At 64.7% G+C, this 53,589-nt stretch carries 55 protein-coding genes, 5 tRNA genes and 1 riboswitch (1 of these 61 running past the window's edge); of the genes, 42 read left to right on the plus strand and 18 right to left on the minus strand.

Annotation, left to right across the window (positions count from 1 at the left end):
* The 3 genes from KR227_RS09480 to KR227_RS09490 form a co-directional block, all read right to left on the minus strand.
* Positions 1 to 1,173, minus strand: the 5' portion of a protein-coding gene (locus KR227_RS09480; protein WP_218365107.1) for a Pls/PosA family non-ribosomal peptide synthetase. 2,715 nt of this gene lie to the left of the window's left edge; only the first 1,173 of its 3,888 coding nucleotides appear in the window; its start codon is at positions 1,171 to 1,173; its stop codon lies off the left edge, out of view.
* A 5-nt stretch (positions 1,174 to 1,178) separates the two neighbouring features.
* Positions 1,179 to 1,634, minus strand: coding sequence for a MarR family winged helix-turn-helix transcriptional regulator (locus KR227_RS09485; protein WP_218365108.1), 456 nt, complete (start codon positions 1,632 to 1,634; stop codon positions 1,179 to 1,181).
* Positions 1,635 to 1,781: 147 nt separating this feature from the next.
* Complete coding sequence (locus tag KR227_RS09490; RefSeq protein ID WP_218365109.1) at positions 1,782 to 2,258, minus strand: inorganic diphosphatase; 477 nt, start codon at positions 2,256 to 2,258, stop codon at positions 1,782 to 1,784.
* A 148-nt stretch (positions 2,259 to 2,406) separates the two neighbouring features.
* On the opposite strand from KR227_RS09490, the gene dacB reads away from it, so the two are divergent.
* The 14 genes from dacB (at position 2,407) to guaA (ending at position 14,717) form a co-directional block, all read left to right on the plus strand.
* Positions 2,407 to 3,693 carry a D-alanyl-D-alanine carboxypeptidase/D-alanyl-D-alanine-endopeptidase gene (gene dacB, locus KR227_RS09495; RefSeq protein WP_218365110.1) on the plus strand — a complete coding sequence of 429 codons (1,287 nt, stop codon included), beginning with the start codon at positions 2,407 to 2,409 and terminating at the stop codon, positions 3,691 to 3,693.
* A gap of 3 nt (positions 3,694 to 3,696) precedes the next feature.
* A complete protein-coding gene (gene tilS, locus KR227_RS09500) occupies positions 3,697 to 4,638 on the plus strand; it encodes a tRNA lysidine(34) synthetase TilS (RefSeq protein WP_218365111.1) in 942 nt (313 codons plus the stop codon).
* 19 nt (positions 4,639 to 4,657) lie between these two features.
* Positions 4,658 to 5,242 (plus strand): hypoxanthine phosphoribosyltransferase, encoded by a 585-nt coding sequence (gene hpt, locus KR227_RS09505; RefSeq protein WP_218365112.1) that lies wholly within the window; start codon positions 4,658 to 4,660, stop codon positions 5,240 to 5,242.
* A gap of 14 nt (positions 5,243 to 5,256) precedes the next feature.
* On the plus strand, positions 5,257 to 7,578 hold the full coding sequence (gene ftsH / locus KR227_RS09510; RefSeq protein WP_218365113.1) for an ATP-dependent zinc metalloprotease FtsH: 2,322 nt from the start codon (positions 5,257 to 5,259) through the stop codon (positions 7,576 to 7,578).
* Positions 7,579 to 7,584: 6 nt separating this feature from the next.
* Positions 7,585 to 8,163 carry a GTP cyclohydrolase I FolE gene (folE, locus tag KR227_RS09515; RefSeq protein WP_218365114.1) on the plus strand — a complete coding sequence of 193 codons (579 nt, stop codon included), beginning with the start codon at positions 7,585 to 7,587 and terminating at the stop codon, positions 8,161 to 8,163.
* Between the two features lie 10 nt (positions 8,164 to 8,173).
* Entirely contained in the window at positions 8,174 to 9,025 is an 852-nt protein-coding gene (folP, locus tag KR227_RS09520) for a dihydropteroate synthase (protein WP_218365115.1), read from the plus strand.
* Positions 9,025 to 9,384 (plus strand): dihydroneopterin aldolase, encoded by a 360-nt coding sequence (gene folB / locus KR227_RS09525; protein ID WP_218365116.1) that lies wholly within the window; start codon positions 9,025 to 9,027, stop codon positions 9,382 to 9,384. Before folP ends, folB begins: the two co-directional genes overlap by 1 nt.
* 6 nt (positions 9,385 to 9,390) lie before the next feature.
* Positions 9,391 to 9,873 (plus strand): 2-amino-4-hydroxy-6-hydroxymethyldihydropteridine diphosphokinase, encoded by a 483-nt coding sequence (gene folK / locus KR227_RS09530; protein ID WP_218365166.1) that lies wholly within the window; start codon positions 9,391 to 9,393, stop codon positions 9,871 to 9,873.
* Positions 9,870 to 10,334, plus strand: coding sequence for a DUF3180 domain-containing protein (locus KR227_RS09535; RefSeq protein ID WP_218365117.1), 465 nt, complete (start codon positions 9,870 to 9,872; stop codon positions 10,332 to 10,334). The genes folK and KR227_RS09535 overlap by 4 nt, the downstream gene beginning before the upstream one ends.
* Before the next feature lie 54 nt (positions 10,335 to 10,388).
* Complete coding sequence (locus tag KR227_RS09540; protein WP_218365118.1) at positions 10,389 to 11,207, plus strand: DUF6779 domain-containing protein; 819 nt, start codon at positions 10,389 to 10,391, stop codon at positions 11,205 to 11,207.
* On the plus strand, positions 11,207 to 11,983 hold the full coding sequence (locus tag KR227_RS09545; RefSeq protein WP_218365119.1) for a pantoate--beta-alanine ligase: 777 nt from the start codon (positions 11,207 to 11,209) through the stop codon (positions 11,981 to 11,983). Before KR227_RS09540 ends, KR227_RS09545 begins: the two co-directional genes overlap by 1 nt.
* Before the next feature lie 64 nt (positions 11,984 to 12,047).
* Entirely contained in the window at positions 12,048 to 12,374 is a 327-nt protein-coding gene (locus tag KR227_RS09550; protein ID WP_218365120.1) for a cupin domain-containing protein, read from the plus strand.
* Positions 12,364 to 13,137, plus strand: coding sequence for a class I SAM-dependent methyltransferase (locus KR227_RS09555; protein ID WP_370625218.1), 774 nt, complete (start codon positions 12,364 to 12,366; stop codon positions 13,135 to 13,137). The genes KR227_RS09550 and KR227_RS09555 overlap by 11 nt, the downstream gene beginning before the upstream one ends.
* 11 nt (positions 13,138 to 13,148) lie before the next feature.
* On the plus strand, positions 13,149 to 14,717 hold the full coding sequence (gene guaA / locus KR227_RS09560) for a glutamine-hydrolyzing GMP synthase (RefSeq protein WP_218365122.1): 1,569 nt from the start codon (positions 13,149 to 13,151) through the stop codon (positions 14,715 to 14,717).
* A gap of 124 nt (positions 14,718 to 14,841) precedes the next feature.
* Here guaA and KR227_RS09565 read toward each other — a convergent pair whose 3' ends face one another.
* Complete coding sequence (locus tag KR227_RS09565) at positions 14,842 to 16,086, minus strand: HNH endonuclease signature motif containing protein (RefSeq protein ID WP_218365123.1); 1,245 nt, start codon at positions 16,084 to 16,086, stop codon at positions 14,842 to 14,844.
* Positions 16,087 to 16,435: 349 nt separating this feature from the next.
* Complete coding sequence (locus KR227_RS09570; protein WP_218365124.1) at positions 16,436 to 17,032, minus strand: triacylglycerol lipase; 597 nt, start codon at positions 17,030 to 17,032, stop codon at positions 16,436 to 16,438.
* Between the two features lie 113 nt (positions 17,033 to 17,145).
* Here KR227_RS09570 and purS point away from each other — a divergent pair, with 113 nt between their 5' ends.
* From purS to KR227_RS09600, 6 genes are all read left to right on the plus strand, one after another.
* Entirely contained in the window at positions 17,146 to 17,388 is a 243-nt protein-coding gene (purS, locus tag KR227_RS09575) for a phosphoribosylformylglycinamidine synthase subunit PurS (RefSeq protein ID WP_151530208.1), read from the plus strand.
* A complete protein-coding gene (gene purQ / locus KR227_RS09580) occupies positions 17,389 to 18,060 on the plus strand; it encodes a phosphoribosylformylglycinamidine synthase subunit PurQ (RefSeq protein ID WP_151530209.1) in 672 nt (223 codons plus the stop codon).
* Positions 18,061 to 18,081: 21 nt separating this feature from the next.
* Positions 18,082 to 20,379, plus strand: coding sequence for a phosphoribosylformylglycinamidine synthase subunit PurL (gene purL, locus KR227_RS09585; protein ID WP_218365125.1), 2,298 nt, complete (start codon positions 18,082 to 18,084; stop codon positions 20,377 to 20,379).
* Between the two features lie 96 nt (positions 20,380 to 20,475).
* Positions 20,476 to 22,551, plus strand: coding sequence for an MMPL family transporter (locus tag KR227_RS09590; protein WP_218365126.1), 2,076 nt, complete (start codon positions 20,476 to 20,478; stop codon positions 22,549 to 22,551).
* Positions 22,526 to 23,674, plus strand: a complete 1,149-nt coding sequence (locus KR227_RS09595; protein ID WP_218365127.1) for a sensor histidine kinase — start codon at positions 22,526 to 22,528, stop codon at positions 23,672 to 23,674. Before KR227_RS09590 ends, KR227_RS09595 begins: the two co-directional genes overlap by 26 nt.
* A 10-nt stretch (positions 23,675 to 23,684) precedes the next feature.
* Positions 23,685 to 24,287: a response regulator transcription factor gene (locus tag KR227_RS09600; RefSeq protein ID WP_218365128.1), complete on the plus strand. Its 603-nt coding sequence runs from the start codon at positions 23,685 to 23,687 to the stop codon at positions 24,285 to 24,287.
* A gap of 6 nt (positions 24,288 to 24,293) precedes the next feature.
* On the opposite strand, the gene KR227_RS09605 is transcribed toward KR227_RS09600, so the two are convergent.
* Positions 24,294 to 25,307 carry an acyl-CoA thioesterase gene (locus tag KR227_RS09605; RefSeq protein ID WP_218365129.1) on the minus strand — a complete coding sequence of 338 codons (1,014 nt, stop codon included), beginning with the start codon at positions 25,305 to 25,307 and terminating at the stop codon, positions 24,294 to 24,296.
* Positions 25,308 to 25,373: 66 nt separating this feature from the next.
* Here KR227_RS09605 and KR227_RS09610 point away from each other — a divergent pair, with 66 nt between their 5' ends.
* From KR227_RS09610 to purM, 3 genes are all read left to right on the plus strand, one after another.
* A complete protein-coding gene (locus KR227_RS09610) occupies positions 25,374 to 25,739 on the plus strand; it encodes a sterol carrier family protein (RefSeq protein ID WP_218365130.1) in 366 nt (121 codons plus the stop codon).
* An 84-nt stretch (positions 25,740 to 25,823) separates the two neighbouring features.
* Positions 25,824 to 27,362 (plus strand): amidophosphoribosyltransferase, encoded by a 1,539-nt coding sequence (gene purF, locus KR227_RS09615; protein WP_370625219.1) that lies wholly within the window; start codon positions 25,824 to 25,826, stop codon positions 27,360 to 27,362.
* A complete protein-coding gene (gene purM, locus KR227_RS09620; protein WP_218365131.1) occupies positions 27,359 to 28,432 on the plus strand; it encodes a phosphoribosylformylglycinamidine cyclo-ligase in 1,074 nt (357 codons plus the stop codon). The genes purF and purM overlap by 4 nt, the downstream gene beginning before the upstream one ends.
* Positions 28,433 to 28,485: 53 nt before the next feature.
* Here the strand turns inward: purM and KR227_RS09625 are convergent, their stop codons facing one another.
* The 3 genes from KR227_RS09625 to KR227_RS09635 form a co-directional block, all read right to left on the minus strand.
* Positions 28,486 to 28,677, minus strand: a complete 192-nt coding sequence (locus KR227_RS09625; RefSeq protein ID WP_151550035.1) for a DUF3073 domain-containing protein — start codon at positions 28,675 to 28,677, stop codon at positions 28,486 to 28,488.
* Positions 28,678 to 28,840: 163 nt separating this feature from the next.
* Positions 28,841 to 29,896, minus strand: coding sequence for a folate-binding protein YgfZ (locus KR227_RS09630; RefSeq protein ID WP_218365132.1), 1,056 nt, complete (start codon positions 29,894 to 29,896; stop codon positions 28,841 to 28,843).
* Positions 29,897 to 29,907: 11 nt separating this feature from the next.
* Positions 29,908 to 30,801, minus strand: coding sequence for a Dyp-type peroxidase (locus KR227_RS09635; RefSeq protein ID WP_218365133.1), 894 nt, complete (start codon positions 30,799 to 30,801; stop codon positions 29,908 to 29,910).
* Positions 30,802 to 30,849: 48 nt separating this feature from the next.
* On the opposite strand from KR227_RS09635, the gene KR227_RS09640 reads away from it, so the two are divergent.
* Entirely contained in the window at positions 30,850 to 31,701 is an 852-nt protein-coding gene (locus KR227_RS09640) for an aminodeoxychorismate lyase (RefSeq protein WP_218365134.1), read from the plus strand.
* 5 nt (positions 31,702 to 31,706) lie between these two features.
* Here KR227_RS09640 and KR227_RS09645 read toward each other — a convergent pair whose 3' ends face one another.
* Both KR227_RS09645 and KR227_RS09650 read right to left on the minus strand, forming a co-directional pair.
* The gene (locus KR227_RS09645) at positions 31,707 to 32,351 is read right to left on the minus strand and encodes an FABP family protein (RefSeq protein WP_151530221.1); all 645 of its coding nucleotides are present in this window, start codon (positions 32,349 to 32,351) and stop codon (positions 31,707 to 31,709) included.
* Between the two features lie 20 nt (positions 32,352 to 32,371).
* The gene (locus KR227_RS09650) at positions 32,372 to 33,193 is read right to left on the minus strand and encodes a DUF2993 domain-containing protein (protein WP_218365135.1); all 822 of its coding nucleotides are present in this window, start codon (positions 33,191 to 33,193) and stop codon (positions 32,372 to 32,374) included.
* 13 nt (positions 33,194 to 33,206) lie between these two features.
* Here KR227_RS09650 and mshD point away from each other — a divergent pair, with 13 nt between their 5' ends.
* The 5 genes from mshD (at position 33,207) to pstB (ending at position 38,086) form a co-directional block, all read left to right on the plus strand.
* Entirely contained in the window at positions 33,207 to 34,103 is an 897-nt protein-coding gene (gene mshD / locus KR227_RS09655; protein WP_218365136.1) for a mycothiol synthase, read from the plus strand.
* Positions 34,104 to 34,239: 136 nt separating this feature from the next.
* On the plus strand, positions 34,240 to 35,337 hold the full coding sequence (gene pstS, locus KR227_RS09660; protein WP_218365137.1) for a phosphate ABC transporter substrate-binding protein PstS: 1,098 nt from the start codon (positions 34,240 to 34,242) through the stop codon (positions 35,335 to 35,337).
* A 33-nt stretch (positions 35,338 to 35,370) separates the two neighbouring features.
* Positions 35,371 to 36,387 carry a phosphate ABC transporter permease subunit PstC gene (gene pstC, locus KR227_RS09665; protein WP_218365138.1) on the plus strand — a complete coding sequence of 339 codons (1,017 nt, stop codon included), beginning with the start codon at positions 35,371 to 35,373 and terminating at the stop codon, positions 36,385 to 36,387.
* A gap of 1 nt (position 36,388) precedes the next feature.
* Positions 36,389 to 37,282 (plus strand): phosphate ABC transporter permease PstA, encoded by an 894-nt coding sequence (pstA, locus tag KR227_RS09670; protein WP_151550021.1) that lies wholly within the window; start codon positions 36,389 to 36,391, stop codon positions 37,280 to 37,282.
* A 27-nt stretch (positions 37,283 to 37,309) separates the two neighbouring features.
* Positions 37,310 to 38,086 carry a phosphate ABC transporter ATP-binding protein PstB gene (pstB, locus tag KR227_RS09675; RefSeq protein WP_151530227.1) on the plus strand — a complete coding sequence of 259 codons (777 nt, stop codon included), beginning with the start codon at positions 37,310 to 37,312 and terminating at the stop codon, positions 38,084 to 38,086.
* Positions 38,087 to 38,107: 21 nt separating this feature from the next.
* Here the strand turns inward: pstB and KR227_RS09680 are convergent, their stop codons facing one another.
* Both KR227_RS09680 and dusB read right to left on the minus strand, forming a co-directional pair.
* On the minus strand, positions 38,108 to 38,839 hold the full coding sequence (locus KR227_RS09680) for a PhoU domain-containing protein (protein ID WP_218365139.1): 732 nt from the start codon (positions 38,837 to 38,839) through the stop codon (positions 38,108 to 38,110).
* Positions 38,840 to 38,889: 50 nt separating this feature from the next.
* Positions 38,890 to 40,065 (minus strand): tRNA dihydrouridine synthase DusB, encoded by a 1,176-nt coding sequence (gene dusB / locus KR227_RS09685; protein WP_218365140.1) that lies wholly within the window; start codon positions 40,063 to 40,065, stop codon positions 38,890 to 38,892.
* Between the two features lie 329 nt (positions 40,066 to 40,394).
* Between dusB and KR227_RS09690 the strand changes: the two genes are divergently transcribed.
* Together KR227_RS09690 and KR227_RS09695 are read left to right on the plus strand one after the other, a co-directional pair.
* Positions 40,395 to 41,915, plus strand: a complete 1,521-nt coding sequence (locus KR227_RS09690; protein WP_218365141.1) for an acetyl-CoA hydrolase/transferase family protein — start codon at positions 40,395 to 40,397, stop codon at positions 41,913 to 41,915.
* A gap of 98 nt (positions 41,916 to 42,013) precedes the next feature.
* Positions 42,014 to 42,086 (plus strand) — tRNA-Lys (locus KR227_RS09695).
* 43 nt (positions 42,087 to 42,129) lie between these two features.
* Here the strand turns inward: KR227_RS09695 and KR227_RS09700 are convergent.
* Complete coding sequence (locus tag KR227_RS09700) at positions 42,130 to 44,181, minus strand: MMPL family transporter (RefSeq protein ID WP_218365142.1); 2,052 nt, start codon at positions 44,179 to 44,181, stop codon at positions 42,130 to 42,132.
* A gap of 107 nt (positions 44,182 to 44,288) precedes the next feature.
* Between KR227_RS09700 and KR227_RS09705 the strand changes: the two genes are divergently transcribed.
* From KR227_RS09705 to KR227_RS09725, 5 genes are all read left to right on the plus strand, one after another.
* Positions 44,289 to 44,361, plus strand: a tRNA-Glu gene (locus KR227_RS09705).
* Positions 44,362 to 44,396: 35 nt separating this feature from the next.
* Positions 44,397 to 44,473 (plus strand) — tRNA-Asp (locus KR227_RS09710).
* 179 nt (positions 44,474 to 44,652) lie between these two features.
* A tRNA-Asp gene (locus KR227_RS09715) sits at positions 44,653 to 44,726 on the plus strand.
* A 26-nt stretch (positions 44,727 to 44,752) separates the two neighbouring features.
* Positions 44,753 to 44,825 (plus strand) — tRNA-Phe (locus tag KR227_RS09720).
* Positions 44,826 to 44,935: 110 nt separating this feature from the next.
* Positions 44,936 to 45,226 carry a GNAT family N-acetyltransferase gene (locus KR227_RS09725; RefSeq protein WP_218365143.1) on the plus strand — a complete coding sequence of 97 codons (291 nt, stop codon included), beginning with the start codon at positions 44,936 to 44,938 and terminating at the stop codon, positions 45,224 to 45,226.
* Positions 45,227 to 45,309: 83 nt separating this feature from the next.
* Here the strand turns inward: KR227_RS09725 and epsC are convergent, their stop codons facing one another.
* Positions 45,310 to 45,909, minus strand: a complete 600-nt coding sequence (epsC, locus tag KR227_RS09730; protein ID WP_218365144.1) for a serine O-acetyltransferase EpsC — start codon at positions 45,907 to 45,909, stop codon at positions 45,310 to 45,312.
* Positions 45,910 to 45,935: 26 nt separating this feature from the next.
* Positions 45,936 to 46,880: a cysteine synthase A gene (gene cysK / locus KR227_RS09735; protein ID WP_218365145.1), complete on the minus strand. Its 945-nt coding sequence runs from the start codon at positions 46,878 to 46,880 to the stop codon at positions 45,936 to 45,938.
* 148 nt (positions 46,881 to 47,028) lie between these two features.
* Positions 47,029 to 47,267: riboswitch (cobalamin riboswitch) on the plus strand.
* Positions 47,268 to 47,355: 88 nt separating this feature from the next.
* On the opposite strand from cysK, the gene KR227_RS09740 reads away from it, so the two are divergent.
* From KR227_RS09740 to ramA, 5 genes are all read left to right on the plus strand, one after another.
* Positions 47,356 to 48,072: an energy-coupling factor ABC transporter permease gene (locus tag KR227_RS09740; RefSeq protein WP_218365146.1), complete on the plus strand. Its 717-nt coding sequence runs from the start codon at positions 47,356 to 47,358 to the stop codon at positions 48,070 to 48,072.
* Positions 48,069 to 48,401 (plus strand): energy-coupling factor ABC transporter substrate-binding protein, encoded by a 333-nt coding sequence (locus KR227_RS09745; protein WP_218365147.1) that lies wholly within the window; start codon positions 48,069 to 48,071, stop codon positions 48,399 to 48,401. The genes KR227_RS09740 and KR227_RS09745 overlap by 4 nt, the downstream gene beginning before the upstream one ends.
* On the plus strand, positions 48,398 to 49,132 hold the full coding sequence (locus KR227_RS09750) for a CbiQ family ECF transporter T component (RefSeq protein ID WP_218365148.1): 735 nt from the start codon (positions 48,398 to 48,400) through the stop codon (positions 49,130 to 49,132). Before KR227_RS09745 ends, KR227_RS09750 begins: the two co-directional genes overlap by 4 nt.
* Before the next feature lie 5 nt (positions 49,133 to 49,137).
* Positions 49,138 to 49,947, plus strand: coding sequence for an energy-coupling factor ABC transporter ATP-binding protein (locus tag KR227_RS09755; protein ID WP_218365149.1), 810 nt, complete (start codon positions 49,138 to 49,140; stop codon positions 49,945 to 49,947).
* 538 nt (positions 49,948 to 50,485) lie between these two features.
* A complete protein-coding gene (gene ramA / locus KR227_RS09760; RefSeq protein WP_151550360.1) occupies positions 50,486 to 51,325 on the plus strand; it encodes an acetate metabolism transcriptional regulator RamA in 840 nt (279 codons plus the stop codon).
* 15 nt (positions 51,326 to 51,340) lie between these two features.
* Here the strand turns inward: ramA and KR227_RS09765 are convergent, their stop codons facing one another.
* Positions 51,341 to 51,913, minus strand: a complete 573-nt coding sequence (locus KR227_RS09765) for a cob(I)yrinic acid a,c-diamide adenosyltransferase (protein ID WP_218365150.1) — start codon at positions 51,911 to 51,913, stop codon at positions 51,341 to 51,343.
* 76 nt (positions 51,914 to 51,989) lie between these two features.
* On the opposite strand from KR227_RS09765, the gene murA reads away from it, so the two are divergent.
* Entirely contained in the window at positions 51,990 to 53,264 is a 1,275-nt protein-coding gene (murA, locus tag KR227_RS09770) for a UDP-N-acetylglucosamine 1-carboxyvinyltransferase (protein ID WP_218365151.1), read from the plus strand.
* A gap of 60 nt (positions 53,265 to 53,324) precedes the next feature.
* Here murA and KR227_RS09775 read toward each other — a convergent pair.
* Positions 53,325 to 53,589, minus strand: a 265-nt coding sequence (locus KR227_RS09775) for a hypothetical protein (RefSeq protein WP_218365152.1), incomplete at its 5' end; no start/stop codon positions are given.

A 53,589-nucleotide genomic window follows, 5' to 3' on the forward strand; every position in this document is an offset into this window, starting at 1 on the left:
GTCTATGCGGCCCACGAAATAGAGGCCGTCTTCTTCCAGGCGCACGTGATCGCCGGAGGCATAGGCCCGCTCCCAGCCGAGGGCGGGCAGCGGCGCGTATTTTTCGGCGTCCTTGTCTGGGTCGAGATACCGGGCCAGCCCCACACCGCCGATGATGAGCTCACCCACCTCGCCGACAGCCACCGGCTCGCCCGCGCTATCGACCACCGCCAGATCCCAGCCATCCAGCGGCAGCCCGATACTCACGGGCCGGCCGGGCTGGAGCTGGGTGCCGCAGGCCACCACCGTCGCTTCGGTGGGGCCATAGGTATTCCACATTTCGCGCTGCGGGGTGGCGAGCCGCTCGATGAGCTCCTGGGAGCAGGCCTCGCCGCCGACGATGAGCAGACGCACATTATCTAAAGCCTCATCCGGCCACAGCCCAGCGAGGGTGGGCACGGTGGAGACTACGGTGATACCCCGGCGAATCAGCCACGGCCCGAGGTCCATTCCGGAACGCACCAGCGAGCGCGGGGCCGGCACGAGGCAGGCGCCGTGCCCGAAGGCCAGCCACATTTCCTCGCAGGAGGCGTCGAAGGCCACCGAGAGCCCGGCAAGCACGCGATCCTCGGGGCCGAGCGGGCCGCCCGGGGAGTCCACGAGGAACCAGCGCGCCTCGGCGTCCACGAAGGCGGCGGCGCTGCGATGCGTCACGGCCACCCCCTTCGGGGTGCCGGTGGAGCCGGAGGTAAAAATAATCCAGGCATCATCGTCCACGCTGGGCGGGCCGGGCGGATAGGCCTGGGGCAGCGGCGCGACGAGTCGCAGGCCCGCGGCGTCGATAAGCGCATCGATATGCGCCTCGCCAAAGACCAGCGCGGCGCGCTCGGCGGGATCATCGGCATCCACCGGCACATAGGCCGCGCCGGCCAGCAGCGTGCCCAGAATGGCCACATAGAGCTGGGCGCTTCCCGACGCCATCTGGATGCCCACCCTGGCGCCGCGGCCAATACCGAGAGCCTGTAGCTGCTCGGCGGTGGCGCGCACCTCGGTCATGAGCTCGGCATAGGTGAGCACGGTGCCGTCGTCGATAGCGGCGGCGTGCGGATGGGCGGCGGCGGTGGCGCTGAGGATATCAATAAGTGTGCGCGCCTCGGGGGCGCGCACACGGGCACTATATTGGGGCAGCAGCACGCCGATTAGTCCTCGTCGGAGGCCTCGGCGGCCATGATGGCCTTGGCCAGCTTGCGGAGGTGCTTGAGCTGCTTATTCGTGGATTCGTCCAAGGCGCGATCCTCGGCTGCAGTCATGATCTCGGCGAGGTGATCGCGGGCCTTGGTGCCCTTCTTGGTGGTGGTGACGATCTGGCGGCGGCGATCCTGTTTATCGCGCTCGCGCTTCACCCACTTCTTTTCCTCGAGGGCGTCAATGAGCCGCACCATATCGGAGGCGTCCATGGAGAGGATGTCGCAGAGCTTGGATTGGCTGGAGGCGCTCGCCGTGGCGAGACAGCACAATACCCAGTACTCCCGCAGGTTGGTGTTTTCTTCCTGCAGCGCCGCCTCGACCTCGTCGCGGGTGCGCCTGCGGAGCCGTTCTAATTGAAAGGAGGGGGATTCAAGCAACATCTGGGGGAGATCAGGATGTATGGCCATAGCCACAAGTGTAGCCAACCGAACCTAAAAAAGAGCGCATAGCAGCAAAAAGGAGCCGGCCCACCCCCTTCGATCTCCACTTCGAAGGGAGGAACCGACTCCTCATACCTGATCCTAGACAGATCACATCTGTCATACAAGAATGCTCTACTTGCCGTAGCGCTCCACGGAGTCCTGCAGGATCTTCTTGGCCTCGGCCTTGGTGCCCCAGCCGGAGCCCTGAACTTCCTTATTGGGCTCGAGATCCTTGTAGTGCACGAAGAAGTGCTCGATCTCATCGCGCAGGGACTGCGGCACATCCTCGATGTCCTGGATATCGTCCCAGCGGACATCGTCGATCACGCAGAGCAGCTTGTCATCGCCGCCGGCCTCATCGGTCATCTTGAATACGCCGACGGGGCGGGCTTCCACGATCACGCCGGGGAAGACGGGCTCGGGCAGGATTACCAGCGCGTCCATGGGGTCGCCATCCTCGCCCAGGGTGTGGTCAATGAACCCATAGTCCAAGGGGTAGGCCATCGGGGTGAACAGGTAGCGGTCCAGGTACACCTTGCCGGACTCGTGGTCCACCTCGTACTTATTGCGGGAGCCCTTGGGAATCTCGATGGTTACTTCAACAGACATGGTGTGAGCTGCAGCCCCTTTCGGCTGGGAAACGTTCGGGTTGTTCATACTGCGCCCTCTGGGAGGGTCTGCTCCTATCGTAGCGTGGCCTATAATCGCTCGGGTACGTGCGGCGGATAAGAGTGCGCATAGGAGTTAAAGGGAAGAGATGTCTGCGAAGGCGAAGAGTTCAAAGGCGTGGTGGGTCACCTCTATCGTTGTGGCCGGTGCCGCGGTCGGCTCCATCGCTGGGGTGGGTATCGATGCCTATGTGACCGAGCGTGGTCTCAGCCACCCCGAGGTGGTGAGCGCGCACGCCGTGACCGGTAGCTTCAGCCCCGCCGAGCCGAGCGCCGAGGTAGATAATGAGCAGCTGGGCGCCCAGGTGGCCGAGCTGGCCAGCGATTCGCGCCTGGGTTCTTTCGCCGGGGTGCTCACCGACACCACCACGGGCGAGCAGGTGTGGTCGCTCAACCCGGATGAGCAGATGCGCCCGGCCTCCGCCACCAAGCTGCTCACCGCCGCGGCCGCGCTCATCGCGCTGGGCGAGGACGATCGGCTCACCACCACCGTCCACGACGCCGGCGAGGGCACCGTGGTGCTCAAGGCCGCGGGCGATGTGATGCTCAATGACGCCATGCTCGACCAGCTCGCCGCGCAGCTCTCCGGGGTTCCGGTGGAGGCCGTGGCCATGGACACCTCCGTGTGGCCGGAGGAGGAGTTCAGCTCGAAGTGGAATAAGAGTGATATTGGCGGCGGCTATATCGCGCCCATGCAGCCGATGATGCTCAATGGCGCCCGTATGGGTGCCGACTCTGGCGATGTGCCGCGCTCCACCACCCCGGCGGAGGATGTGGCCCACGCCCTGGCGGAGAAGCTGGGCGTGGAGTTTGTGGGCACCGCGGAGGCCACCGGCCCGACCCTGGCGAGCGTGAACTCCGAGCCGCTGCCGGTGCGCCTGCACACCATGATGGTGCATTCGGACAATGTGATGGCCGAAGCCTTTGGCCGGGAGGTGGCGGTGCACACCGGCTATCCCGCTACCCAGGATGGCTCCCGCGACGCCACCCTGGCGGTGCTGGCGGAGCACGGGATCGACACCAGCGGCATGGACATGGTGGACAATTCCGGCCTGTCCCAGCAGAACGCCATCTCCACGGCCGCCTTCGCCCGCGTGCTCAGCGCCGTGGCCAGCGACCCCGTGCTGCGGCCGCTGCTGGATACCTTGCCGGTGGCCGGCGGCGAGGGAAGTCTCAGTTCCCGTTTCGGCGGTAGCGCCGGCGAGGGCTGGGTGCGTGCCAAGACGGGCACGCTCACCGATACCGCGGCGCTCGCGGGGCTGATTCCCGCCGAGAATGGCCATAGCTATGCTTTCGCGTTCATCTGCAATGACGCCTCCATCCTGCCGGCACGCGCCGCGATGGATGAGATTGCCTCCTCGATTCGTTCCTTCTAGCCCATGCCCACCCACATCGGCGAGATTCCGCTGCCGCGGCGCAGCCCGCACTTTCTTGCTTGTCGACGCCATGTCCGCGCCTTCACCACCCCCGTGGCGGCGATTGGTCTCTCGGGCGGGCCGGACTCCCTTGCCCTGGTGGCGGCCGCCGTGGCCGAGGGCGTGCAGGTGCGGGCGATCTGCGTGGACCATCAGCTGCAGCCCGGCTCCCGCGAGGTGGCCGAACGCGCCGCAGCCACCGCCCGCCGCATGGGCGCGAGTGCCGTGTTGGTGCCCGTGACGGTGGATGCTCGCGCCGGCGGGATGGAGGCGGCGGCCCGGCGGGCCCGCTATGCCGCCCTGCAGCAGTACGCCGATTCTTGGCCGCTGTGGGTGGCCCACACCCTCGACGACCAGGCCGAGACGCTGCTGCTGTCTGCGCTGCGCGGCCGGGTGACAGGCATGGCGGCGCGGGATCGCCACGTACACAGGCCCTTTCTCGGTCTGCGCCGCGCCGATACCGAGGGCGCCTGCGCCGAGCTGGGCTTAGAGCCGTGGCAGGATCCGCAGAATGCGGATACGGGGCTGCGTCGAGTAGCGATCCGCTCTGCGGTGCTGCCGCTGTTGTCCGAGATCAGCGGCGCGGATGTGGCACCTGCCCTCGCCCGGGCCGCCGCCACCGTGCGCGAGGATGCGGACTTTCTTTCCGCCCAGGTGCCCGAGATCGACGCCGAGGGGGTGAGCGTGGCGCTGGCCGCCGAGCCGCGGCCGCTGCGGGTGCGGGCCATTATTGCGTTCTTACGCCAGCACGACGCGGCCGTGTCAGCGGCGATCATTGACGCCGTCGATGCACTCTTGGTGGATTGGCATGGCCAAGGTGGGGTAGCGGTGGGGAAAACATCGGAGGGGCTACGATTGGTCGTGCGCCGAAAAAGTGGCACACTCGTCATGGACGAATCCCCCTAATTAGCAGCTAGGAACCATCATGGAATCTGCCAAGGACATCGCCGTTCCCGCGGGCAAGTATCACGACGACATCGAAGACGTGATCATCGACGAAAAAGCCCTGCACGCACGCATCCGCGAGCTCGCCGACACGGTGAGCAAGGAGTACGCCGACATTGAGGATGACCTCGTGCTGGTGTGCGTGCTCAAGGGCGCGGTGTATTTCATCACCGATTTCTCCCGCGAGCTCTCCATTCCCGCGCAGATGGAGTTCATGGCGGTCTCCTCCTATGGCAACTCTGTGTCCTCCTCCGGCGTGGTGCGCATCCTCAAGGATCTGGACCGCGATATCGCCGGCAAGCACGTGCTCATCGTGGAGGACATCATCGACTCCGGTCTCACCCTCTCGTGGTTGATGAAGAACCTCAGCAACCGCCAGCCCGCCTCCCTCAAGGTGGTCACGCTCTTGCGCAAGCCGGAAGCTGTGTCCGCCAAGGTGGAGCTTCTCGACGTCGGCTTTGACATCATCAACGCGTTCGTTGTCGGCTATGGCCTCGACTATGCCGAGCGCTATCGCGATCTGCCGTATATCGGCTTGCTCAAAGAACGCGTGTATAAGGACTAGACTCAAAGGCCTCTATGAAGAACAAAAAGATCCTCAATATCGGGCTCATCGCGGCTGTTGTGCTGGTGGGGCTGTTCCTCATCGTGCAGCTCACGGACGATACCCGCTCCTACCGCGAGGTAGACACCTCGGTGGCGCTCACCCAGCTGAACGACAAGAACGCCAAAGAGGTCCGCATCGATGACCGCGAACAGCGGGTGCTCATCGAACTCAAAGACCCCATCACCGTGGATAAAACCGAGGGCGTAGAGAAGGTGCAGAGCCAGTACCCGGCCCGCACCGCCCCGGAGATCTTCGACCGCGTCACCCAGGCCGATCCGGAGAAATTCACCACCAAGGTCACGCGGGATTCCTTCATCGGCTCGATGCTGACGATGATGCTGCCGCTGCTGCTCATCTTCGCCCTCATCATGTTCTTCTTCAGCCGCATGCAGGGCGGCGGCATGGGCCCCTTCGGTTTCGGCGGCTCCAAGGCCAAGGAACTCACCAAGGACATGCCCACCAACACCTTCGAGGATGTGGCCGGTGCGGATGAGGCCGTGGATGAGCTCCACGAGATCAAGGACTTCCTGCAGGATCCCACCATCTACGAGAAGCTGGGGGCAAAGATTCCCCGCGGCGTGCTGCTCTATGGCCCGCCCGGCACCGGTAAAACCCTGCTGGCCCGCGCCGTCGCCGGTGAGGCCGGGGTGCCTTTCTACTCCATCTCCGGCTCCGACTTCGTGGAGATGTTCGTGGGCGTGGGCGCCTCGCGCGTGCGTGACCTATTCAAGCAGGCCAAGGAGAATAGCCCCTGCATCATCTTCGTCGATGAGATCGACGCCGTCGGCCGCCAGCGCGGCGCCGGTATGGGCGGCGGCCACGATGAGCGCGAGCAGACCCTCAACCAGCTGCTGGTGGAGATGGACGGCTTCGGCGACCGCCAGGGCGTGATCCTCATGGCCGCCACCAACCGCCCCGATATTTTGGACCCGGCGCTGCTGCGTCCGGGGCGCTTCGACCGCCAGATCCCGGTGACCAACCCAGACTTGAAGGGCCGCGAGAAGATTCTCGAGGTCCACGCCAAGGGCAAGCCCTTCGCCCCCGATGCTGATCTCACGGCGCTGGCCAAGCGCACCGCCGGCATGTCCGGCGCGGACCTGGCCAATGTGCTCAACGAGGCCGCCCTGCTCACCGCGCGTGTGGGCGGCAGCGTGATCACCGCTGATGCGCTCGAGGAGGCTACCGATCGCGTGATCGGCGGCCCGCGACGCTCCTCCAAGGTGATCTCCGAGCAGGAGAAGAAGGTCACCGCCTATCACGAGGGCGGCCACACTCTCTCCGCGTGGGCGCTGAAGGATATTGAGCGCGTGTACAAGGTGACCATCCTGGCGCGCGGCCGCACCGGCGGTCATGCCATGACGGCCCAAGAAGACGATAAGGGCATGTACAACCGCAAGGAGCTATTCGCCCGGCTCGTCTTCGCCATGGGTGGACGCTCCGCCGAGGAACTCGTCTTTGGTGCCCCGACCACGGGCGCGTCCTCCGATATTGAGCAGGCCACCAAGATCGCCCGGGCCATGGTGACCGAGTACGGCATGTCCCCCGAGCTGGGGCTCGTGAAATACGGGGAGGAGCAGGGCGATCCCTTCGCCGGCATGGGCCGCGGTGGCTCCATCGAATACTCCGAGAAGGTGGCCGCCACCATCGACGACGAGGTGCGTTATCTGCTGCGCAAGGCGCACGAGACCAGCTACCGCATCCTGCGCGAGCACCGCGATACCCTCGATGCCTTGGCCTATAAGCTGCTGCAGAAGGAAACCCTGCGCCGCCCCGATCTGGAGGCCTTGTTCACCGATATCGAGCCCCGCGGGGTGGAAGAGGTCTTCCCTGCCGAGGACATCGACTTCCCGGCTCAGCTCGACCGCGAACCGGTCAAGACCCCCGTGGAGGAGGCCATCGAGCGCGGTGAGGAACCGCCGCGTCCCTTCTCTCTGCTCGAGGCATCGAAGGCAGCGAGGGCGCGTCGTGAAGCGGAGATGGCCAAGCGCCAGCAGGAGCTGTCTCCCGTCGCCCCCGAACAGGGCCCGTGGACTCCGAAGTCCGGCTCCACCCCCAACTACGGCACCCCGCCGCCGAAGGGCTGGACCGTGCCGGGCTGGCCGCAGCAACCGCAGCCGCAGCAACCGCCGCAACAGCAGCCGGAGCAGCCAGAGCAGCAGCCGGACCCGCAGAAACAGCACCCGGGCGTGGAAAACTATGGCGAGAACACCGAGGTTATCGGCTTCCGTCTGCCGGAGCGGGAGCGCCCCGACGAGGACGAGCACTATAACGGCAGCCACCGGGCGCAGGAGTAAGAAGCGATGAGCGAGCACGAGTTTGACGCCGACCGCATTGAGCGTGCGGTGCGCGAGATCCTGATCGCTATCGGTGAAGACCCGGACCGTGAGGGCCTCGCGGCCACCCCGGGGCGGGTGGCGCGCGCCTATGAGGAGATCTTCGCCGGGCTGCGCGAGGATCCCGCCGACGTGCTGAACACCACCTTCGATGAGGGGCACCGGGAGCTGGTGCTGGTGCGCGATATTCCTATCTACTCGATGTGCGAGCATCACCTCGTGCCCTTCTATGGGCGCGCCCATATCGGCTATATCCCGGGCAGCAATGGCACCGTCACCGGCCTGTCCAAGCTGGCCCGACTGGTGGATCTTTATGCCAAGCGCCCGCAGGTGCAGGAGCGGCTGACCACTCAGGTGGCCGATGCCCTCGTGGAGAAGCTGGGCGCGCACTCGGTGATCGTGGTGATCGAGTGCGAGCATATGTGCATGGGGATGCGCGGCATTCGCAAGCCCGGCGCCATGACCACCACTTCGGCGGTGCGGGGCGGTTTCCAACGCTCCGCTGCCTCCCGTGCCGAAGTCCTCAGCCTGATCCGTGGATGCTAGGAATACTGCCATGACCAGCCTCGCTTCCCTTCGTCACCCGCACCGCGCCACGGTGATGGGCATTGTGAACGTCACCGAGGATTCCTTCTCGGATGGCGGCAAATATCTCGACCCCGAGGTGGCGGTGCAGCACGCCCGCCGGCTCGTGGCCGAGGGCGCGGACATCATCGACGTCGGCGGGGAATCCACCCGCCCCGGCGCCACGCGGGTGGATCCCGTGCTGGAACGCGAGCGGGTGGTGCCGGTGATCGCGGCCCTGCACGCCGCAGGTATTAAGACCTCCGTGGATACCATGCGCGCCAGCGTGGCCGCGGCCGCCGCAGCGGCGGGGGTGGATCTGATTAATGATGTCTCCGGCGGCCTCGCCGATCCGGAGATGCGCGCCGTGATGGCCGAGACGAACCTGCCGGTGTGCCTCATGCACTGGAAGGCCGCCACCTTCGGCAATGCCTCCGGCGCCGCGCATACCCCGGGCAGTGTGGTGGAGGATGTGCGCCGCGCGCTCGCCGAGCTCACCACCGCCGCCATCGACGCTGGGGTGCGGCCGGAGAATATCACGGTCGATCCGGGGCTGGGTTTCGCTAAAACCGCCCTGGATAACTGGCAGCTGCTGCACAACCTAGATGTTTTTACCTCCGGCGAGTTCCCCGTGCTGGTGGGCGCGTCCCGGAAGCGCTTCCTCGCAGCGATTCGCGTCGGCCGCGGTCTCGATTCCGCGCCGGATCCGGCCACGGCCGCCGTCACCGCGATCGCCGCGCAGCAGGGCGCCTGGTGCATCCGCGTGCACGATGTGGCGCTATCCCGCGATGCCGTGGATGTGGCCCAATTGTGGAATCACCCCGGCGATGTGGAGGAGGGCTAGTGGCTGATCGCATTGAACTCACCGGCTTGGAGGCCACCGGCTATCACGGGGTCTTCGACTTCGAGAAGCGCGAGGGCCAGCGCTTCATCGCCGATATCACCTGTTGGTTGAACTTTCCCCGCGAGGACAAGCTCGCCGGCACCGTGCACTATGGCGAGCTCGCCGAGCTGGCCCACGCCGTGCTCACCGGCCCGCCCGCCGATCTCATCGAGACGGTGGCCTCCACTATCGCCGAGCGCGCCATGGAGACCTTCCCGCAGTTGCATGCCATCGAGGTGCGCATCCATAAACCCGAGGCCCCCATCGATCTGCCCTTCCGCGATGTGGCCGTGGTAGCTCGTCGCTCCCGGAGGAAGTAGGTGACTATGCGTGCGGTGATCTCGATCGGCTCCAATACCGGTGCTTCCCGACAGCATCTGGCCAGCGTCCTTCACGAGTTCGAGGCGGAGCTGGCGGCCTGCTCCTCGCTTTACGCCACCCCGCCCTGGGGTGTGGAGGATCAGCCGGATTTCCTCAATGCCGTGCTCATCGTGGACACCGATTCCTCCCCGCGGGAGCTGCTCGCCCGCGGCCAAGCCCTTGAGGCCCGCGCCGAGCGGGTGCGTCTGCGCCGCTGGGGCCCGCGCACCCTCGACGTAGACATCGTGGACATCGAGGGCTTCAGCAGCACGGATCCCGTGCTCACGGTTCCGCATCCTTATGCCCATCAGCGCGGCTTTGTGCTCATTCCATGGCACGAGATCGCTCCCGACGCCGTCCTCGGCGGCCGCTCTATCAGCGCGCTTATCGACGCCCTCCCGGCCGCCGACCGCGCCGCCATTACTCCGATCGATAAGGTGATCGCATGAAACGCACCCGCATGTCTGTGCTGCTGGCTGCCGGCGGCTTCACCGCGCTTGCCGGGGCGATCCTGACCTGGGGGCGCTATGGCTCCTTGGTGACCGTCTCGGCCACGGCCTCGGTGACGCTCTGGGCGATGGCGCTGATCTGCGTGGTCTTGGGCAGAAGGGTGCGCGAGAACGTCGATCACAGCAATATCGGCATGGACCGCTCCCAGCTCAACCCCACCACCGCGGCCCTGTGGCTGGTGGTGGCGAAAGCCTCGGCGTGGACCGGCGCGATTGTGGGCGGCTGGTATGTGGGCATGGCCACCTTCGTGGTGCCCAAGGCCGGCACGCTTACCGCTGCGCAGAATGATCTGCTGGGGGTCGTGACCTCCGCGGCGGCGGGTGTGGCGTTGGCCGCCGCCGGAATATATCTCGAGCGTGGATGCAGCGTGCCGCCCTCGCCAGATGGAGAACCCGCCTGACGTGCCGCGCGGGCTCAGCCCACGAGAAGGTAGTTTTAGGTAGATTAAGGATTCATGAGCTCCCCCACCCCTCCTGAAGAACAGCAGCACGCCGAACAAAGTGACAAAGGCCAGATCGCGCTGATCGTGTTGGTGGTGCTGGCACTTGCCGCCAGCTTGCTCATGTTGTTCATGAACAATGACGCGATGATGAAGCTCGCCGTGCTCGCCGCCCTCTGGGCCGCGGTGCTGGGCTTTTTCCTTGTGTTCCGCTATCGCAACCAGGTTGAGGAGGCGACTGCGGCGCTGAACGTGCAGCGGGATCTCTACGAGGAGAAGCTGGAGCGCGAGCGCGCCGATCACCGTGCCGAGCAGCTGGAGATCGAGCAGGACTATCTCGAGGCCCTCCGCGAGGAGCGCGACGAGAACATCGCCATTATGCGGGAGCAGCTCGATATCGTCCGCGAACAGCTCGAGCGGCTGACTGGTCAGGTGTACTACGAGCCGACCACGCTCAGCGCCGCCGCCGAGCGTATCCATGAGATCGAGGAAGCCTCCAGCATTCGCTGGGATCCACAGCCGGAGCAGCCAAGCAGCTCTTCGCCCTTTGATGCGGAGACCACCGTGTTCAATCGCGTCGAGGAGACCCCGGAGCCCGAGCCTGTGCCGGAACCCGAGCCGGAGCCGGAACCGGAGCCCGAGCCGCTGTGGGAGCCCGAACCCGAACCGGAACCAGAGCCCGAGCCCGAGCCGGAGCCCGCACCGGAGCCCGAGCCCGTGTGGGCCCCTGCCCCCGAGCCGGAGCCCGAGCCTTCGCACCATGGCCGCCGCCGCGCCGATGAGCGCAGCGGGTCGGTGTCTGTGGCTGATCTGCTGAAGAATTTCAATAAATAATGGCTTTTGAACCTGGTGCAGCACGGGTGATTGATTCCCCCGAGATGCTGCGCACTTTCGCTTCCGCTATGCGCAAAACGGGCCGCCCGGTCGTGCTCGTGCCGCTGAGTGAGTCCTGGGCGCCGCAGCATGTGGCCTTGGTGCGCGCCGCGCGCACGGTGCCGCGTGCCGTCGTGGTGGTAGTGGGGGACTGCCCCGAGGAGCACGCCCGCGAGCTGGGCGTGGATGCCCTCGCCGCCGCGCCGGCCCCGCCCGCGCTGAGCGTGCGCCTCGATGCCCCGAGCCTTGAGCCGCTGGAAGCGCGCCTGTCCGCGCTGCTTCGCCTGCTGGTGCTGGTGAATCCGCATCAGGTGGTGCTTAGCGAACGTGATTTCGAGTTCATGCTGCTTACTCAGCGGCTGATCTCCGAATATGGTTTCACCACCACGGTGCGCGGGGTGCCGCCGACTCGTTCCGCCGCGGGCGTGGCCCTGCAGCCCGCCCTGGCCGAGCTGTCTGCGGAGCAGATTGATCGGGCCACGGTGCTGTCTGCGGCCTTGCTGGCTGCCACGCACCGCGCCGAGGATGGCGCCGCAGCGGTGCTCGACACCGCCCGCGAGATTCTCTCGGGGATGGACGTGGAGTATGTGGAGCTGCGCGATGCCCGTACCTTCGGCCCAGCCCCTGAGCGCGGCGAGGCCCGCCTGCTCGTGGCCGCCACTATTGACGGGGTGCGGCTCATCGATAATGTCGGCGTGCCCGTCGGCATCGGGTTTAAGAACCTCAGCGAGGACTAAACACGGAAAAATCGGTGTAAAATCCATAAGGGTATATTCACCTTCCTCTTTCTAGGAGTTACCCATGGATTCCTCCACCGTCGCCCTTGGCGTGCTGAGCGATCTTCCCATCGCCCGCGAAGCCACCACCTCCCGCGTTCTCGTCAATAACGAGCACCTGCGCACTGTCGTATTCAGCTTCGACGCCGGCCAGGTCCTCACCGAGCATGCCTCTCCCCGTGCCGTCGTCGTGCAGCTTCTCGACGGCCGCCTGAGCTTCACCGTTGCCGGCGAGGAGCACGAGATGCACCCCGGCGACGTGATCTATCTCGCCCCCAATGAGCGCCACGCCCTCGAGGCCCTCGAGCCCTCCCATATGAGCCTTGTGATGGTGGATGTCGATGTCGCGTAAAGGACCCGCCGAAAAATACCTGCAAGGACACTGGCTGCTGGCCAGCATGGGCAAGCGGGTGCTGCGCCCCGGCGGTATTGAGCTGACCACCCGCCTCATCGAGGCCGCGCACCCCACCTCCTCCGACCGCATTGTGGAGCTCGGGCCCGGAGTGGGGCGCACCGCTGAGATACTGCTGGCGGCACATCCCCGCAGCTATCGCGGCGTGGACCCCAATCCCGAGGGCAGCGCCCAGCTGGCCGAGGTGCTGCGCGGCCACCCCGAGGCCGAGCAGGTGGTGGCCGATGCCCGCTCCCATGAGCTGCCCGATGGCTCCGCCGATCTGGTGGTGGGGGAGGCCATGCTCACCATGCTCAGCACCGAGGATAAAAAGGCGGTCATGGAGCGTACCTATCGTCTCCTCGCCCCCGGTGGCCGCTATGCGATCCACGAGCTCGCTGTCTCGGGCGATAATGCCACGGAGGTGTCGCGGGAGATTTCGCGCAGCATCAAAGTGGGCGCGCGCCCGCTACCGGCTGAGGAATGGCAGCAGCTGCTGGAGGAGGCCGGCTTCGAGGTAGTTGCTACCGACACCAGCCCCATGCGGCTCTTGGAGCCCTCCCGCATCATCGCCGATGAAGGACTTGGCGGGGCGCTGCGCTTCTTCTACCGCGTCCTCCGTAACCCCACTGCGCGGCGCCGTATTATGCAGATGCGCTCGGTATTTCGGCGGCACCGTGAGCAGCTCTCGGCGGTGGCTTTCGTGGCACGCAAAGGCTGCTAGGCTAAGCATTTGTGACGCAAGCGAATTCTCATCCTGTTGTGGTCGTCGATTTCGGCGCCCAGTATGCACAGTTAATCGCGCGCCGCGTGCGCGAGGCGAATATTTATTCCGAGGTGGTGCCCCACACAGCCACGGCTGAGGAGATCAAGGCCAAGAACCCGGCCGCATTGATTCTCTCCGGTGGGCCCTCCTCGGTGTACGCCGAAGGAGCACCGCGGCTCGATTCCGACATCTTTGAGCTCGGCCTGCCGATCTTCGGCATCTGCTATGGCTTCCAGTACATGACCGCCAGCCTGGGCGGCACCGTGGCAGCCACTGGCGCCCGCGAGTATGGCCGCACCGATCTCTCTGCCACCGAGGGCGTGCTTCACGCCGGGCTCGAACCCACCCACAAGGTGTGGATGAGCCACGGCGATGCCGTGACCGAGGCCCCTGCGGGTTTCGCCGTCACCGCCACCACCGCCGGTGCGCCGGTTGCCGCATTTGAGAACGTCGACAAGCGCATGGCCGGCGTGCAATATCACCCCGAAGTCATGCACTCGCCGCATGGCCAGGAAGTGCTCGAGCGCTTCCTCACGGAGATCGCCGGGCTGGAGCAGAACTGGACCGCCGAGAACATCGCCACCGAGCTCATCGACGCCGTCCGTGAGCAAGTGGGCGAGCATGGCCGCGCGATTTGCGGCCTCTCCGGAGGCGTGGACTCCGCCGTTGCCGCCGCGCTCGTGCAGCGCGCCATCGGCGATCGCCTCACCTGCGTGTTCGTGGACCACGGGCTCTTGCGCGCCGGGGAGCGGGAGCAGGTGGAGCAGGACTTCGTGGCCGCTACCGGCGCCAAACTGGTGACCGCGCACGAGGCCGATGCCTTCCTGGGCAAGCTCAAGGGCCTCACCGATCCGGAGGATAAGCGCAAGGCCATTGGCCACGAGTTCATCCGTTCTTTCGAGCGCGCCGTCGCCGGTGTGCTGGAGGATGCCCCCGAGGGCTCCAGCGTGGACTTCCTCGTGCAGGGCACCCTGTACCCAGATGTGGTGGAGTCCGGCGGAGGTTCCGGCACCGCCAATATTAAGAGCCACCACAACGTGGGCGGTTTGCCTGATGACGTGGAGTTCCAGCTCGTCGAGCCGCTGCGCCTGCTGTTCAAGGACGAGGTGCGCGCGGTGGGCCGCGAGCTGGGCCTGCCCGAGGAGATCGTGGGCCGCCAGCCCTTCCCCGGACCCGGCTTGGGCATCCGCATTATCGGTGAGGTCACCGAGGATCGCCTCGAGACTCTCCGCAAGGCGGATCTCATTGCCCGCACCGAGCTCACCGCAGCCGGTCTTGACGCTGAGATCTGGCAGTGCCCCGTGGTGCTGCTGGCCGATGTTCGCTCGGTGGGCGTGCAGGGCGATGGCCGCACCTATGGCCACCCGATCGTGCTGCGACCGGTCAGCTCCGAGGACGCTATGACCGCGGACTGGACCCGCCTGCCCTTTGATGTGCTGGAGAAGATCTCCACCCGCATCACCAACGAGGTGGAGGACGTCAACCGCGTGGTCTTGGACGTCACCTCCAAGCCCCCAGGAACTATCGAGTGGGAGTAACGGGCTGGTCGTCCCTCGGGACGATCACGCCTGTGCTCGGCACCACGAGCCGCTTCCTTCCGCAATGATGCAGTGAAGGGGGCGGTTTTCGTGTTCTCTATTCAGTTTTTAGGGTGTGTCAGGCCTAGAAGGGGGCCGGTTCGTTCCGGTCGAAGGGAACGGTGCCGGTGGCGGCCATGACGCGCTCATTCTTGTCGCGCTTGGCCTTTTTGCGATTCGTCATTCGCTCGTCCAGGCTGACGCGGCGCATCTTGGCGGAGACGCCCTCTGCGACGGAGCAGGAGATCTCGCCACTCTTGGAGCGCCAGGTGGTGGTGCCCTGCGGATCGACCGTGACGGTGTATTCGCCGAGGGTCTTCATATTGTGGTGGCGCTTGCACAGCGGTTGCAGGTTCCATGTGGCTGTCATATCGCCCTCCTGCCATTCGGCGATATGGTCGATCTCGCAGCGATTCGCGGGGACGGCACAGCCGGGGTGGTTGCAGCACCCATAACGGGCGATGACTTCATGCCGCTGCGCCTCGGTGGGCTGGTAGCCGGGTTTCTCTGAATCGGAGAGCAGTTGGAGGTGTGTGATCCAGTTGAGGATCTCCTCCGTGGCGAGATCCCCCAGCCAGCCGGTGGTGGGAGTCCAGGCGCCCTTGTTGAACCAATCCCCGTAGACGTGCATGACCACGTCGAGGTCGATGGTGTTGAGTATGAGCCCGAGCAGCCCATCGGCGCGGGTGCGTCCCTGTGTCGCCGCCTTAGTGATGGCTTCGGCGACGAGGGTGCCGCGATGGGCGTCCAGGTTGGCGGTGATGGTCACTGTGTTGCTCAGCTGATTGTGGTTGATGTCTACCCACTCGCGCTCCTCTCGCTGGGGATCGGGCTCATCTGTTTCTGCGGCCGGCGGGTCGATCATGCGCAGTATCTCCGCTATGCGTGAGCTCAGCCAGTAGGGGCCTTTGAGGGCTTGGTGGTCGACGCGGGGGAGTATCCGGTCTAAAAAGCGCACCTCGAATTCGGCGATGAACTCATCCTCTATGGCCTCGACCGCATAGGTAAAGGCCCACAGATGCGCGTCGTTGAATACAGGCCGGGAGTTGAGAAAGGCGGCGACGAGGGGGAATCGTCTGAGCGTCCGCGCGAGGTCGAGGTGTTTGAGAATATAGCCGTCGGTGCAGCTAAAGCGTTTCGCCATGTGGGAGCAGAAGGCGTCGTAGTGCTCTTCATCGGCTTCGTACTGTCGCAGTAAATGCAGGGCTAAGCGGATGCGGCGAGCATTCTCGGCTAGGGGGTCGAACTCGCTCAGCCCCAGTTCGGTGCTCAGCGGGGAATCGGCCTCCCAGTGGCGTTCGTGGCAGAAGCGCCGGGACTCATCGGCCATCCGTTGTCTCACTGATCTATAGCCAAAGATGCTTCGGTAGTGCTGATCGTCGGGGAGGGGGAACGCTGTGGGATCTATCATGTGCTGTCCTTGTGTCGAGTGGTGGTTTTGGTGGCCTTAGTATCTCATTTACGACGGACACCCCATCGCACTTAATCGAACAAACGTGCTAAATAAAAAGCAGAGCACGGCACCATAAAACAAGCTACATACAGCACAAACGGACAAACTGGCCCATTCGAACACTGGCACCTATCGCACACCGCCTAACATCAGTCGCGGCAGCACGCTTGTCGACGCTTCCCTGCACAACCTCATAGCGCGGGGCAGAAAAGGGCAGCCGCTCCGCTTAGCGCAGCACCTCACACACGGCCTCGACCTGGTCGGGAAGCCGAGCATGGTGCACCCCAGGTAGTTCAACCACGCGCCCGAGCCGCGAGGAATACTCCGGCACGGTTGTGTCACGAGTGCTGATTATGGACACCACCTCTACCCCAGCGGGGATCACGGGCGAGAAGGGCTGCATGATGTCCACGAAGCTGCGTCCGAGGAGGCGGGCGATGATGGCCTGGCTCCACCGCGGATACGGCGGGACTCCGCGCCAGCAGGCCCCGAGGCCGATGATTTGGCCGATGCGTCCCTGCAGCTCGGGGCAGTCGGCGGCGAGGAGCCCCACCAGCCCGCCGAGGGAATGCCCGATGATGTCGAGCTGCGAGTTGGCGTCGATAAGCGTGCTACGCACCTCGTCGACGCACTCCATGAGCGATGTGGTGCCACGGCGACCATACTCGGGGACGATCACGCGGCGGCCGCGGCCATCGAGCGCGGCGGCGAGGTCGGCGAAGTTGCCGGGCGAGCTGAGCGTGCCGTGCAGAAGCACCACGGGACGGCCCGTGCTGTGCAGCTCAGGGAGGCGCCCGCGCCGCGGAATCAGATGTCGAAGCATGCCTTAAGCATGTGCTCTCACCCCCGCTGCGGGCAAATGAAATGGGAATGTCCTGTGGAGGGGTTAAGCTGAGTGGGCCTAGAATCCACGCTTTATATAGGGAGCAAAAACTTATGGCTCGTGTAGTTGTGAACGTGATGCCCAAGACGGAAATTCTCGATCCCCAAGGACAGGCCGTGGTGCGCGCACTCGGGCGCCTCGGTGTTGAGGGAGTGAAGGATGTGCGTCAGGGCAAGCGCTTCGTGCTAGACGTTGAAGACACCGTGACCCCTGAAGATCTGGAAAAGGTGGCTGAAAAGCTGCTGGCCAACACCGTGATCGAGGACTTCGAGGTCCTCGGCGTTGAGGTGGTGTAAGTGAGCGCGAAGATTGGTGTCATTACTTTTCCTGGCACGCTCGACGATGTCGATGCGGCCCGCGCGGTGCGTCTCGCCGGCGCTGAGGCCGTGAGCCTGTGGCATAAGGACGCGGACCTGCGCGGCGTGGATGCCGTGGTTGTGCCCGGCGGCTTTTCCTATGGCGACTATCTCCGCTCCGGGGCGATCTCCGCGCTGGCGCCGGTGATGGAATCCGTGATCGAGGCGGCCACCAAGGGCATGCCCGTGCTGGGAATCTGTAACGGTTTCCAGATTCTTACAGAAGCAGGTCTGCTTCCTGGTGCGCTCACTAGGAACCAGGGCCTGCATTTTCATTGTGTCGATACCTACCTCGAGGTAGCGAACGCCGATACGGCCTGGACCTCCACGCTGCGCGAGGGGCAGAAGATCCTCATCCCCGCAAAGCACGGTGAGGGCCGCTTCCAGGCCAGCGCGGAAACCATTGCGCAGCTGGAAGATACCGGCCGCGTGGTGTTCCGCTACACCGATAATTTCAACGGATCCATGAACCGCATCGCGGGAGTGTGCTCGGAGAATGGTCGCGTGGTGGGCTTGATGCCGCACCCAGAGCACGCCGTGGAGGAGCTCACCGGCCCCTCGCTCGACGGGCTGGAGCTGTTCCTTTCCGCTATCGGACGAGTCGCTGCCTAGGAATAAGGGGAAGTACTACTTATGACGTTCAATGACACAGTGGCCGCCGCCACCAAGGATCCCCACGCCCCGCAGCCCTATGCGGAACTTGGCCTGAAGGATGACGAGTACCAGCGCATCACCGAGATCCTGGGCCGCCGGCCCACCGACGCCGAGCTGGCGATGTACTCGGTGATGTGGTCCGAGCACTGCTCCTATAAGTCCTCCAAGGTGCATCTGCGCTACTTCGGCGAGACCACCACCGAGGATATGGCCTCCAAGATTCTCGCTGGTATCGGCGAGAACGCCGGCGTGGTGGACATCGGCGATGGCAATGCCGTGACCTTCCGCGTGGAATCCCACAACCACCCCTCCTATGTGGAGCCGCACCAGGGCGCCGCTACCGGCGTGGGCGGTATTGTCCGCGACATTATGGCCATGGGCGCCCGCCCGATCGCCGTGATGGATCAGCTTCGTTTCGGCCCCGCCGATGCCCCGGACACCCAGCGCGTCCTGCCCGGCGTGGTGGATGGCATCTCCCACTATGGCAACTGTTTGGGTCTGCCCAATATTGGTGGCGAGACCGTATTTGATCCCTCCTATGCTGGCAACCCCCTGGTGAATGCGCTCTGCGTAGGCACCCTCAAGGTGGATGACCTCAAGCTCGCCTTCGCCTCCGGCAAGGGCAATAAGGTGATGCTCTTCGGCTCCCGCACCGGCCTCGACGGCATCGGCGGCGTCTCCGTGCTGGCCTCCGACACCTTCGAAGAGGGCGCCGAGCGCAAGCTCCCTGCGGTGCAGGTGGGCGACCCCTTCGCGGAGAAGGTGCTCATCGAGTGCTGCCTCGACCTCTACCAGGCGGGCGTGGTCGTGGGCATCCAGGATCTCGGTGGCGCCGGCCTCGCCTGCGCAACCTCCGAACTGGCCGCCTCCGGCGACGGCGGCATGACCATCAACCTCGATGCCGTGCCGCTGCGCGCCGAGAACATGACGGCCGCGGAGATCCTGTCCTCCGAATCCCAGGAGCGCATGTGCGCCGTGGTCCGCCCCGAGGACGTGGAGCGTTTCCGCGCCATCTGCGAGCACTGGGATGTCACCTGCGCCGAGATCGGCGAGGTCTCCGAGGGCGAGCACCTCGTGATCAAGCACCGCGGCGAGGTCGTGGTGGACGCCCCGGCGCACACCATCGCCAATGAGGGCCCCGTGTACGAGCGCCCCTTCGCCCGCCCGGACTGGCAGGATGATCTGCAGCAACAGCGGGAGATCCCGCAGGCCGATAACGCCGCCGTGGCCCGCGAGGTGTGGCTGCGCATGGTCGGCTCCCCGGCGCTATGCTCCCGCGCCTTCATCACCGAGCAATATGACCGCTATGTGCGCGGCAATACCGTCCAGGCCCGCAACGCCAACTCCGGTGTGCTGCGCATCGACGAGGAAACCGGCCGCGGCGTGGCCGTCTCCGCTGACGCCTCGGGCCGCTACACCAAGCTCGATCCGAATACCGGCGCCCGGCTGGCGCTCGCAGAAGCCTACCGCAACGTGGCGGTCACCGGCGCCCGGCCCATCGCCGTCACCAACTGCCTCAACTTCGGCTCCCCCGAGGATCCGGCTGTGATGTGGCAATTCCGCGAGGCCGTGCACGGGCTTGCCGATGGCTCCCGCGAGCTGGGCATTCCCGTCTCCGGCGGCAATGTCTCCTTCTACAACCAGACCGGCACCGAAGCCATTTTGCCCACCCCGGTGGTCGGTGTGCTGGGCGTAATCGACGATGTCGCCCAATCCATCCCGGCGCACATCCCCGCCGACGCGGCCCCCGGCACCCGCCTGCTGCTGCTCGGCGAGACCAAGGAAGAGCTGGGCGGATCCATCTACCAGCAGGTCGTAGCCGAGGATCTCTCCGGCATGCCGCCGAGCGTTGATCTCGCCCGCGAGCAGGCCCTCGCCGAGTTCTTCCACGGCTCCACCGATATCCTCGCCGCCCACGATCTCTCCGAGGGCGGGCTTGCCCAGGCCATCGCGGAGCTGGCCATTCACTCGGGTCGCGGCATGCAGCTCTCGCTTGTCGACGTCGCCCCGCAGCCCACCACCGCACTCTTCTCGGAGTCGGCCTCCCGGGCAGTGATCGCCGTCCGCGAGGAAGACTGCGCCGCCGTGACGGCCCGCGCCGCCGAGTGCGGAGTGCCGGTGACGGAGCTCGGCGCCACGGCAGACACGGACACCGTGGACCTCGAGCTACCCGGCGGAGAGCACCTCCAGGTAGCGGTGGCCGAGCTGGAGCAGGCGTGGACCTCCACGCTGCCTGATCTGTTCGGCCACGCCGCCGGCGCTAACTCCGTGGTCTAAGAGCGCCCCTGAACCTGGTATCAACCATATGGTTGATACCAGGTTCATTCTTGTGCACGATGTGCGCTCACCTGCGTCGATGCTGAACTTGAGGGCATGGATGTCACTCGTAGTTTTCGCAGCGCCCGGAATAGTTGGATCACCCTCGCTCTCATCGCTGGGCTGATCGGTGTGTTCTTTGCGGTGCTCGGCGGCGCCGAGGCCTCGCATGCTCGGCAGGCCGCCCCCACCGATTCTGAATCCACCCAGGTGGCCCGGCTGGTGGAGCACTTCCCTGGGGCCGATGAGGACACCGTGCTGGCGGTGGTGCAGCAGCGGGATGGTTCCCCGCTCAGCGAGGCGGATCTGGTGGCCGCCGCCCACGCCATCCCAGGCGCCGAGCAGGCCCGCCCCATGCTCAGCGATGATGCCCGCGCGGGGCTTATCACGCTGCCGGTGCCCGCCGCCGAGAGCGGCACGGAGATGAGCACCTATCTCGCCGGACTGCGGGCCGAAATCGCCGCCGCGGCCCCGCAGCAGCTCGCTATCACCATCACCGGCGGTGCCGCCTTCGGCGCCGACGTGGCCGCCGCCTTCCAAGGGGCGAATATCACCCTGCTGGCCGTGACCGTTCTCATCGTCGCCCTGCTGCTCATCCTCACCTATCGCAGCCCAGTGCTGTGGCTCATCCCGCTATCCGTGGTGGCCCTCGCCGATCGCGTGGCCGCGGTGCTCACGGCCTGGATCGGCGCGGAGTTCGGTCTGGAATTCGATGCCGGCATCGTCTCGGTGCTGGTATTCGGCGCCGGGACCAATTACGCCCTGCTGCTCATCTCCCGCTACCGCGAGGAGCTGGTGCGCCACGAGGATCACCGCACGGCGCTTGCCGCGGCGTGGACGCAGTCCTTCCCGGCGATCGCGGCCTCTAATCTCACCGTCGTGCTCTCCCTGCTCAGCCTCGGCCTGGCCGTCATCCCCGGTACCCGTGGGCTAGGGATTGTCGCCGCGGTGGGCATTCTTCTCGCCCTCGTGGCAGTACTCCTCGTGCTGCCCCCGGCGCTCTCGCTGGCCGGCCGAAAGGCACTGTGGCCGAGGATCCCGCAGCCGGGTGATCCCGCCGCCGAGCCTCGGATTTATCGCCGTGTGGCCACCGCCGTCATGCGCCGTCCCCTGGCGGTGCTGCTGAGCGGAGTGGTGCTGCTCGGCGGGCTCTCCGCCGGGCTGGCGTCGATCACGGTGGGGCTGAATCAGATGGAGAAATTCCGCACGGAGACCGAGTCCGCCGCCGGTTTCGCCACCCTCGCGGAGCACTTCCCCGCAGGCGAGGCCCAGCCCAGCTCTGTGCTCGCCCGCGTCTCCCACCAGGACGAGGTGCTGGCCACCATCAACCGCCTCGACGATGTGGTGCGCGCCATGCCGGCCGGTGTCTCCACCGACGGACAGTGGGCACGAATCATGGTGAGCAGCGACGCCGCCCCCGGCACCGCGGAGTCCCTGGATTTTGTGCGGTCGCTGCGCACGGCCGTGCACGCGGTGCCCGGCGCTGAGGCGAAGGTCGGCGGCGAGCAAGCCACCGAGGTGGATGCCCGCGCCGGCACCATTCGCGACCTGAGGCTGCTGGTGCCGGTGATCCTCGGCATCAACCTGCTGGTGCTCACCCTGCTGCTGCGCTCGGTGGCGGCGCCGATCTTCTTGGCCCTCAACGTGCTCAGCGCCGGCGCCGCCATCGCCGTGGGCAGCTGGATCTCCAGTCTCGTGTTCGGCGTCGGTGCCCTCGACCTCTCGGTGCCGCTGCTCTCCTTCCTCTTCCTCGTGGCCATGGGCATCGACTACACCATCTTCCTCGCCCATCGCGCCGCCACGGAGCGCGCCCTCTATGGCAGCCGCGAGGGCATGGTGGAAGCCATCAGCCACACCGGCGTGGTCATCACCTCTGCGGGTGTGGTGCTGGCGGGCGTGTTCGCGGCCCTCGGGGTGCTGCCACTGGTGACCCTGGGCCAGCTGGGCATTATCGTGGGCTTCGGGGTGCTGCTGGATACTATTCTCACCCGCACCATCATTGTGCCGGCCGCGGTCGGCGTGCTGGGCGATGCCATCTGGTGGCCCCGCCGCGCCCCCGCAGCAGAGGAAGCAGCAGGGGAAGAAGTAGAGGAAGGAGAGCCCGAGTATGTCTGTGCCGCTAGCACCAGCTAAGCACCCCTTTGGGGCGCGGAGTTCCTCGCCCGCCGCCATTCTGGTGGTGGGGGAGACGATCACCGCCGGCATCCTGGTGATCGTCGGCGCCCTCGGGGCGCTGCGCGAGGTATCCCCGCTGCTCGTGCTTCCGGCCGTTATCGCCTTCTGCGCCGCCTTCGTGCTGCTGCGCCGCCCCCGTCTCCGGCTGGGCGTGCTGTTGCTGCTCTGGGCGGGGCTGGTGTGCCTGAGCTTCTCCTTTACCTGGGTTGCCTTCGTGCTCTTCCTGCTCGCCGGGCACTATCTGCGTTTTCCGCTGCTGCCGGTCTATGCCCTGCTGGTGCTAGCTGGGGTGTGGGGCGCGACGTGGGCGGATAAGGATCAGGTGGGCGTGCCGCAGTTACTCGGCCCGGCGATCGGGGCCGTGGTGGCCATTGGCATGAGCCGCGGCTATGTGGAATTGCTGCGCCTCCTCAATGATCTCGAGCGCGCCCATAGCGAGATGGCCTATTTGCAAGATGAGCTGGCCGCCACGCAGCGCGAGGCCGGGGCCATGGATGAGCGCACCCGCATCTCCCAAGACATCCACGACACGATCGCCCAAGGGCTGAGCTCCATTCGGCTGCTCGCCCAGCCCTCTCATCCCACTCCGGACGCGGAGAAGCTGCGGCTCATCGAGGAGGTGGCCACGGAGAATCTGGCGGAGGTGCGCCGCATCGTCGCCGACCTGGCCCCGCATGGCTTGGAGGACAACCCGCTGGCCGTGGCCTTGCAGACCATGGTGGATGGGCTGGCCGCCGGCAGCGGCATCGACGCCGAGCTCGAGGTGCACAGCGCCGCGCGCTTCAGCGCCCCCATCGATATCGCGCTGCTGCGGGTGGCCCAATCCGCCCTGGCCAATGTGCGGCTCCACGCCGCCGCCTCCCGGGTGCGGGTCAGCCTCGATAGCGATCAGGAGCAGGTGCGCTTAGACATCGTGGATGATGGCATCGGCTTCGATGTCGCCGCATGGGAGCACAGCCGCGCCACCACCAGCTTCGGTCTGAGTTTTATGCGCTCGCGCCTGCAGAAGCTGGGCGGCGGGCTGGATATCGAGTCCACGCCGGGTGAGGGCACGGCCATCTCCGCGTGGGTGCCGCTCTAAACTACACAGCATGAGCATTGCCGTTGCGCTTATCGACGATCACCCCGTGGTGCGCTCTGGACTTATGGCGATTCTCAACGCCCAGTCGGAGATCCACGTCGCCGCCGCGGCCGGGAGCGTGGCCGAGGCACTCGCCGCCATCGACGCCGCCCAGCCCGATGTGGTGCTCTGCGATCTCCGCCTCGGGGCCAGCGATAGCGATGGGGTGGAGGTGATCCGCGGCTGCAGCCAGCCCGTGGTCATTCTCTCCACCTATGATCGCGAGCGCGATATTCGCGCCTGCCTCGACGCCGGCGCCGCAGGCTATCTGGTCAAAGACGCCCCCGTGGACACCATCGTGGAGGCCATTCGCGCGGTGGCCCGCGGCGAGGTGTACGTCCAAGCCTCCCTCGCCGGGGCACTGCTGAAGGCCCCTGCCCCCGCCCAGCTCACCGAGCGGGAACGCGAAGTGCTGCAGCTGGTGGCCACCGGCGCGAGCAATAAGGAGATCTCCACGCGGCTCTTTATCTCCCAGGCCACCACCAAGACGCATCTGGTGCATATCTTTAACAAGCTGGGGGTGGATTCCCGCACCCGCGCCGTGCACGTGGCCACGGAGCGCGGGCTGCTCTAGGCGCTGCTAATCCACAAAGGCGCGACCCTCGCGCAGCACCAGCGGATGCGGGCTGTACTTGGCGCGGAGCTCGCGCAGGGTGGTGGCGTGCTCGGCGAGTCGCACATCATCCTCGGTGCGCGGCTCGAATTGCCGGGCGGGCAGCACATTATTGTCGAGGTCGGTGGCCACATAGGTGAAGGTGGCATGAATGGCCTGCTGCAAGTGTTCCCGGCCGCCCCGGGGATCACCGCTGCGCACATGCACAGACATCTGCATGCTGCGGGTATCGGTGCGCATCAGCCGCGCATCCACCTCGATGAGATCGCCGATCGAGATCGGCCGGTAGAAGCGAATCCCGCCGGCGTAGACGGCGATGGTGCGCTGCCCTGACCACTCCATGGTGCAGGCCGTGCCCGCCTCGTCGATCCACTCCATCGCGGTGCCGCCGTGCACATTGCCGCCCCAGTTCACATCGGTGGGCTTGGCCAAGAAGCGGGTAATCACCCGCGGCGCATCGCTGGGGCCGTCATAGTTCTGTTTCTCCATCTCGGCCTCGATGGCGTGGCGCAGCTCGATGCGCGAAATGGCGGCCTGTTCCACCCGCTGCTCGTCCTCGGTGGCGGCGTGGAATTTCGGCACTGGGGTGGCGGCGCCGGTCTTGGGATCTTTGGCCACGAAGATCACCAGGCAGTCGCAGGCCCGGGAGAAGTGGCCATCGCGCGGATCCGCGGAGAGCACCTCGTTCACAATGTGCATCGAGGAACGGCCCGTCATCGCGATCCGGGAGCGCACCTCCACCACGTGGCCGGAGGGGATGGGGCGGTTGAAGTGAATATGGCCCACATAGGCGGTCACACAATAGGTGCCCGACCAGCCCACCGCGCAGGCATAGGCGGCCTTATCGATCCACTCCAAGACGCGGCCGCCGGAGACACCCCAGTTGCCGGCTAGCACCACATCGCTGGGTGCAGCCATAAACCGTAGTGTGACCTCGGGCGAGGGGGCTCGATTGGCTGCGAATTGCTCTCGTTCAGTCATAGGTGTGTTCTCCGGGGGACGGGGCTGGTAGCTCACAGGCTACCAACAGTTAAGCTGGGTCACACTATGCCGAAAAAGATTGATCCCGCCGAGATGCGCGCCGCCCTGCGCGAGTATGAACAGCGCATGGATAGCCCGAATGTCCCGCGCGCGCTGGTTGCCCGTGCCGTGCGGCTCAGCGCCCGCACCGTGGAGAACTGCGCCCCGGGCCATAGCGTGGAATTGCGGGTGCCGCCCTTCGTCGCGGTGCAGTGTATCGAGGGGCCGCGCCATACCCGTGGCACCCCGCCCAATGTGGTGGAAATGCGCCCCGAGGTGTGGCTGCGCCTCGCGATCGGGCGCAGCACCTGGGAGCAGGAGCTGGCCGCGGGAAATCTCAGTGTCTCTGGCACCCGCGCTGGGGAATTGGCCCATTGGGTGCCGCTGATCTAGCGCCCGCCCAACAGCCCTGAAACAAACATTGGGCGCGCGGGCCGGCTGCTGCTCCGCGCCCCCGCGTGGGGCTAAATATTCGCCATGCCGCCGGTGAAACAACTACGATTAACCCACGTGGCTATTAGAAACCAGCCCCTATCCGCTTTCGATGATCTCGGAGAACACGAGCCGCGCGAAGAGTGCGGTGTGTTCGGTGTTTTCGCTCCTGGGGAAGAAGTCGCCAAGCTCACCTACTATGGCCTGTACGCGCTGCAGCACCGGGGCCAAGAAGCCGCCGGTATCGCGGTGGGTGATGGCGACAACGTGGTGGTGTACAAGGACCTCGGGCTCGTTTCCCAGGTCTTTGACGAGGGCGCTCTCGATGCCCTGCGCGGTAATCTGGCCATCGGCCATACCCGATATTCCACCGCCGGCGGCGCCTGCTGGGAGAATGCCCAGCCCATGTTCCGCGTCGCCCCGAATGGCACCGATGTGGCCCTCGGACACAATGGCAACTTGGTGAATTATCTCGAGTTGCTCGAAGAGGCCACCGAGAAGGGCTTGGTGGACCCTGCAACACAGCCCTCCGACTCGGACATCATGTGCGCCCTGCTCGCCGAGGGCATCTCCGAAGAGGTGTCGCTTGTCGACGCAGCCCTCAACCTTCTGCCGCGCATCACCGGCGCCTACTGCCTGACATTTACGGACGGCCACAAGCTCTATGCCGCCCGCGACCCGCATGGCGTGCGACCGCTCTCGATCGGTCGTCTCGAGCGGGGCTGGGTGGTGGCCTCTGAAACCGCGGCCCTCGATATCGTCGGTGCGTCTTTTGTGCGCGAGGTCGAGCCGGGGGAGTTCATCTCCATCGACGATTCCGGTATCCGTTCCCATCAATTCGCGCCCACCAAGCACAAGGGCTGCGTCTTTGAATACGTGTATTTGGCCCGCCCGGATTCCCTGATCCGCGGCCAGTCGGTGAACGATACCCGTGTGGGTATTGGCGCGGCGCTGGCGACGGAGCACCCGGTGGACGGCGATCTGGTGATCCCGGTGCCGGAGTCCGGCACCCCGGCGGCGGTGGGCTATTCCTATGGTTCGGGCATTCCCTTCGCCCAGGGGCTGGTGAAAAATGCCTATGTGGGCCGCACCTTCATCCAACCCACCCAAACCATTCGCCAGCTCGGCATCCGGCTCAAGCTCAACCCCTTGAAGCATGTGCTGGCTGGCAAGCGGCTGGTGGTGGTGGATGATTCCATCGTCCGCGGTAATACCCAGCGGGCGCTCATCCGCATGCTGCGCGAGGCCGGCGCCGCCGAGGTGCATGTGCGGATCGCCTCGCCGCCGGTGAAGTGGCCGTGCTTCTACGGCATCGACTTCGCCTCCCCTGGCGAGTTGATCGCCAATGGCACCGGCGCCCGCACCATGGAGGAAGCCGTGGACGTGATCTGCACCGCGATTGGTGCGGATTCGCTCGGCTTCGTCTCTATCGATCACATGGTGGAGGCCTCGAAGCAGAAGCGCGAGGATCTCTGCTGTGCCTGCTTCGATGGCGAGTACCCGCTGGGTATGCCGGCCGGAAACCCGAACACCGCGCTCGTGGAGGACATGCAGCGCAATCTGAAGAAAGTGACCACGACATGACCGATCACGCTCCCTCTGATGGCGCATCCTATGCAGCAGCTGGGGTGGATATCGCCGCCGGCGACCGCGCGGTAGAACTTATTGCCCCCTTGGCCAAGAAGGCCACCCGCCCCGAGGTGCGCGGCGGCATCGGCGGTTTCGCCGGGCTCTTCGCCCTCGGTAAGTACGAGAAGCCGCTTCTTGCCGCCGGCTCCGACGGCGTGGGCACCAAGCTGGCCGTGGCCCAGGCCATGGACAAGCACGACACCATCGGTATCGACTTGGTGGCCATGTGCGTTGATGACCTGGTGGTCTGTGGCGCCGAGCCGCTCTTCCTCCAGGACTATATTTCCGTGGGCAAGGTGGTGCCGGAGCATATCGCCGCCATCGTCAGCGGCATCGCCGAAGGCTGCGAGCAGGCCGGCTGCGCCCTGCTCGGCGGGGAAACCGCAGAACACCCCGGGGTGATGGGCGAGGAAGAATACGATGTGTCCGCCACCGCCGTCGGCGTGGTGGAAGAGGAGGAGCTGCTCGGGCCGGATCGGGTGCGCGATGGCGATGTGATTATCGGCATGGCCTCCTCGGGCCTGCACTCCAATGGCTATTCCTTGGCCCGCTATGTGCTGCTGGAATCCGCCGGGCTGCCGCTGGATCAGGAGATCGACGAGCTCGAGCGCACCCTCGGCGAGGAGCTGCTGGAGCCCACCCGGATCTACACCAAGGACTGCTTGGCGCTGGCCGCCGAGTGCGATGTGCGCACCTTCTGCCACGTCACCGGTGGCGGATTGGCCGGCAACCTCGTGCGGGTGCTGCCGGAGAACATGGTGGCAGAGATTTCCCGCTCGGCATGGAAGCCGCAGCCGATCTTCAAGCTCATCTCCGAGCTGGGCAAGGTCAGCCGCGAGGAAATGGAGAAAACCTTCAACATGGGTGTCGGCATGGTGGCCGTGGTGTCTGCGGCGGACCGCGACCGCGCCCTCGCCATGCTCACCGCCCGCCACGTGGATGCTTGGGAGATCGGCACGGTGCGCAGCGCCGCCGCCGATACTGAGGAGCGGGTGCTGCTCAGCGGCGAACACCCCCAGTACTAGCCATGAAGAAACCTCCCTGCTCACTGAGCAAGGAGGTTTCTTAACATAGTGTGCTACTTCTCGTATTCATCCTTGAAGTAGTCGGCCCACTCGGAGTAGGGATCGTCCTCCCGGACATCCTCCTCCGAACGGGAGCTATTGCTGGCGAGTTCACGCTGCAACTGCTCTAAGTCCATCTCAGGAGTTTGGTACTTCAGTTGACGAGCTACCTTAGCCTGCTTAGCCTTCGCGCGGCCGCGACCCATGGCTAGACCCCCTTGGAGTGTGCCTGAAGTGCCTCGGGCGTAGGGCACCCCATTATCGGTTTCTGCAATCTTGTATTCCTGTGAATCCACAATAGCTAATGTGACGAAAAAAGTCGCACCTGGGTCCGTGGCGTGCCGCAAAACCGTTTACGCCCGTACCCCTTTAGAGGGTACGAGAGCGGAAGCGCTGCACCGCCTCCCGGCCGGCCTTGGTGCCATTATCCTGCGGAATCGTCTCCGGGTCTACGGCCACGGAGCAGTCGCCCACGCGCAGATCTTGGGACTGTAGCGCGGATCTTTTCACCACGGCCAGCGCGATCGGACCGAAATCGCAGTCCTGCACCACCGTGCCCACCCGGCCCACGGCGCGCGGCCGGGTGCCCTTGGTGATGCTATCGCCGGGCGCCGGCAGACTGGGTGCGGAGCCATCGAGGTGCAGCCGCACCAGCACCCGCGGCGAGGATCCCAGATTCTCCACCCGGGCCACCGTCTCCTGGCCGCGGTAGCAGCCCTTGTGCAGATGCACCGCCGTGCCGCCCACCCAGTGCGCCACCTCGTGCGGGATCGACTTATCGTCCAGATCCACCTCCGGCAGCGGCAGCAGATGGCGCACCCGCTCCGCGGTCCACGCCATCAGGCCGACACAGCGCACGCCGTTGCTCTCCAGTTCCGTGAGGGTGGCGTCGATAAGCGCGGCGGGAACATAGAGGTCGGTGTGGGCGAGGGGAGTGCTGATGCTGCGGCTAAGCCCGGCCGGCGCGCTCGTGCCGAGGAGGGTGAGCAGGCCGAGGTCGGTGCGGGAGATCTCCACGGCCGACCAAAAGACCATGCGGCGCAGGAACTCCTCCAGGCTGTCGGCGCTGGGGCGGGGGATATCCAGCAGGAATCCCTCCTCGGTGCGCAGCACCCCCAGTGCGTGCAGGATATGGCCTTGGGCATCCAAATCCAGGGCCTCGGTGCCGGCGCCCACGGGAAGATCATCGAGCTTCTGCGAGAGCAGATTATTCAGAAACTCCGGGGCATCCGCGCCGCTGACCTGCAGCACCACCCGGTTGGAGCGGTCAATCACCACCGCCTGCTCGGTAATCGCCCGCTGCTCACCTAAAGGATCGCCATAATGCCACGCCACGCCCTCATAGGCGGGGTGGGCGTCGGCGTCCTGCGCGGGGCAGGCGCCGGGACGCGCTAGGCCAGGGGAACGATAGGATGTCTCACTCATGCCCGCCCATACTAGAGGAGCGCGGCGAGAGCCTGCGTGGAGGGGCACACGTACCAGCCGCCCGAGAGCGGCGTGGTGAACTCGGTGAGACGATCCGCCGGGCCGCCATCCACCCCGGCCATGCGGCGCAGCATCTCCTCCATGCGCCACTGATCGAAGCTGAAGCCCACGAACACGGTGCCGTGGGTGGACATGTCCCCATAGGAGACATTACGGCGGAAGATCTCCAGCTCATCCTCGTCGACCTCCACCACGGTGCGATTGACGTGGGAGGACTCCGGGTTGGCATCCTCGTCCAGCTCCACCGAATCGGGCTTGGTGCGGCCGATGATCTGCTCCTGGATATGGGCCTGCAGCGCCTCCCACTCCACGGCCTTGTGCTCCCACAGCTGGTAGAGCAGCACCGAGCTGCCCGCGCCGGGGCGACCCTCCGGCACCGCCACCACGCTCGGGGCCTCCAGGGCCGGCGGGTTTTCAGTACCGTCCTCGAAGCCGGTGAGATCGCGATTGTGCTGGTAGACCCAGCCGGTGGTTTCCTCCACCAGGGTGGCGCTCTCGCGCACCGTGCTCGCGATCGTGCGGGCGATGTCGAATACCTGGGAGCGGGAGGATCCTGCCACCCACACCCATGCATCGTGCTGGGTCGCGGGCATGGACATCGTCGAGCCGCTAATCGGCTCGGAAAAATCGTGCACCTTATCCGGCACATACTCCGCGTCGGCTACCTCGGCCCACAGGCTGGGGCGCACGCCCAGCACCACGTTGACGCCGTGGGTGGTGGGCAGATTGATGGCCTCGGCCAGATGGCGCAGCACCGCGCATCCATCCGCGCCGGGGGCAAGATCGAACTCGAGAAAAATATGGTCAGTGGTGCCTAGACCAGTGATTCCGCTTTGATGACTCATACCTTTGATTCTGCACCAAAGTTCGCGCCGGCGTGAATAATGAAAGGCATGAATCCTCGCCCCATTATCGTTCGCCTCGACATAAGCAGCGGAGAGATCGTCGATCACGACCCCGATACGCCTCTGGTCTACTGGGATGATTATGCCGTGACCCGCGGCGACGGGGTATTCGAAACCGTGCTTGTGCGTCAGGGACGCGCCTGCAATCTGCAGCGACACGTGGAGCGCTTTCACAGCTCGGCCGAGCTCTTGCATTTGCCGCCACCGCAGCAGCAGCTATGGGACGCCGCCATCCGGCGCGCCGCCGAGCGCTGGGAGCAGGAGAATCACTGCGATGGCGCCATGGTGTGGACCTATACCCGCGGCCGGGCCAGCACGGGGCAGCCCTCGGCGTGGATTAGCGTCAAGGCGGTCAGCGCCGAGCAGCTCGCCCAGCGCCAGCACGGGGTGGCGGTGCTCACCCTGCCGCGCGGGGCAGATGATTCCAGTCCCCGCGCCGCCAAGACCCTCAGTTATGCCTCGGCCATGGCGGCGCTGCGCCAGGCCGCCGCCCAGGGCATGGACGATGTGATCTACGTGGCGGGGGAGCGGGTCCTCGAAGGGGCAACCTCCACGGTGGTGGCGGTGACGGGATCCACGATCCGCACCCCCGAGCCCAAGGGCGATATCCTGCCCGGCACCACCCAGGCCGCGCTATTTAGCTACGCCACCGCCCACGGCTATAGCTGCGAGACCGGGGATATCACGGTGAGTGAGCTGGAGGCCGCGGATTCGGTGTGGCTGGTCAGCTCGGTGCGCATCGCCGCCCAGGTCACCAGCATCGATGGCCGGCCCACCCGCGGCCAGGACACAGCAAACGCCGCCGCAATCCAGACAATGATCACGGCGGCGTTGGGGTAGAAGGTTTAGCCCGCGTAGCGCTGCAGCTGCGCGGAGCGGCGGGGCTTGAGCTCCTGGTCCACGAGGCGCTCGTCCACCCAGCCGAGATCGCCATTGGGCAGCAGGCCGTAGAGGCGCTTGCCGGGGCCGAGCGTGGTGAGCCCCGAGGCGGTGGCCATAGTAGAGGCGGAGCTGAGCTCCCAGGCGCGCTCGTTGAGGGGCTCGCCGTACATGATCTCCACCGCGCCGCCGGAATGACAGAGAATGAACTCGATTTCGTCCTTGTCATTGATGCGCAAGAATCCGGTCTCGCGGGACTCGAGGGACTCCGGCGCATCCTTCTTCCAGCACTTGGACTCCACATTGATGTAATTGCCGCCATCGTGGGAGAAGATCAGCTGGTTGCCGAAGGTGAACTCGCCGTCCTCGGGGGTATCGGCTTGGCCCTCGCCGCGCCAGACACCCACCAGCGGCAGCAGCGCCAACAACCCATCGTGCAGGCTGGGGCCCTCGCGCAGGTTCGCGGTATCGGCGGGAATCGGCAGCTCGCCGAGGCTGGGAATATTCCGCCCGCCGGTGGTCTTAGCGACCTCCGCGGCGCGATTGACGGCCTCGTTGCCATCGAGGCGCGGGCTCAGGTTTTCGGGATGGTTCGTCGATGAATCAGTCACATTGTCTAATAGTAACGAAGCTAGGAACCAAGCTCGGCGATCTCCGCCTCATTACGGCGCTTCCCCTCGGAGGTAATCTCCTGCACCTGCGGCCCGAGCGGCGAGAGATCCCGGATATCCAGGCGCACATTGCGCTGCTCAGACTCGAATACCACCGAACCGCCGCGCACAAATACCTGCGAGGCCTGCGAGGGCAGGGGCAGCTCGCGCGAATCAATCTGGAAGAAGAACTGCTGCTTAATCTCTTCCTGGCGGGCCGGATCCTCCGGGCCATCGCGCAGCTCGGTAGGGGTCATGGTGATGGTGGTGCCGCTAATGCGCAGCCGCGCCAGCACCGTCACCGGCTCCTCGAGCCCGGCGGGGGTGCCGGTGAGCAGCACTTCCGCCGCGGTGCCGCCGGAGGGGGAGATGTCATAGGGGTGACTGATCTGCAGATCTGTCATCTGCAGGTGCTCGCCCAGGGCCACCCCATCGAGGCTCACCGAGCGGGAGATCACCCGCGCCACCACGCCATCGAGATCGCCGGAGAGCACCTGTTCGCGGTTCATGGTGAGGTTAAACACATCGGTGGTGGCGTTGACCACGCCGAAATTGGGCACGTCCACATCCATCACGTGCGTGGAAATCTTCGGCACATTGCCGCTGAGCAGCGCGGCAGTATAGGGCGCGCCGCCGACATAGACCCGCGGCGGTACCGGCAGGTGGGTGGCGTCCTCCACCGAGCGGGAGATCGTGCGTTCCACGTTGATGGCCACGGCGGCATCGGCGAGCCACCCGCTCACCCCGAGCGCTGCCACAACGGCGGCGATACGCAGTAGTCTCCGCTTGCCTTTCACGATCACTACCCTAGTGGATATGCGTTATGAGAAGTTGCATCTGCCCACCCACGCCGCGTTCCGTTCCGCCACCCTGAGCATGCTCGATGCCGTGCAGCGCGAGGACGGCGTGGCAGCCCTCTCGGAGCAATTCCTGCGGGGCCTTGACGACGCCGCCCTCGCCCACACCCACTGGCTGGCCCTCGATGAGGACACGGTGGCGGGGGTCTTGGCCGTCGCCCCGGACTCGGCGGAGCTCGCGGTGCACCCCGCTTATCGACGCCGCCACGTGGCCACCCACCTCCTCGATCAAGCAGCGGTCACAGACGTGTGGGCGCATGGCGATCTGCCGGCGGCCCAAGCGCTAGCGCAGCGTCGTCACGCGCGCATCACCCGAGAGCTGCTGGTGATGGGGATCGATGGGGATGCCCTGAGCGAGTATGTGCGCCGCAGCGCCACCACCCCGCCCGAGGCGGAGCTGGAGCTGGTGGACTATGCCACCGCCTGCACCCGCTGGGGCGAGGAGCAGGTGCAGCGCGCCTGGCTGGAGGCCAATAACTCGGCCTTTTCCTGGCACCCGGAGCAGGGCGGCTGGGATCTGGCGCGGCTGCGCTCGGGTATGGATACCGACTGGTTCGACCCGGCGGGGGTGCTGTTATATATGCACCGCGAGAGCGGCCAGGTGGCGGGATTCCACTGGACCAAATCCCACGGGGCCGAGCAGGGCGAGATCTACGTGGTGGGGGTGGCCGATGAGTTCCGCGGCCGCGGCCTCGGCGCCCCGCTCATTGCCGCTGGGGTGGCGCACCTTGTGGAGCAGGGGCACAGCTCCGTCATTCTGTACGTGGAGGCGGATAACACTCCGGCAGTCACCGCCTATGAGCAGGCAGGATTCAGCACCATCGAAAGGCATGTGGTGTATTCCAGCGGGCACTAAGGGCAGTTCGGGCAACTTTTGCTGTCTTTTCACCTTCCGTTAACCGCAGTGCGGCGTGGTGGCCATATCGCTGCCTTAGGTTGTCTCCTTGGGCACAGACGGCCCACCCCATCACCCATATGGAAGGACACCCACTGTGACTTATACCTTCAAACGTTCAGCCGCCCTCCTCGGTCTTGTCGCCAGCAGCTCCCTGGTGCTTGCTGCCTGCTCCGAAACCGGAAACAGCAACTCGGAGGGCGCTGAGGCCCCAGAGAACCTCTCCGACGCCTCCGGCCAGCTGGTCGCAGAGGGCGCCTCCTCGCAGCAGAAGGCCATGGACCTCTTCGGCATCAAGTTCAATGAGTCCACGGGAAATAACCTGTCCTATACCGCCACCGGTTCCGGCTCCGGCCAGAAGCAGTTCATCGCCGGCCAGGTGGCCTTCGGTGGCTCCGACTCCCCGCTGGATGAGGAGCAGGTGGCCGCCGCCGCTAAGCGCTGTGAGGGTAATGACGCCTGGCACCTGCCGATGGTGATCGGCCCAGTGGCCGTGGCCTATAACCTCGACGGTGTTGATGGCCTGAACCTCTCCGTGGAGAACGTCGCCAAGATCTTCAAGGGCGAGATCACCAAGTGGAATGATGAGGCCATCGCCGCCGAGAACGAGGGCATGGACCTGCCCGATTCCAAGATCGAGGTGGTCTACCGCTCCGAGGAGTCCGGTACCTCCGATAACTTCCAGAAGTTCCTCAAGGCCGCTGTTCCGGATCTGTGGGACACCACCGGCAAGTCCTTCCCCTCCACCACCGGCGCTGGCGCTAATGGCTCCACCGGTGTGGTGGGACAGGTCGCCGCCACCCCGGGTGCCATCACCTATGTGGAGGCAGGCTTCGCCACCGAGGCCGGCCTGGGCGTCGCCAATATCGACTTCGGCCACGGCCCCGTGGAATTGAATAACGAGACCGTGGGCAAGGCCCTGGACAATCTCGAGTACGCCGGCGAGGGCCACGACATGGTGGTGGACGCCAACAAGCTCTTCTCCATGGACGTTGAGGGCGCCTACCCGGTGGTGCTCACCACCTACGAGATCGTCTGCTCCGCCGGCTATGACGAGAACACCGCCGGCCTGGTGAAGGACTTCCTCAAGGTTGCCCTCGCCAACCAGGACCAGGACCTCGAGGCACAGGGCTATATCCCCGTGTCCGGTGAGTTCAAGAAGAAGCTGGAAGACGCCGTCGACGCACTCCAGTAATAGCCCCTTCTCAGTCAAAGGACGTTTCCTCTCATGTCCAGTACCTCCGTAGTGACTACGCGCGAGCCGGATGTGCGTACGGCACCGCCGAGCGCTCCCGAGCCGGCGCCGAAGCCCGTTTATCGCCCCGGCGACCGCATTTTCAAGACGCTCTCCACGGCCTCGGCGGCACTGATCACCGTGCTCATCGCAGCCATCGGCCTCTTCCTGCTGTGGCGCGCCGGGCCCGCACTGCTCAATAACGCCGAGGGATTGTCGGGATTCTTCACCTACGCGGGCGATTGGAATACCGCAGACACCTCTGCGATGTACTTCGGTATTCCCAATCTCTTCGCGGTCACCGTGACCGTCTCCCTGGTGGCGCTCCTGCTGGCCATGCCGGTGGCGCTGGGCATTGCGATCTTCCTCTCCAATTACGCACCGACGCGATGGGTGAAGCCGCTGGGCTTTTTGGTGGACCTGCTGGCCGCCGTGCCCTCCATCGTCTACGGCCTGTGGGGTGTGAAAGTACTCGGGCCGCTGCTCAGCGGAGTCTTTGAATGGATCAATAGCTGGGCGGGAGGATTCTTCCTCTTCGCGCACTATGACAATTCGCCGTCCTTTGCCACCTCCCGCATGATCCTTACCGGTGGCATCGTCTTGGCCATCATGATCCTGCCGATCATCGCCGCCACCGCGCGCGAGGTGTTCGTCCAAACCCCCAAGGGGCATATCGAGGCCGCCCTGGCACTCGGCGCCACCCGCTGGGAAGTCGTCCGGATGACGGTGCTGCCCTTCGGCATGTCCGGTTATATCTCCGGGGCAATGCTCGGATTGGGCCGCGCCCTGGGCGAGACCATGGCGCTCTATCTGGTGATCTCGCCCTCCTCGGCCTTCCGCGCCTCGCTCTTCGACGGCGGCACGACCTTCGCCACCGCGATCGCCAACGCGGCCCCCGAGTTCAACAATGACCTCAAGGCTGGCGCCTATATCGCCGCCGGCCTCGTGCTGTTCTTCCTCACCTTCGTGGTGAATGCGGCAGCACGTGGCGTCGTGAAGCGAGGAAAGTAGCATGACACAGATTCAGACATCCAGTTCTTTCCAGCACATCTCCTCCTCCCGCCGCACGAAAAACAGCATCGCCACGGTGGTGATCTATAGCGCCATGGTGCTGGCGATGGTGCCGCTGGTGTGGGTGCTGTGGGAGGTTGTGTCCCGCGGTATCGGTGCGGTGCTGCAACCGGAGTGGTGGACCGCCTCGCAGATGGGCATCCTCTACAACGTCGAGGGTGGCGGTGCACTGCACGCCATCGTCGGCACCCTGGTACAGGTGGGCATCGCCTCCATCCTGTCCATCCCCATCGGCATCTTCACCGCTATCTACCTGGTGGAGTACAACAACGGCGGACGGCTGGCGAAGGTCACCACCTTCATGGTGGATATCCTCACCGGTGTGCCCTCGATCGTGGCGGCGCTGTTTATCTACTCGGTGTGGGTGGTGCTCTTCGGCTTCGAGCGCTCCGGTATGGCGGTGGCGCTGTCGCTGGTGCTGCTCATGATCCCGGTGGTCGTGCGCAATACCGAAGAGATGCTGCGGGTGGTGCCGCACGATCTGCGTGAGGCCTCCTATGCACTCGGCGTGCCCAAGTGGAAGACCATCGCCAGGATCGTCTTGCCCACCGCATTGTCGGGCATCGTCACTGGCATCATGCTGGCCATTGCGCGCGTGATGGGCGAGTCCGCCCCCGTGCTCATCTTGGTGGGCTCCTTCCAAGGCATCAACTGGGACCCCGCGAGCGGCCCACAGTCCTCGCTGCCGCTGATGATGCTCGACATGTACAAGGCCGGCTCCTCCGATGCGGTGCTGGCCAAGATGTGGGGTGCGGCCCTCACCCTCGTGCTCCTCATCGCCCTGCTCAATATCGCGGCACGGATCGTTTCCGCGAAATTCTCTGTGAAAAACTAGCCCCACCGCTCAGGAGAACTCACTCACATGGCCAAGCGTCTCGACCTTAACGACGTCAATATTTACTATGGCGATTTCCACGCCGTGCAGAATGTGAACCTGCACGTGCCGCCGGAGTCCGTCACCGCCTTCATCGGCCCCTCTGGCTGCGGCAAGTCCACCGTGCTGCGCACCCTCAACCGAATGCACGAAGTGATCCCAGGGGCGCGCGTAGAAGGCAGCATCACCCTCGATGGTGAGGACATCTACGGCCCCAAGGTGGATCCCGTATCCGTCCGCAACACCATCGGCATGGTGTTCCAAAAAGCTAATCCTTTCCCCACCATGTCCATCGCCGACAATGTGACGGCGGGGCTGCGGCTGTCCGGAATGAAGGACAAGAAGAAGCTCGCAGAGGTCTGCGAGAAGTCGCTGCGCAGCGCCAACCTGTGGGAGGAAGTCAAGGACCGCCTGGATAAGCCGGGTGGTGGACTCTCCGGTGGGCAGCAGCAGCGTCTGTGTATCGCCCGCGCGATTGCGGTGGAGCCCGGCGTGCTGCTCATGGATGAGCCCTGCTCCGCGCTCGACCCGATCTCCACCCTCGCCGTGGAGGACCTGATTCACGAGCTGAAGAAGGACTTCACCATCGTGATCGTCACCCACAATATGCAGCAGGCCGCCCGTGTCTCGGACCAGACGGCATTCTTCTCCCTCGAAGCCACCGGTAAGCCCGGGCGGCTGGTTGAGGTGGGGCCCACCAAGAAGATCTTCGAAAACCCCGACGAGAAAGAAACCGAAGACTATATCTCGGGCCGCTTCGGTTAAACAGCCCGCGACCCGTCCCGCCTAGTCGCGGGAAAAGCGCCGCTCCAGATCTGCGATGCGGCGCGCAAAATCTTCTTCGCTGCGCTCATCTTCCAGCTTCAGGCGGTACTCCTCCGGTTGCATACCGGAGGTGAGGTACACGATGCGCGCAGCGACATCCACCGTATGGTCGGCGAAGCGCTCATAGTAGCGGGACAGCAGAGTGACGTCCACGGCCTCTAGGGTGGAATATTTCCATTCCCGCTGGGTGAGCACGTGCATGATATGGGCGTGCAGATCATCCATAGCGTCATCATCATCACTGAGCACCAGCGCCACATCCGCATCCGGATTGAGCAGTAGCTCGTGAATTTTGTCCGACATCTGCAAAGCGATGCGCGACATTTCCTCGAAATAGCCCACTAAAATCGCCGGTACGGCATTATTCGGATGCCGGCGCCGCGCCACCCGGGCGATATGCATGCCCAGCGCGCCCATGCGATCAAAATGCTCCACAATATAGATGGAAGAAATGATCTGGCGCAGATCCCGCGCCATGGGACCTTCCAAAAGCAGCAGGGCAACGGCACGTTCCTCGCAGCGCTGCCGCGTCTCCTCCATAGCGGTGGCAGCTGAGAGCGCCTCCTCGGCGGGAGTGAGCTCATTATTAATCAGCGCCTTGCTAGCTAGTCTCATCGTCTCGCGGACGTGATCACTTAAGACCAGAAGATCGTAGGAAAAGCCGTCTAGGTGCTCGCGAAAGGCAGTGCGCATAAGCTGCACTATAGCTACTTCTGTGCAGCTCTGCTGAGTACGAAAAGCGGTTAGCCGCCGGAATGCATGATTTCGGCTCCCTCGGGAACGCTGGCGTCCTCAGGATCGTCCAGCCACCCCTCCGGCAGCAGCACCTTCGCCGGCGAGCCCTGGCGGCCGCGCGGCCCCTCGGCATCGGCGGCCAGCTCGCTGCTCTCGGCATAGGGGGCGAGCAGCTCATCCAGATGCGCCAAGGATGTCACCCGTGAGAGCTGGCTCCGAGCCTCGCCGCCGACGGGGAAGCCACGCAGATACCAGCCCATGTGTTTACGCAGGTCGCGGCAGCCCTTCTCCTCGCCTTCGTGGCGCACCATCAACTCGGCGTGGCGCCGGATGATCCGGGTGACCTCGCCCAAGGTGGGTTGCGGCGGTAGCGGCTGGCCCCGCAGCACCGCGGCCAGCTCCGCGAAGAGCCACGGCCGGCCGAGACACCCGCGGCCAATCACCACGCCATCGCAGCCGGTGCGCTGCATCATGGTCACCGCGTCCTGGGCGGCAAAGATATCGCCATTGCCCAAGACAGGGATATCGGCGAACCCAGAGTCCACCATGTGCTGCTTGAGTGCCGCGATCTCCTCGAGCCGGGCCGTGCCGGAATAGCGCTGGGCGGCGGTGCGGGCGTGGCAGGCCACGGCGGCCGCCCCATTCTCCGCCGCGATCCGGCCCGCATCGAGGTGAGTGTGGTGCTCATCATCAATCCCGACGCGGAATTTCACCGTCACCGGAATATCGGTGCCCTCGGTCGCGCGCACCGCGGCGTTCACGATATTGCCGAAGAGCCGGCGCTTATAGGGCAGCGCCGAGCCGCCGCCGCGCCGAGTAACCTTCGGCACCGGGCAGCCGAAGTTCATATCAATATGATCGGCCAGGTCGTTGTCCACGATCATCCGCGCCGCCTCATAGGTATAGTGCGGATCCACCGTGTAGAGCTGCATGCTCCGCGGATTCTCTGCTGCATCGAAGGCGATCATGTGCATCGTCTTCTCATTGCGTTCCACGAGAGCGCGGGCGGTGATCATCTCACACACATAGAGCCCCGAGACGCTCCCCATCTTCTCCAACTCTTGTTCGCGGCATAGTGTGCGAAACGCGACATTGGTTACCCCCGCCATAGGGGCGAGCACGACGGGGGATTCGAGGGTGAGTGAACCGATCTGCAGCGGCCGATGATTGCGCAATGTAGTCACCCGCCTAGTGTCGCCTATCCGCAGCGTTCACCGCAATTTCGCGGCGTCGTTCCCAGCTCTGCGCGGCAATGGCGGGCAGCCGATCTCCGACGAGGTCGGGGGGTAGTGGAAAAGAACCTGAGACATGAACCAAAAGTTCGTCTATTGTGGGGTGCGTAACCTAGTTCACAGCGGGTGCGCTGACGCGTGCAAGATCGCACGGTGGTATCAGCCGGCACATTCAACCGCGGGGCTAGGACAAGTACCGCACTCACGGCCTGTGGTGGTGACCCGATAAGGAGTCCGCCCCGCACCGGACTGCACACAGAAATAAGGAGAACTAAGAGTTCATGTCGGATCGTATTGCCAACGCCAAGCTTCGCGGAAAAGTTATGTCTGCGGAGGAAGCTGCCCAGTTTGTTAACCACGGTGACAAGGTAGGTGTATCGGGCTTCACCGGCGCCGGTTACCCGAAGGTGCTTCCCACCGCTATCGCGGAGCGCGCCAAGGAGGCTCATGCCAAGGGTGAGGAGTACATGATTGACCTCTTCACCGGTGCCTCCACCGCTCCCGAGTGTGACGGTGTACTCGCCGAGGCGGATGCCATCCGCTTCCGTACCCCGTACCAGTCGGACCCGATCCTGCGTGGCAAGATCAACGACGGCACCACCTACTACGCCGACTACCACCTCTCCGAGTCGGGCATGTACGTCTCCCAGGGCTTCTTCGGCAACATGAACGTTGCCATCGTCGAGGTCACCCGCATCACCGAGGAAGGCCACCTCGTTCCCTCCTCCTCCGTGGGTAATAACGTGGAGTACCTGGACGCCGCCGACAAGATCATCATCGAGGTCAATGAGTGGCAGTCCCTGAACCTCGAGGGCATGGCCGATATCTACCGCATCGAGCCGCTGCCGAACCGTCAGCCCATCCCGATCACCAAGCCCGGCGATCGTATCGGTACCACCTACATCGACATCGATGTGGACAAGGTGGTGGCTGTGGTCGAGACCAATAACGAGGACCGCAACGCCCCCTTCAAGCCGCTGGACGAGACCTCCAAGCAGATCGCCGGTAACTTCCTTGACTTCCTCGAGGGCGAGGTGGCCGCTGGTCGCCTGACCTATGACGGCTACATCATGCAGTCCGGCGTGGGTAACGTGCCGAACGCCGTGATGTCCGGCCTGCTGGACTCCAAGTTCGAGAACATCAAGGCCTACACCGAGGTCATCCAGGACGGCATGGTGGACCTCATCGATGCCGGCAAGATGACCATGGCATCCGCCACCTCCTTCTCGCTCTCCCCCGAGTACGCCGAGAAGATGAACGCCGAGGCCGACCGCTACGCCAAGTCCATCGTGCTGCGCCCGCAGCAGATCTCCAACCACCCCGAGGTTGTGCGCCGCCTCGGCCTGATCGCCACCAATGGTCTGATCGAGGCCGATATCTACGGCAACGTCAACTCCACCAACGTCACCGGCTCCCGGATGATGAACGGTGTGGGCGGTTCCGCGGACTTCACCCGTAACGGCTTCATCAGCTCCTTCATCACCCCCTCCGAGGCGAAGAACGGCGATATCTCCGCCATCGTGCCCTTCGTCTCGCACGTGGACCACACCGAGCAGGACGTCAAGGTCCTCATCACCGAGTACGGCTACGCCGATCTCCGTGGCCTGGCACCGCGCCAGCGTGTGGAGAAGATCATCGCCATCGCGCACCCGGATTACCGTCCGGTGCTGGAGGAGTACTACTCCCGCGCACTCGAGGCAGCCAAGAAGAACAAGACCCTCCAGACCCCGCACGATCTGGAGACCGCACTGTCCTTCCACCAGCGCTTCGTCACTCACGGCTCCATGAAGCCGCAGAGCTAAGAGCTCAGTGAGTCTCGCTGCCACCTCGCCCGCACACGCGGGCGGGGTGGTCTTTTTTCCAAACACCGCACCGCATTGATAAACTACATGTCTCGTACGGGCCTTTAGCTCAGTTGGTAGAGCTACGGACTTTTAATCCGCAGGTCGTGGGTTCGAGCCCCACAGGGCCCACTACAGCAGCACTCCCCAGCCAGATGGCTGGGGAGTGCTGTTTTTATTCCTGGGGGTAGCGCTGTTGCGCCGGCCACCAGATCCGGTTGCCCGCCCAGAGGGTGAAGGCGGGGACGAGGAAGGAGCGGATGAGAAGGGCGTCGATAAGCACTCCGAGGGCCACAATCACCGCCAGCTGTACGAGGAATTGGATGGGGATCACGGCCAGGGCGGAGAAGGTGGCGGCCAGCACGACGCCGGCGCTCGTAATCACCCCGCCGGTGGTGATCAAGCCGCGGCGTACGCCGTGGTGGGTGCCGTGCTCGAGTGCTTCCTCGCGGACGCGCGTCATGAGGAAGATGTTGTAGTCGATGCCGAGGGCCACGAGGAAAACGAAGCCGTAGAGCGGCACGGTGGGATCAGCGCCGCTGAAGCCCAAGAGGTGGAAGATGAGCGCGGCCACGCCGAGGGCGGTGCCGAAGGAGAGAATCGTGGTGGCCAGGAGCATCACGGGCGCCAGCAGGGAGCGCAGCAATACCGCCAGCATGACGGTGATTACCAGCAGCACCACGGGGATGATCACCTGGCGGTCGCGGATGGAGGTGTCATTGGTGTCGATGTCCACGGCCGTGGTGCCGCCCACGGCCGCATCGGGAAGCGCGGCGCGCAGCTGGCGGACGGTGTCTTTCGCTGCGGCGGAATCGGCGGGGGCGTCGAGGGTGGCCTGGATCATCACTCGGCCATCCACCACGGTGGCGGCGCCGCGCCCCGGAATCGGGGATTCGAGCGATAGCGCGGCGGGCTGCTCCACCCCGGCAGTCGCGGCGATGGTGGCGATGGTGGTATCCGCAGCGGACTCATCGGCGAGCACGTACACCGGAGAGCCGGAGCCGCCAGGGAAGTGACGATCCACTACCTCCTGGCCATCGCGGGCATCGCTCTGGCCGAGCACGAAATCGGATTGGGGAACGCCATCGGCGTCGAAGCCGATCAGCCCGAACCAGCCACAGGCCAAGAGCGCGGACATGCCGAGGGCAAGGGCGCGAGGATGGCGCTCCGTCGCATCGGCCACCCGCGTCCACGTGGGCGACTCCTGGCTCTCCTGACTGGGGCGGGGGCGACGCGGCCAGAAGGCCACGCGGCCGAGAAGCAGCAGCAGGGCGGGGAGGAAGGTGAGGGAGGAGGCCACCGCGGCGGCGATACCGATCGAGGCCACCGGCCCGAGCGCGGCCGTCGACGCCAGATCGGAGAGCATGAGGCAGAGCAGGCCCGCCACGACAGTGCCGGCCGAGGCCGCAATCGGCTCCCAGGTGCCCGTGATCGCCCGAAGCGTGGCCGTCCACGCCCGGGGGTGCTTCGTGAGTTCCTCGCGGTAACGGGCGGTGTACAGCAGCCCATAGTCGGTGGCGGCGCCGATCACCAAGATGAAGAGGATTCCTTGGACCTGGCCGTTGATGGTGACGATGCCGGCCCGCGCCAGGGCCACGTTGATCGCCACGGCCAGACACAGCGCCGTGAGCGCAGAGAGCAGCACCAGCAGCGGCAAGATGGGGGAGCGGTAGACCACAACCAGAACCAGCAGCACGGCGATGACGGTGACGAGCAGGAGCTGGGAGTCGATACCGGCGAAGGCGGCGGAGAGATCGGCGGTGAAGCCGGCGGGGCCGGTAATCCACATCTCATCGGCGGCAGGGAGGCGTTGCTCGATCGCGGTGTCGAGCGCGGCCACCACCTCGGTGATGGCGGCGTCGCTGGGGATGGCAGCCACCAGCTGCACCGCCTCGCCGTCCGCGGAAGGCAGGAGGGGGCTGAAGCTGAGTTCGGGGAACTCAGGGGCGAGTTCCTCGGGGAGCGAGCCGAGGGCCTCCGGGGTGGCAGACTCGCCGCTGATGACCACGACGGCGGGAATAGAGTCGCCGTCGCGAAAATCGCTGAGCGCCTTCTGCACGGTCGTGGACTCCGCGGTTTCGGGGAGGAAGGAGGCGGGGTCAGTGGAGGAGACCTCGCTGATGGCACCGAACTGGGGGCCGCCGAGGCCCATAATGGCGATCCACAGTGCCACCAGTGCTAGGGGCAGTCCTGTGCGCAACCAACGGGAAGGAGCAGAGGTGGTCATAGGCAATGAGTGTAGTCTGAAGCCCTGCTAAGAAAGGGCGTAGGAGCTGAGGTTTTGTGCGATCTCATGGTTCATGTATGATTCATCTCAGTCCGCACGCGGACTACGCCCCCATCGTCTAGCGGCCTAGGACACCGCCCTTTCACGGCGGCGGCACGGGTTCGAATCCCGTTGGGGGTACTTTCCACTCATTGTGGAAAGGCACAACAAAATATGGCCCTGTGGCGCAGTTGGTTAGCGCGCCGCCCTGTCACGGCGGAGGTCGCGGGTTCGAGTCCCGTCAGGGTCGCCATGGATAGGCGGCTATCGATGCTTCAAGGAAGCACTCGGTAGCCGCTTTTTCTGTGTCTCAGTACAGTCCTGCAAAATGGGCTCTGAACAGCGGATTTGCGGGCATGTAAGAGTGTTATGTAGAGTATCCACTCGTGCACAGCGCACTGCTTAGCCAGTAGCTGGTACACAATAAAATATGGCCCTGTGGCGCAGTTGGTTAGCGCGCCGCCCTGTCACGGCGGAGGTCGCGGGTTCGAGTCCCGTCAGGGTCGCAGATCGTTGCTTAGGCAAGGATCGTGGCCAGATAGCTCAGTCGGTAGAGCGTCCGCCTGAAAAGTGGAAGGTCAGCAGTTCGATCCTGCTTCTGGCCACAACATGAAAAGCAGTCTCCTCGCGCAAGCGAGGGGGCTGCTTTTTGCATCTGCGCTATTCTCGGCTCCACAGAGATACATAACTCTAGGGAGAAAGGACGGCACCGCCCATGAGCGCTGCACAGCACGTACACCTCGATGAGGGATCGCAGACCTACGTCATTGAGGTCGATGGCCAGATGGCCGGCTACGCCGAGTTTCAGGCGGTGGATGAGACGGTGCGCGACTTCAACCACACCGTGGTGCTCAACGAGTATCGCGGCCAGGGCCTATCCTCGCCGCTGATTCGCTACGCCCTCGATGATTCGATCCGGGCGGGCATGACGATCGTGCCGAGCTGCTCTGCGGTGGAGCACTTCATCTCCAAGAATCCCGAGTATCGGGAGCACCTCGCCCGCTAGCCACAGCGGAGCCACAGCGCGCGCCGCAGCCGAGGCACAGAAAAACTCCCAACGGGTAGGACCGTTGGGAGTTATATGCGTTCTTAAATCGTGTAGTCGTTGCCCGGCACGTAGCGGTCGGGATCCACCAGCTTCACGCACTCGGAGGAGTCGCGGGGCCGCATCTTTGCGGGCACGCCCACCGCGATGTGCTGGCAGGGTACATCCTTGGTGACCACCGCGTTGGCGCCGATCGCCGAGCCCTTGCCGATGGTGATCGGGCCCAAGACCTTCGCTCCAGCACCCACCACCACATCATCTTCAAGGGTGGGGTGGCGCTTGGTTTGGGTGAGCACCTGTCCGCCCAGGGTGACGCCGTGATAGAGCATCACGCCATCGCCGATCTCTGCGGTTTCGCCGATGACGATGCCCATGCCGTGATCGATGAAGAAACGGCGGCCAATGGTGGCGCCTGGGTGAATCTCCACCCCGGTAAGGAAGCGGGCGCATTGCGCGAGCACGCGGGCGGGGCCGCGATAATTACGCACCCACAGGGCGTGCGCGACGCGGTGCGCCCAGATGGCGTGGAGCCCCGAATAGACGATGGCGTTTTCCACGTCCCCGCGGGCGGCGGGGTCGTGCTCGCGGGCATTGCGGAGATCTTCGCGCATGCGGGAGATGGCGGTGGAGATGACATCGATCATGAGGGTCGATCCTACCTCAGAGTGTGCTAGTTGAACTCTGCGCGCACATCCTCGAAGAGGACGGTGGAGGCGTAGCGCTCGCCGTAGTCGCACACGACGGTGACGATGGTCTTGCCCTTGTTTTCCGGCTTCTTGGCCTCGCGCAGTGCGGCGAAGACATTGGCGCCGGAGGAGATGCCGCCGAGGATGCCCTCCTGCTCGGCCAGGGCACGGGCGGTGGCGATGGCGTCCTCGTTGGTGACGGTGACGATCTCATCGATCACCTTGCGATCCAGCACCTCGGGGATGAAGTTCGCACCCAGACCCTGAATCTTGTGGGAGGAGGCCTTGCCCTCGGTGAGCAGCGGGGAATCAGCGGGCTCCATGCCGATAATCTCCACCTCCGGCTTGCGCTCCTTGAGCACGGTGCCCACGCCGGTGATGGTGCCGCCGGTACCGAAGCCAGCGAGGAAGATGTCTACCTCGCCGTCGGTGTCGTTCCAGATCTCTTCCGCGGTGGTCTCGCGGTGGATCTTCGGGTTGGCGGCATTGGAGAACTGGCGCGCCAAGATAGCTCCCTCGCGCTGCTCCACTACCTCGTGCGCCTTATCGACGGCGCCCTGCATGCCGGCAGAACCCGGGGTCAGCACGATTTCCGCGCCATAGGCACGCAACATGATGCGGCGCTCCATGGACATGGTCTCGGGCATGGTGAGCACCACGTTATAGCCGCGGGCGGCGCCGATCAGGGCCAGGGCGATACCGGTGTTGCCGGAGGTGGCCTCCACGATGGTGCCGCCTGGCTGTAGCTCACCGGACTGCTCGGCGGCGTCGATAATGGCCTTACCAATGCGGTCCTTAACGCTATTGGCCGGGTTATAGAACTCGAGCTTGACCAGTACCTCGGCGTCGAGGCCCTCGGTGAGGCGATTGAGGCGAACCAGCGGGGTGCCGCCGACGAGCTCGGTGACGTTGTTGTAGATGCGCGACATGAGTCATGCACTCCTTTGAAAAGTCGATAATAAGTTACCGCGCTCCAGCATAATGCCCCGCCTGCACAATTACCAGACAAGACAGTATTACATAGATAGACCAAGTAGTCTATAGGCACACCCCTATAGGGGGAATACAACCCCGCGGAGCAGCGCACGGCGTTAAGGTGAGTGAGTCGCGGAGAACGGGAATGCGGTTCAGCGTCATGCCACGCCGCAGCGGACCTCGCCACTGTAGGGCTCGCCTCAACACTCATTGAGACGCAGACACTCGGATAACTCGCCGGATACACACCCCGGCCCACCACTGCAGCAGTTGCTGCGGGAAGGTGCATCCGAGTTGCCTAGGGCCAAGCCAGGAGACCGGCCGCGACACGATAGCCGAACACATATCGTCAGTCCAGTTCGGCGCAAACCGGTTCTGGTGCGAGGAATCACCCGGACATGAGTCAAAGAGACGAGCGTTTCTTCCACCATGCATATTGCAGAAGGATTCCTGCCTATTGAGCAGGCCGTGGGATGGGGTGTGGCTGCCGCGCCCTTCGTGATCCACGGAGCAATCCGCGTCAACAAGCAACTCAAAGAACGGCCCGAAACCGGGCTTCTTCTCGGCGCCGCCGGCGCCTTCACCTTCGTGCTCTCAGCGCTGAAGATCCCCTCCGTGACCGGCTCCTCCTCCCATGCCACCGGCACCGGGCTCGGAGCGGTCCTCTTCAAACCGCCCGTCATGGCGTTTTTGGGCAGTATCGTGCTGCTCTTCCAAGCGCTCCTACTCGCCCATGGCGGTATCACCACCCTGGGTGCCAATATCTTCTCCATGGCCATCGTCGGCCCGTGGATCGGCTATGGCGCGTGGGTAGCAGTCCGCAAGGCCGGCGGTAGTGCCACCATCGGCATCGCCCTGGCCGCGTTCTTCGCCGACCTCTCCACCTATGTGGTCACCGCCTTCCAGCTGGCCGGCGCCCACCACGCCAATGGCTTCTTCAACTCGGCCCTGACCTTCCTCGCGCTCTATGCGCCCACGCAGCTGCCGCTCGCAGTCGTGGAATCCATCATCACGGTGCTGATCTTCCGTTCGCTGCGCACCATCGCGGCCCGCGAGCTCTCCCTGCTGGGAGTGCTGGGCGGCCGCGAGGAGGCCAGTGTGCAGCAGGAGAGCGTCGATAAGCCAAAGGCAGGGCAGAAGGTATGAAAAAGAACAACACCGGCGTCACCATTGCGCTGATCCTCGCGGCCATTTTTATCGCCGCATTCCCGCTGTTCTTCAACCTCGGCGACAAGGACGCGGAGGAACACTTCGTGGGCACCGACTCCGGCGCAGAAACCATCGTGGAAGAGGTCGATCCCGGCTATGAGCCCTGGTTCGAGCCGCTCGTCGGCGAGCTGCCCGGCGAGGTGGAGTCCGGACTCTTCGCGCTCCAAGCCGCCCTCGGCGCTGGCGCGCTCGGCTATGTGATCGGGCTCTACCGCGGCCGCACGAAGTGGGCGCAGGGGCACGCGCAGAGCTCCACGCCCCGATGAATCCACTCGACATTGCTGCCGCCCGCTCTCCCTGGGCACAGCACAGCGTGTCGGAAAAGGTGCTCGCCTTCGGCGGGGCGCTGGTCTTAGTGCTGGCGCTGCCGCCGCTTCCCGTACTGCCAATTCTGCTGCTGATCGTGCTGATCGCGGCGGCGCGGGCGCAGGTGGACTGGCGGCTCTATATCGGGCTCGTGCTCGCCCCCTTCGGGTTTATCGTGCTCGGTATCTGGCCGCTGATGATCAACCTGACCCCCAGTGGTCTCGTGCTGGTCGAGGGTGGTGTCGCCCACGCTGCGGTTGTCGCAGGCCGCAGCCTGGTGGGCATGAGCATCACCATGCTTTATGCCCTCAGCACCCCCATTGCCGCCCAGCTCACCTGGGCGCGGCGCATCGGGATCCCCGAGACCCTCGTCGTGGTGAGCATGCACATCTACCGCTTTTCCTCGCTCCTCTACACCCAGTCGCAGGCGATGTGGCATGCGCAGGCACAGCGGTTGGGGCATAGCTCCTGGCGGCGCTTTCTGCGTTCGGTCGCCGATCAGGCAGCCAATCTCTTCCTAGCGGCTTTCCAGCGGGCGCAGCGCCTGCAGGAGGGTCTCGAGCTGCGTGCCGATAGCGCCGCGGCCGCCGTCTACGGCACCTTTACTCCCGCCCGGCCCGCGCGCCTGGCGATCATCCTTGTCTGCCTGGCCGCGGTCTGTGCCGTGGGCCTAATCCCCATTGTGTGGTGAAACCTTTGACAACCCCCCATCCTCTCCTCGGCCTCGACGCCGTCAGCTTCGCTTACCCGCACGGGCCCGATGTGCTGCATGATGTGCAGCTGCGTATCGAGCGCGGCGACGCCGTGGCCCTGCTCGGGGCCAATGGCTCCGGAAAATCCACGCTGATGAAGCTCATGGCGGGGGCATTGCAGCCGCAGCGTGGGCAGGTGCTTATCGACGCCGCCCCCGCGGCCTATGATCGCGCCGGCCGTAACCGCGCCCGATCGGTGATTCAGCTGGTGCTCCAAGAGCCGGATGATCAAATCTTCGGCGTCTCCGTGCGCGCCGATGTCTCCTATGGCCCCACCAACCAAGGGCTCTCCGAGGAGGAGATCGCGGCGCGCGTGGAATGGGCGATGGAGCGCGCCGAGATCACCGACCTTGCTGAGCGCGTGCCGCAACAATTGTCTTATGGGCAGCGCAAGCGGGTGAGCTTGGCCGGCGCCTTGGCCATGCGGCCGCGGGTGCTGCTGCTGGACGAGCCCACCGCGGGGCTCGATCCGGCCGGCTCTGCCCAGCTGCTGCGCACCCTCGCGCTGCTGCGTGCGGAGGGTACCGCCATTGTGCTCTCGACCCATGACGTGAACCTCGCCTATGCCTTCGCCGATACTGCGGCGGTGCTCACGGGCGGGGTGGTGCGCAGCGGGGCCTGCGCGGAGATCATGACGGATACCGAGCTCATCGAGCAGGCGCGTTTGGAGCTTCCCTGGGCGCCGCTGGTCTCGCGGGCACTGGGTCGTGACGTACTTACGGCCGCCGATGTCCTCGCTCAGCCCGATCGTTAAGAGTGATATATGTCACTCTAAACGGCGCTAAACCCACGTGCGTGTTTGTTCTAACTTGTTTCGCAATTGCCCACCTTTTAGCCCTGAATCCCACTGTGCGGGATGTGATAGCGGATCTGCTGTAGTGGTATGGAGAGGGTGTACTGACGGGGGTATATGACCTGTCTGAGTCTCCAGAAGGGCTTTTACCTGCAGGTTTGCGGGTGGCGATGGGGTGGGAAATTTGTGGCGTAAATCTGAGAGAGAGATAAAAATTTACCGAGAAAAAGGCGCAGCGGGGGAGGTGGGATGGCTAAAAGTGGGGGCACCCATGCAGGGGTAGAAAGGGGTTGTTTGTGAACTTTTCATCTCGGGCGGTGCGGAAAACTTCCCCTAAGTACTTATGATTACCCCCGTTTCTTGTTTATAATCCTGTCCTACGAGCAACCTAAGCAAGGCGGGTGTGAACAGGGGCACCCACTACCTCCCCGTCGTTATATGCCAGGGGAGGTGCCGATCCCCCGGACCGGCATTAGGTGAACAACGCAGGAAGAAGAGTATGGATCCGCAGCGTCTCAAGGATGACGAAGAAGCGATTCGCGCAGCACTCACCACACTGAAGACCGCCACCGGCATTCCGGTCACCATGTATGCCACGGTGCTACCTGATAGCCGGCTCCAAATCAGTGCCTGGGTAGGGCTGCGCACCCCGGCTCTGCAGAATCTCGTGATTGAGCCCGGCGCCGGCGTCGGCGGCCGTGTTGTCTCTTCCCGCCGTCCGGTGGGCGTCTCTGATTACACCCGTGCTTCCATCATTTCCCATGAGCACGACAAGCCCATCCAAGACGAGGGCCTGCACTCCATCGTGGCTGTGCCCGTGATCGTGCAACGCGATGTACGCGGCGTGCTCTACGTGGGCGTGCACTCTCCCGTGCGTCTGGGTGACAAGGTGATCGAGGAAGTCACCATGACCGCCCGCACTCTTGAACAGGACTTGGCCGTCAATAGCGCGCTGCGCCGCGGCGATGCTGGCGGCAGCGGGGCCAAGCCCGGGCGCGTGATGAATGGCGCCGAGTGGGAGCAGGTGCGCTCCACCCACTCCAAGCTGCGCATGCTGGCCAATCGCGTGGGGGATGAAGACCTGCGCAAGGAGATCGAAAGCCTCTGTGACCAGCTGGTCTCCCCAGTACGCGTAAAGCAGACCACCAAGCTCTCGGCCCGTGAGCTCGACGTGTTGGCCTGTGTGGCCCTCGGCCACACCAATGTCGAGGCCGCCGAGGAAATGGGCATCGGTGCCGAAACCGTCAAAAGCTACCTGCGCTCGGTCATGCGCAAGCTCGGCGCTCACACCCGGTATGAGGCCGTCAACGCCGCCCGCCGCATCGGCGCGCTGCCCTAAAGCCGCGCGCTGCTTTTAGCGCTCGCCGCCGGGAACCCAGCGCACATCCTGGCCCTGGTTTTCCACTCGGCCCAGAATAAAGAGCGCATCACTGAGGCGATTGAGATATTTCGCCGGCAGGACCGACATCGACTCGCCGTGCTCGGCGATGGCCGCCCACGCGGCCCGCTCGGCGCGGCGAGCCTTTACCCGCGCGGTGTGCAACAGCGCCGAGGCGGGCGTGCCGCCGGGAAGAATGAAGGAATCGAGAGTCGGCAGCTCCGTATTAAAACGATCGCAGTCCTGCTCGAGGCGCTCGATATACTCCGGCTCCACGCGCAGCGGGGGATACTTCGGATCCTCCACGACGGGGGTGGCGAGATCCGCGCCGCAATCGAAAAGCTCGTTTTGTATCCGGCGCAGCACTGCACTCACCTCCTTACTCGGGGAGGCCAGCGCCAGTACCTCGCCGATGGCGCAATTGGTTTCCTCGCAGTCGGCATAGGCCTGGAGGCGTGAATCATTTTTGGGTACGCGGGAAAAATCCGAGAGACCCGTGGTGCCGTCGTCTCCGGTGCGGGTATAGATCTTGGTCAAATGAACACTCATAGTTCTCGAGTCTAGGGAAAAGTCGGCACCAAGCAGGTAGCGCACAACCGCACCCAAGGCACTAGGCTGGTGCACTGTGAAAGAACATTTCTTGGTAGAAGGTGGCGCCCGGCTGCAGGGCGCTGTGAAAGTCCACGGCGCGAAGAACAGCGTGCTCAAGCTCATGGCCGCCGCATTGCTGGCAGAGGGCACGACGACGCTCACCAACTGTCCCGAGATCCTCGACGTCCCGCTCATGCGCGATGTTCTAGAAGGCCTGGGCTGCACCGTGGAGATCGACGGCCCCACCGTGCGCATTAGCACCCCGGCGCAGCCGCAGAGCAATGCCGACTTCGAGGCGGTGCGCCAATTCCGTGCCTCCGTGTGTGTGCTCGGCCCACTCACCGCGCGCTGCGGTCACGCCGTGGTGGCCCTGCCCGGCGGTGATGCCATTGGATCTCGCCCGCTCGATATGCACCAATCCGGGCTGGAGAAGCTCGGGGCCCGCACCTATATCAAGCATGGCTGTGTGGTCACCGAAGCCGAGTCGCTGCGGGGGGCCTATGTGCAGCTGGACTTCCCCTCGGTGGGGGCCACGGAGAATATCCTCACCGCTTCGGTGCTGGCGGAGGGCCGCACCGTTCTAGACAACGCGGCGCGGGAGCCGGAGATCGTCGATCTCTGTGTGCTGCTGAAGGAGATGGGTGCCCAGATCACTGGTGAAGGCACCTCTACGATCACCATCGATGGCGTGGAGAAGCTGCATCCCGCCGAGCACGAGGTGATCGGGGACCGTATCGTCGCCGGCACCTGGGCCTATGCGGCCGCGATGACGCGCGGCGATATTACTGTCGGCGGCATTAACCCACAGGCGCTGCACATCGCGCTGGAAAAACTCAAGATCGTCGGTGCCGAGGTGGAAACCTATGACACCGGTTTCCGCGTCCGCATGGACTCGCGCCCCTCGGCCGTGGACTACCAGACCCTGCCCTTCCCGGGATTCCCCACGGACTTGCAGCCGATGTCGATCGGGCTTGCCGCCGTGTCGGAGGGCATGAGCGTGATTACAGAGAACGTCTTTGAATCCCGCTTCCGCTTTGTGGACGAGATGCAGCGCCTCGGCGCGGACACCTCCGTGGATGGACACCACGTGGTGGTCCGCGGCGTTGAGCAACTTAGCTCCACCCCGGTGTGGTCCTCCGATATTCGTGCCGGCGCCGGACTAGTGCTGGCGGCCCTGTGTGCCGATGGGGTGACCGAAGTGCATGACGTCTTCCATATCGATCGCGGCTATCCGCAGTTCGTAGAGACACTCAACCAGCTGGGTGCACGGATCACTCGCGTCTCGGCATCACGCCACGGCAAGGACTAAGACGGTTATAGCTCCTCCTGAAATCCCCTCCTAGCAGGGGATTTGCGTGTATCTAGCGATCTATGTAGATTTATCTCCTGTCAGCGCGACCGACAGCGCCCCACGTTGCAAGAGAGCAACGAAGAGTGGCGGAAAGAAAACAGCGTTGATACCAAGCCTTCCGAAACAGTCAGGATTCTGACTCGATTGGTTGTGCCTGTGTTGTTTGAGAACTCGATAGTGTGCCAGCTTTGTTTTGTTGATGTGTGCTGCTTTTGTTGTGGTGTGCGTGTTTGGTTGTGTGTGGATCAGGTGCCCTTGTGATTGGGGTTTGTTTGGTCGCATG

It is taken from the genome of Corynebacterium sp. TAE3-ERU30 (assembly GCF_019209925.1).
Lineage (GTDB): Bacteria > Actinomycetota > Actinomycetes > Mycobacteriales > Mycobacteriaceae > Corynebacterium > Corynebacterium megadyptis.

Bases quoted from the DNA above. Each gene is read 5' to 3' on its own strand.
- KR227_RS09700 (WP_218365142.1), bottom strand. From the start codon at position 44,181: ATGACCACCTCTGCTCCTTCCCGTTGGTTGCGCACAGGACTGCCCCTA.
- mshD (WP_218365136.1), top strand. From the start codon at position 33,207: ATGCGTTATGAGAAGTTGCATCTGCCCACCCACGCCGCGTTCCGTTCC.
- KR227_RS09570 (WP_218365124.1), bottom strand. From the start codon at position 17,032: ATGCTTCGACATCTGATTCCGCGGCGCGGGCGCCTCCCTGAGCTGCAC.
- KR227_RS09555 (WP_370625218.1), top strand. From the start codon at position 12,364: ATGTCGCGTAAAGGACCCGCCGAAAAATACCTGCAAGGACACTGGCTG.
- pstA (WP_151550021.1), top strand. From the start codon at position 36,389: ATGACACAGATTCAGACATCCAGTTCTTTCCAGCACATCTCCTCCTCC.
- purL (WP_218365125.1), top strand. From the start codon at position 18,082: ATGACGTTCAATGACACAGTGGCCGCCGCCACCAAGGATCCCCACGCC.
- KR227_RS09545 (WP_218365119.1), top strand. From the start codon at position 11,207: ATGGCTTTTGAACCTGGTGCAGCACGGGTGATTGATTCCCCCGAGATG.
- folP (WP_218365115.1), top strand. From the start codon at position 8,174: ATGACCAGCCTCGCTTCCCTTCGTCACCCGCACCGCGCCACGGTGATG.
- KR227_RS09600 (WP_218365128.1), top strand. From the start codon at position 23,685: ATGAGCATTGCCGTTGCGCTTATCGACGATCACCCCGTGGTGCGCTCT.
- KR227_RS09635 (WP_218365133.1), bottom strand. From the start codon at position 30,801: ATGAGTCATCAAAGCGGAATCACTGGTCTAGGCACCACTGACCATATT.
- purS (WP_151530208.1), top strand. From the start codon at position 17,146: ATGGCTCGTGTAGTTGTGAACGTGATGCCCAAGACGGAAATTCTCGAT.
- pstC (WP_218365138.1), top strand. From the start codon at position 35,371: ATGTCCAGTACCTCCGTAGTGACTACGCGCGAGCCGGATGTGCGTACG.
- KR227_RS09595 (WP_218365127.1), top strand. From the start codon at position 22,526: ATGTCTGTGCCGCTAGCACCAGCTAAGCACCCCTTTGGGGCGCGGAGT.
- pstB (WP_151530227.1), top strand. From the start codon at position 37,310: ATGGCCAAGCGTCTCGACCTTAACGACGTCAATATTTACTATGGCGAT.
- KR227_RS09690 (WP_218365141.1), top strand. From the start codon at position 40,395: ATGTCGGATCGTATTGCCAACGCCAAGCTTCGCGGAAAAGTTATGTCT.
- KR227_RS09740 (WP_218365146.1), top strand. From the start codon at position 47,356: ATGCATATTGCAGAAGGATTCCTGCCTATTGAGCAGGCCGTGGGATGG.
- KR227_RS09605 (WP_218365129.1), bottom strand. From the start codon at position 25,307: ATGACTGAACGAGAGCAATTCGCAGCCAATCGAGCCCCCTCGCCCGAG.
- KR227_RS09535 (WP_218365117.1), top strand. From the start codon at position 9,870: ATGAAACGCACCCGCATGTCTGTGCTGCTGGCTGCCGGCGGCTTCACC.
- tilS (WP_218365111.1), top strand. From the start codon at position 3,697: ATGCCCACCCACATCGGCGAGATTCCGCTGCCGCGGCGCAGCCCGCAC.
- folE (WP_218365114.1), top strand. From the start codon at position 7,585: ATGAGCGAGCACGAGTTTGACGCCGACCGCATTGAGCGTGCGGTGCGC.
- ftsH (WP_218365113.1), top strand. From the start codon at position 5,257: ATGAAGAACAAAAAGATCCTCAATATCGGGCTCATCGCGGCTGTTGTG.
- KR227_RS09610 (WP_218365130.1), top strand. From the start codon at position 25,374: ATGCCGAAAAAGATTGATCCCGCCGAGATGCGCGCCGCCCTGCGCGAG.
- KR227_RS09485 (WP_218365108.1), bottom strand. From the start codon at position 1,634: ATGGCCATACATCCTGATCTCCCCCAGATGTTGCTTGAATCCCCCTCC.
- KR227_RS09565 (WP_218365123.1), bottom strand. From the start codon at position 16,086: ATGGCCGATGAGTCCCGGCGCTTCTGCCACGAACGCCACTGGGAGGCC.
- dacB (WP_218365110.1), top strand. From the start codon at position 2,407: ATGTCTGCGAAGGCGAAGAGTTCAAAGGCGTGGTGGGTCACCTCTATC.
- KR227_RS09590 (WP_218365126.1), top strand. From the start codon at position 20,476: ATGGATGTCACTCGTAGTTTTCGCAGCGCCCGGAATAGTTGGATCACC.
- KR227_RS09680 (WP_218365139.1), bottom strand. From the start codon at position 38,839: ATGCGCACTGCCTTTCGCGAGCACCTAGACGGCTTTTCCTACGATCTT.
- purF (WP_370625219.1), top strand. From the start codon at position 25,824: ATGCCGCCGGTGAAACAACTACGATTAACCCACGTGGCTATTAGAAAC.
- KR227_RS09550 (WP_218365120.1), top strand. From the start codon at position 12,048: ATGGATTCCTCCACCGTCGCCCTTGGCGTGCTGAGCGATCTTCCCATC.
- hpt (WP_218365112.1), top strand. From the start codon at position 4,658: ATGGAATCTGCCAAGGACATCGCCGTTCCCGCGGGCAAGTATCACGAC.
- KR227_RS09630 (WP_218365132.1), bottom strand. From the start codon at position 29,896: ATGAGTGAGACATCCTATCGTTCCCCTGGCCTAGCGCGTCCCGGCGCC.
- ramA (WP_151550360.1), top strand. From the start codon at position 50,486: ATGGATCCGCAGCGTCTCAAGGATGACGAAGAAGCGATTCGCGCAGCA.
- KR227_RS09625 (WP_151550035.1), bottom strand. From the start codon at position 28,677: ATGGGTCGCGGCCGCGCGAAGGCTAAGCAGGCTAAGGTAGCTCGTCAA.
- KR227_RS09750 (WP_218365148.1), top strand. From the start codon at position 48,398: ATGAATCCACTCGACATTGCTGCCGCCCGCTCTCCCTGGGCACAGCAC.
- epsC (WP_218365144.1), bottom strand. From the start codon at position 45,909: ATGATCGATGTCATCTCCACCGCCATCTCCCGCATGCGCGAAGATCTC.
- KR227_RS09640 (WP_218365134.1), top strand. From the start codon at position 30,850: ATGAATCCTCGCCCCATTATCGTTCGCCTCGACATAAGCAGCGGAGAG.
- folK (WP_218365166.1), top strand. From the start codon at position 9,391: ATGCGTGCGGTGATCTCGATCGGCTCCAATACCGGTGCTTCCCGACAG.
- KR227_RS09745 (WP_218365147.1), top strand. From the start codon at position 48,069: ATGAAAAAGAACAACACCGGCGTCACCATTGCGCTGATCCTCGCGGCC.
- KR227_RS09725 (WP_218365143.1), top strand. From the start codon at position 44,936: ATGAGCGCTGCACAGCACGTACACCTCGATGAGGGATCGCAGACCTAC.
- KR227_RS09765 (WP_218365150.1), bottom strand. From the start codon at position 51,913: ATGAGTGTTCATTTGACCAAGATCTATACCCGCACCGGAGACGACGGC.
- cysK (WP_218365145.1), bottom strand. From the start codon at position 46,880: ATGTCGCGCATCTACAACAACGTCACCGAGCTCGTCGGCGGCACCCCG.
- KR227_RS09490 (WP_218365109.1), bottom strand. From the start codon at position 2,258: ATGTCTGTTGAAGTAACCATCGAGATTCCCAAGGGCTCCCGCAATAAG.
- purM (WP_218365131.1), top strand. From the start codon at position 27,359: ATGACCGATCACGCTCCCTCTGATGGCGCATCCTATGCAGCAGCTGGG.
- KR227_RS09540 (WP_218365118.1), top strand. From the start codon at position 10,389: ATGAGCTCCCCCACCCCTCCTGAAGAACAGCAGCACGCCGAACAAAGT.